We start from the raw sequence: 57,671 nt of genomic DNA, 5'->3' as shown, positions 1-57,671 counted from the left end.
CCTCAGGATCGTACGCCCTCAGATAGCCAACGAGCACGCCATCGGGCGAATCCACGACCACTGTGCGCGCAGACAGAGACAGATCCTCAGGCGCTTCATCGATGTTCATCACATCGATGGTGATTTCCTCCGGTTCTCCAGTCTGCACACCATGCTCGTCGACCGCGACGATCTTCAGTCTGAAGATGTGAGAGATGAGTGTGTCGTAGTCGAGCTTGCCTGTGGCGCGGATCTCAAACTTGCCGCCGTTATTGAAGACGGTGAACAAACCATCCGGATCGCCTGCCACGATGACATAATTGGAGATTGCATGTCCTTCCGGATCGGTGGCGCTCAGAACACCAATGACCTCAGAATTCTCGAAGACTTCAACTCCCTTGGCTTCGTTGAGTTTGATGCCGATTGGGCCTTCATTGACGTCCTGGATGTCCAGCGTCAAATCCTTCGAGGTTTCGTGCCCCTTAGAATCCCGAACCGTGATCTTGAGAATCCGAGAGCCCGGGCTCTCGAAGTCAAGAAGCGCCTTGCCGGAAGCCGACACGCGAATTTCATAGCGCGTGGGGCTGATCTGGACGAGGATGAACGCGCCAGCCCAGGGGCCTTCAATGACAGGATCGCCGACGATGTCGCCATCGACATCGGAAACGTCGATATAGCCGACGAGAGTTCCCTCACCCGAATTCTCGTCGAATGCGACCGTCGCCACATCGACGACAGGATCATCGCCATCCCTGACTTCGATAGCAGGAGTGATCGAAGTCGTGTGCCCATGACCGTCATCGACAGTGATCAGAAGATTAGCCGTCGTCGCGGTATCAAGGTTGATGAGCTCGGGGTTCAGAACCCGCAACACATACTTGTCGCCTTCTTTGACGATATGGAAGGCCTTCTTGTCGGCGGTATCGAAATTGCTCGTGACAGAGAAGGTCAGCTCATCGCCGTCGATATCGGTGACATTGACCGTAGCGACATACGCACCCGATGCCTCACCTTCTCTAGGGTTGATGACATCCGTCAGTGCTAGCCCCGTCGGGGCATCGTTCAGGATGTTAAGCGTCAAGTCATGGGTCGACGTATTGTCATGATCGTCGGTGACGGAGAGAGTGATAGCGACCTGATGACCCTCGGCCGAATTGTAATCAATCAAAGCCGGATCATTGACGATGACCTCATAGAGCTTTGTGTCATGATTATACTCGACTCTGAAGGCCTTTATGCCATCACGGTCGAGGCTGCTTGTGACACCCGCCGTCACCGGGTCCTTGTTCGGGTCCTGCGCGGCAAAGGTTGCGGCAACGATCCTTGATCCATCCTTGCCAGCATGGTCGCGGATATCTGCGCCGGTCACCGACGAAATCTCGGGAGGATTATTGGTGATGGTGATGGTGTAATTCCGCGAAACCGACACACCCTTATGATCGGTCGCAGTGATAACAAGGTGCGCAAGATGCGTCTCGATTGCGTCATAGTCGATGAGAGCGCCCTTGGCGACCTTCAGCACATACTTGTCGCCTTCCTTGACAATCTTGAAAGCCCTCGTTCCATCAAAGCCGTCGAGGCTGCTGGAGACGACAACATTTAGGGTAGCGTCGGCATAGTCCTCGTCCGATAGGTCCACGTAAGCGACAAAACTATCATCGTCGGGACTTCCGCCCAGCTCGTATCCGGACAACCCAGCAAGAACAGGCGCTTCGTTGACGTCATTGATGGTGAGATCAAATCTATAACTTCTGAGTGAGTTCGTATTCCCCGTCTGGTCGGTGATATAGACTTCGATATACTTCTGATCTTCGGGAATCTCGTAATTGATCTTGCTACCGTCTTTGACGCGCAAGGCGAACCCGCCTGCCTCCCACTTGATCTCGAACGCGTCACCCATGGGACCGCCGACCCAAGCGTGAATGCTGTTCCCATCCTGATCGGTAATGTTGAGCATACCCAGTAGGTCGCCCGTGCCCGCTCCCTCGGTCACGACAGTCGAGGACAATCCCCCGCTGAGAACCGGCGCATCATTCAGGTTGGTCACATCCAGAGTGAGCGTCTCAATTGTCGAAGTCCCCGGACGATGAGGATCCGAGGCTCTAATCGTAACCTTGACTTTATGATTGATAAGCGCCGGGTCTTCATAGTCCAGCGCTGCGCCAGCTTTAAGCTGAAGTCCCCAACGGCCATCCTGGTAGATCACCTCAAACGGGCTATCAGGATCAAAGTCGCCTGTTACGAAGTCGACCACCTCGTAGACGAGGTTCGGCATATCCGCGAAATCGTCTTGAGCGCTTAGCCATCCTACGAAGTGCGCCTCTGCATCTCCTCCGATGGCACGCTCGGAGACGCTATATGAAGTCAGCGCAATATCGTGCGGAGACTCCTGCATATCCGTGATGTTAAAGGATATGGTATAGGCACTATTCCAATTCTGCGCGCCGATTATAGAGTGATCTAAAGAAAAAATCTGAAGATTGTAGACGCCGCCAGGCGCGGATTCATAATCGAATACAGCACCCGCTTTAGTATAGATGCTATATAACGTCGAGCTTTCTCTTACGATATAAAATCGTTCCGAATCTTTCGCCCGACTAAAATACAATACCAGCTGGCTCCCTCCCAGATCGTCATCTGACAGAGTGACCGTCGCGACTTTACGGTCTACGGTATTGAATTCCTTAAGATCTGTCTTGTCCGTTATCGTCGCCGTCGTGGGTTCAGGAACGTTGGTTAGAGTGATTGTAAAGGCGTTACCGCCACCAGCACCGTATTCGTCCTTCGCGGTAAACCAGAGATCGATCTTGCCGCCATTGCTGGAATATAACTCATAATTGAGCTTCCTTTCATCAGCAACGACAAGAACCCATGTGCCACTCCGGTTCTCAACCCTGAAAGGGGTTCCTGTCGTAGTCAAAGCATAGCTGGCAATCGCATGGTCTTCGGCATCGTATGCGTAGAAAGTGCCGACAACATCCCCGTTCCTAAGGGAATTTTCTGCCAGCGTCGTCCTGCTGATACCGATCAAGTAAGGACCAGTATTGTCAGGAATTCCTCCCCCGCCACCAGTTGGTCCAGCCAGCGACACCATCGGAGCCGACCAAGGATCGATGATGGTTATCTCTGGGTCCTGTACTGTACTTTCCAGAACCCATGACTCAGCAATATCGAAAGCTGCTCTCTGCTCTGCAGATTCTGCAGACAGCGCCTCATCCTCGATCCATGTCAGGCGTGAGTCATATATTGCCTCGGAGATCACATCAGAGTTCGGCGTCTTGTACGTGAGCGCAAAGCCGCCGCCCTTGGTCTCCTTGACGGAGAGGACTTCGCGATCTGCATCAAAGGACGTCAATGCATGAGCAACCGCGCCGGAAGCACGGCCGTCCGCTTTCAGAACACGCATGTTGAACACGCTCAGATCGCCCTGCGACCCTGTTGAGGCCCACAGCGCGACCGGCCGTCCATTTTCCAACTGGAAGAACTTGGTGGAACCGGGCTCTACCCGATCGCCAATCGTGAACGACGGCCCTTTAGCTTTTCCTGCCGAATTGAAGACTTGGCCTGCAAGACGCCCCTCGCCTTCCGACGTGCGGTCCATCCATGTAGCCAGGACGGATCCGTTCTTGAGCACTATCAGGTCATCGGCCTCAATCTGGTCCTTGATGAGAGCGGAGAGCTGGTTGTTCAGAGAAAACGAAGACGCCATAGCCATGAACCCCTTATTCAGCCCATAGACTATATGTGACAATATCACGTTGCGGCAAGACCAAATCCTTGCATGTCTGCAAAGATACCTGACCTAGGAATCCTTATTCTGCAAGAACCCTCCATCTTACTCCATCGCAGCCAGGTTACGCCTCTGTAAGATGAGGACTTTTCGCACGCTAAAAGCTCAGATTCTGTCAAAAACCCAGCGTCAGAACGGCCTCAACACTTTGCGATATTCTCAACCGATAAGGCTTGGCTCGGCTTTTCAACGATGCCTCAGATGCGCTGAACCGTCCCCGGCCGGCTTAAGCTCACAAGTTACCAAGGGACGGGGTAGCCAAAGACATCGTGCCACCGACGATTGGCAGGAGAAATCCGAGAAGGTTGGGTCCTGTCTTGTTCAATGACAATGAGGACCAACGTGAACAGGCCCATAGGCTTCCATCTATTCCAGAGCGGATCAGAGCCAACTTAAGAGCTCTGACAGCGTCTCCGTTGGCAATCCAACGTGATCGATAGGCCGCGGGATTCCTCACCCATCTCCTTAGGACAACCGGCACAAAAAAGCCCCGGCAGCCTTGCTGCCGGGGCTCATGCTTAGAACTACACCGTTCGATTAGATGACCGAGAAATCGTCTGCAGTCATCTTCAGGTTCTTGCCGATCTTGGCGATTTCCACCGCCTTGCCTTTGCCCGAACCGTCGGCATCGTAATAGAGGATGCCCTTTTTCTTGTCGTAGATGATGTAGTCGTTTCTGTCCTTGGCCTTATCGCCAATCCGGAAGAAGTCCTTGTTCAGGGCCGCCGGCGCAGCCGCCGAACCAGCCTTGCCGAGCTTCTTGAAGATGGCGTTGTCGAGCCAGATCGTGTCGTCGACGACCTTGAAGTCGGCAATCGTGTCGAGGTTGGTCTTCGCGTTCAGCTTCTTGTTGAACACGAAGATGTCCTTGCCCGCTCCACCATACAGCTTGTCGTTGCCTTCCTCGCCGTAGAGGATGTCGTTACCGCCATCGCCCTTCAGGGTGTCATCGTTCTTGCCACCATAGAGAGTGTCATGACCGTTGCCACCGTAGATGGTGTCGTTACCGCCCTCGCCGTACAGCTTGTCGTCACCGTTAAGGCCCTTGATCTGGTCCTTGCCGTTGCCGGAGCCGCCCTTGAGGATGTCGTCGAGCCCGGTGCCGTTGAGCTTGTCGTTCTTGCTCGAGCCACGCTTGTTCAGCGTAACCTGATCGCCGACATTGATGGTGAAGACCTGCTCGAACGCTTCCTTGCCGTCGCTGACACGGACCTTGATCTGATGAGACTTGGCCTCTTCATAGTTCACAGGTCCAGCCAGCATGAGCTTGCCGTCCACGATTGAGAACCGGCCACCAGCGCTGTCGACGATCGTATAGCTGATCGCATCACCCTCGGCATCGAAGCCAGAGAATGCGCCGACCTGCACGCCGGGAGCAGTATACTCGTCGACTTTGCCGCCGTTGACGTTGAGGACCACATCCTTCGGAGCCGTGTTCGGAACAACCATAGCATCGTCGTTGGTGATGATGCCCTTGGCCGTCGCCGTGCCACCCACCGTCACGTTCGTGCCGGCGGTCAGCGTGACCGTGAACTCCTCGGTCGGCTCGACATCACCATCGCCTCTCACGTTGACCGTGATCGTCGCGGTGCTCTGGCCGTCGGCGAAGGTCACCGTGCCGCTCGGGCGGGCACCGCCAGCGAAGTCGCCGTCGGATGCCGCGTTGGCGCCTGAACCGGTCACATTCCACACCACAGTCGACTCGCCCGAGGTACCGGTGCGGGTGACCACGTAGGTGTAGGCCGTGGTGCCTGCGTTGCCCTCGGCCTTCGTCACCGTCGTCGTGCCTGTGAAGCCGACCGACGGAGTGCCAGCCGGAGGCGCGTCGTCGTTGGTGATCACGCCCGTGGCCGTGCCGGAGCCGCCCACCGTGCCGCCCGTGCCGTTCGACAGGGTAACCGTGAACTCCTCGGTCGGCTCGTTCGTGTCGTCGCCGTTCACCATGACCGTGATCGTCGCGCTGTCCTGACCTTCACTGAAGGTGACCGTACCGCTCGGATAGGCACTGCCGGCGAAGTCGCTGCCGGACGCCGAGTTGGTGCCCGAGCCACCCACTGTCCACACCACCGTCGAAGTGCCCGAAGTGGTGTCACGGGTGATCACGTAGGTGTAGGCGGTAGTGGTGCCGCCCGCGCCTTCGTCGTGCGTCACCGACGCCGTGCCGAAGTTGATCGACGGGGTCGGCGGCGTAGCCGAGTCATCATTGGTGATGATGCCCTTGGCCGTCGTCGTGCCGCCGACCGTACCGTTCGTGCCGTTCGACAGGGTAACCGTGAACTCTTCGGTCGGCTCGTCCGTAGCGTCGCCGGTCACGTTGACCGTGATCGTCGCGCTGCTCTGGCCGTCCGCGAAGGTGACCGTGCCGCTCGGATACGTGCCGCCGAAATCGTCGGCCGTGGCCGAGCTGGTGCCCGAGCCGCCCACTGTCCACACCACCGTCGAGTCGCCCGCAGTGGTGTTGCGGGTGATGACGTAGGTGTAGGCCGTGGTGCCCGCATTGCCTTCAGTCTTCGTCACCGTCGTGGTGCCGGAGAAGCCGATCGTCGCGGTATCATCGTTGGTGATGACGCCCGTGGCCGTCGTCGTGCCGCCGACCGTACCGTTCGTGCCGTTCGACAGGGTAACCGTGAATTCCTCGTCGTGTTCGGGTGTAGTATCGCCGCTCACGTTGACCGTGATCGTCGCAGCCGTCTGGCCAGCCGCGAAGGTGACCGTGCCGCTCGGATAGGACGAACCGCCGAAGTCGCCGGCCGCTGCCGAGTTGGTGCCGGAACCGCTCACCGTCCACACCACCGTCGAAGTGCCCGACGAGGTGTCGCGGGTAACGACATAGGTGTAGGCCGTGGTGCCCGCGTTGCCTTCGGCCTTCGTCACCGCCGTGGTGCCGGAGAAACCGATCGTCGCGGCATCGTCGTTGGTGATGACGCCCTTGTTCGTCGTCGTGCCGCCGACCGTGCCGTTCGTGCCGTTCGACAGGGTGACCGTGAACTCTTCGTCATGCTCGGTCGCAGTGTCGCCGCTCACGTTGACCGTGATCGTCGCAGCCGTCTGGCCGGCCGCGAAGGTGACCGTGCCACTCGGATAGGACGAACCGCCGAAGTCGCCGGCCGCTGCCGAGTTGGTGCCCGAACCGCTCACCGTCCACACCACCGTCGAAGTGCCCGACGAAGTGTCGCGGGTGACGACATAGGTATAGGCCGTGGTGCCCGCGTTGCCTTCGGCATGCGAGACCGTCGCGGTGCCGGCAAAGCCGATGGTCGGCGCATCGTCATTGGTGATGACGCCCTTGTTCGTCGTGGTGCCGCTCACCGTGCCGTTCGTGCCGTTCGACAGGGTGACCGTGAACTCCTCGTCGTGCTCGGTGGTGGCGTCGCCGCTCACGTTGACCGTGATCGTCGCAGCGCTCTGGCCATCCGCGAAGGTGACCGTGCCGCTCGGATACGACGTGCCACCGAAGTCGCTGGCCACGGCCGAGTTGGTGCCCGAGCCGCTTACCGTCCACACCACCGTCGAGGTGCCCGACGAGGTGTCGCGGGTGACGACATAGGTGTAGGCCGTCGTGCCCGAGTTGCCTTCGGCCTTCGTCACTACCGCGGTGCTGGCGAAGCCGATCGACGGGACCTCATCGTTGGTGATGATGCCCTTGGCCGTCGTCGTGCCACCGACCGTGCCGTTCGTGCCGTTCGACAGCGTGACCGTGAACTCTTCATTGTTCTCGGGAGTCGTGTCGCCGCTCACGTTGACCGTGATCGTCTTGGCCGTCTCGCCGGCCGCGAAGGTGACCGTGCCGCTCGGATAGGACGAGCCGCCGAAGTCGTCGGCCGTGGCCGAGTTGGTGCCCGAGCCGCTCACCGTCCACACCACCGTCGAGGAACCCGACGAGGTGTCGCGGGTGACGACATAGGTGTAGGCCGTCGTGCCCGAGTTGCCCTCAGCGTGGCTCACCGTCGTCGTGCCGGAGAAGCCGATGGTCGGCGCATCGTCATTGGTGATGACGCCCTTGTTCGTCGTGGTGCCGCTCACCGTGCCGTTCGTGCCGTTCGACAGGGTGACCGTGAACTCCTCGTCGTGCTCGGTGGTGGCGTCGCCGCTCACGTTGACCGTGATCGTCGCAGCGCTCTGGCCATCCGCGAAGGTGACCGTGCCGCTCGGATACGACGTGCCACCGAAGTCGCTGGCCACGGCCGAGTTGGTGCCCGAGCCGCTTACCGTCCACACCACCGTCGAGGTGCCCGACGAGGTGTCGCGGGTGACGACATAGGTGTAGGCCGTCGTGCCCGAGTTGCCTTCGGCCTTCGTCACTACCGCGGTGCTGGCGAAGCCGATCGACGGGACCTCATCGTTGGTGATGATGCCCTTGGCCGTCGTCGTGCCACCGACCGTGCCGTTCGTGCCGTTCGACAGCGTGACCGTGAACTCTTCATTGTTCTCGGGAGTCGTGTCGCCGCTCACGTTGACCGTGATCGTCTTGGCCGTCTCGCCGGCCGCGAAGGTGACCGTGCCGCTCGGATAGGACGAGCCGCCGAAGTCGTCGGCCGTGGCCGAGTTGGTGCCCGAGCCGCTCACCGTCCACACCACCGTCGAGGAACCCGACGAGGTGTCGCGGGTGATCACGTAGGTGTAGGCCGTCGTGCCCGAGTTGCCTTCGTTGTGCGAGACCGTCGTGGTGCCGGAGAAGCCGATGGTCGGCGCATCGTCATTGGTGATGATGCCCTTGGCCGTCGTCGTGCCGCTCACCGTGCCGCCCGTGCCGTTCGACAGGGTGACCGTGAACTCCTCGTCATGCTCGGTGGCGGTGTCGCCGCTCACGTTGACCGTGATCGTCGCGCTGCTCTGGCCGTCCGCGAAGGTCACCGTGCCGCTCGGATACGAGGTGCCGCCGAAGTCGCCGGCCGCCGCCTGGTTGGTGCCCGAGCCGCTCACCGTCCACACCACCGTCGAGGGACCCGTGGTGATGTCGCGGGTGACCACGTAGGTATAGGCCGTCGTGCCCGAGTTGCCTTCGGCCTTCGTCACCGTGGTGGTGCCGGAGAAGCCGATGGCCGGGGTCGCCACATCGTCGTTGCGAATCGTGCCGGTGGCGCTGCCCTTGGTCGTGGAGACCGTAGCGTTGTCATCGACACCAGCCGTCAGGGTGACCGTGAAGCCTTCGTCGCCCTCCGGTGTCGTATCGCCATTGACGTTGACCGTGATCGTCCGAGACATTTCACCTGCGGTGAAGGTGACCGCGCCGCTAGGATACACGCCGCCAGCGAAATCGCTGGCATCAGCACCTGTTACAGTCCAGTGGACGATAGTTTCGTTCGCGAAAGCTCCATCGTCAAAGTCACGCGTGATGACAAAGGTATAGGCTGTCGTGCCGGAATTACCCTCGTCCTTGTCTGCCGAAACCGGATCGATCGAAACGGTCGGGGAGATGTCGTTCAGGTAAGCGAAGAACGTGACGTCGTCGTCAACCGTCAATCGAGCCGGATCGTACCACTGGAGAGCGATAGAGGTATGGACGTTGCGGGTCTCAAAATCCCATGCGGTAGGACCGACGGTGAGATACCATTTTCCACCCTCCTGCTCGATCCCATAACGGCCGCCCGCATTGGCAGGCGAACCGGCAACGGTAGCGAAGCGCAGATAAGCGGTCGCACCCGACAGCGTCTTGTCTATGCCGACGATTTCGCCAAGCCTGGTGCCAACGGGAATAAATTCATTTTCATACCATGCGGTCGGAGTAGCACCCCCGTCCTCTGAAACGATTCCCCATGGGTTGGAAGGATCAATAGAAAGATAAATTGCGCCAGCCATTACAGCCCCCTTTATTCAGATGATATAACCTTACAGTACGTCAGGGCGGCTGTGAAGGGGCCGCCCTGCCAGTTTCTTACGTTCCGGAATAAATCCAGAAATTCGCCGCGGTCAGATCCGCCCGCGAGCCCATGTAGTTCTCGATCGTCGCAAACCACACCTTCTCGCGCGAGCCCGTGCCGTCCTGGTCGTAGTACAGACGCCCGTTCGACTTGTCGTACAGGATCTGCGCCCGCGCCTCCGTCGCCACCGTGCCCAGCACAAACGCCGCAGCGTCCAGAACCTTGTTGTTCTCCGTCGTCTTGAAGCCGCTGAACCCGAACTGGCGGTTCAGCCAGATCATGTCGTTCTCGCCCCCCGTCGTGCTCGCCCGGAAGTCCTTGATGCTGTCCCGGTTGGTCGTCGCATCCGGCGCATACTGGAACTGGAAGACGTCGTTGTCTTCCCCGCCCCACAGGTTGTCGTTGCCTTCACCGCCGCGCAGGGTGTCGTCGCCCTTGCCGCCATTCAGGTTGTCGTTGAAGCCGCCACCATAGATCTTGTCCGAGGTGTCGGCCTCTTCCACGAACTCGATGGAGAGGTCGCGTGCGTTGATGCGCAGCGTCGTGATCGCCGAGGCCTCGCCGTCCGCCTTGTCCTCGAAGGCCTGCACCTGGATGGTGTAGTACTTCGCCGAGCTGCTCAGCTGCTCGTAGTCGATGGCGATGCTGTTGGCGACCTTGATCACCCAGCGGCCATCTTCCTGCACCAGCTTGAACCGGCCGCCGGCATTGTCCTTCAGCTCGAAGCGCAGCGGATCGCCGTCCAGGTCGGTGGCGGTCAGCGCGGCCACGACGATGTCGTTGCTCGTGCCCTCGCGAACCGAAGCAGTGCCCGAAACCCACCGAACATCCGTCGGAGCACGGTTGGGGATATCGATATCGTCCACCCGGATCGTCACGTCTCGCGTGGTGTACTGGTGTCCATCGAAGACACGCACTTCGAGCTTGTAGTCGAAGGCACCGGCCTTGAGCTTACTGACGTCGATGATCCGGATCGTGCCGAACTCGTCGATAGCGAAGATATCCTTATATTCTTCGCCCAGCGAGTAGGTGAGCGTATCGCCCACGTCGTCATCAGAAGCGACGACCTGTGCCACCACACCATGAGCAACATCCCTGTCCACCAGGATCTTGCCGAAATGCTCCGACGCGGCGTCAACGACCAGGTGTCCGTCCTCGGCGCCGTCGATCTTTTCGATCTCCGCCGCCGTGTTGCCGGCAGGCACATCGGCCTTGGCGATACGCACTGTTACCTTCTGGGTCGTGTACTGATGGCCGTCGTGAACACGCACCTCCAGCTCGTAGTTCGTGCTGTCGGCCGGCAGCTTGCTCACATCCTTGACGATGATCGTGCCATCGCTGGTGATATCGAACAGGCCATTGAAATAGTCGCCGAGCGTGTACGTGAGCGGATCGTTCTCCTTGTCGTCAGCGATGACCTTGGCGATCACGCCTTTTGCGAGTTCCATCCGGACCACGATCTTGCCGACTTCGTCCGGCGTGCCTTCGCCGTTGAGCTTGCCGTCGCCGGCTTCGGTGATCCCACGGATCACCGCGGCCTCGTTGCCCCCAGCCACGTCCACCTTGGAGATCCGGATCCTGACCGTCTCGGTGGTGTAGTGGCGACCGTCGAAGACGCGCACCTCCAGCTCGTAATCCGTGCTGTCGGCCGGCAGCTTGCTCATATCCTTGACGATGATCGTGCCATCGGCGGTGATATCGAACAGGCCTCCGTAGTAGTTGCCCAGCGTGTAGGTAAGCGGATCACCCTCATTGTCATCCGCCGTAACCTTGGCGACCGCGCCTTCCGCGAGATCCATGCGGACCACGATCTTGCCGACTTCTTCGGGAGCGCCGGTGCCGTCGAGTTTGCCGTCACCTGCCTCGGCGATCCCCCTGATGACCGGCGGTGTATTGGCCGGATCCGAAGCGATCGCAGTCACGCGGATCGTGACTTCCTGCGTGGTGAACTCAAAGCCATCCCAGACCTTCACGAGCAGGACGTAGTCCTTCGTCGCGGGATCCAGCTTGCTGACGTCGACGATCCGGATCAGGCCCGTCTCAGGGTCGATGTGGAACAGATCGTCCAGGTCGTCAGCCAGCTCGTAGCGGATCTTCGTACCACCAGGCAGATCGACGTCGGTTGCAGTGACTACGGCGACAACACCGGCAGCCAGGTCCCTGCGAACCACGATCTTGCCGACTTCGTCCGGCGCGCCTTCGCCGTTGAGTTTGCCGTCGCCAGCCTCCCCGACCGTGATCACCGACGGCGTATTGGTCGTCGGCACGTCGTCGATCGTGATCGTGAAGACGAGATCGTCGGTCAGGTGGCCGGCAGGATTGCCGTTCTTGTCCTTGACGATCAGCTTCAGCGTGAAGGTGCGGCCCGCGGCTCCAACCGCCAGCTTGGTGTAATCCTTCACGATGATCTGCTTGGTGCGGGGATCGACCGCGAAGGCACCGATCAGATCTGCAGGCAGATCATCCGGATGCTCCGAGATCTCATAGACGAACTCTTCGTCCTCATCGATATCGAAGACATCGAAGCTCGCCACCACGTCATCGTTTCTCACCGACTCGAGGATCGTCACGGAAGTTGCTCTGGAGCTCAGCTCAGGCGCTTCGTTCACATCCGTAACGTAAACCTTCACGTCGATCGTCTTCGACGGATTGTTCGCCGCGTCGAGCGCGACAACCTTCACGATATAGAACTTGCCGTCCAGGTCCTCACCGAGGCCTGCAGCTTCGAAGTTCAACGTGCGGCCAGCCGCCAGCCTGATCTCGCCGAGATCATTGATCTCGAACAAGCCAGTCAGATTGCCGTCAGGCGCGAAGGCATAGCGGACGCCCAAGCCTTCCGGATCGTCCGCCCCTTCCATGCGGACCAGGACTCTGTCGTGCCAGGTATTCTCCGCAGCGCTCTCGACCTGAACGTAGGTCGGATCGGTCGGAGCTTCGTCCACGGGATTGACATTGATCGTGATCGTTTCAGGCACGCCGGTGGTCGCACCGAGCGAGTCGATTGCAACGATCTTCAGGACATAAGCCTTGGTGCCGGCAATCGCCTCGTAATCGAGCTCCCTGTCTTCCTTGACACGGATCTCGAAACGACCGCCGCCTGCGTCGAACACCTCGAAGATATCGGCGTCGGTACCATCGACAATGCGATAGCCCGCGATGCTGTTGCCCTGATCGTCTTTCGCGCTCAGAACACCGATCGTTGTCGTGTTCTCGTCAACCGAGACCTCGGTCGCCTTGTTGAGCTCGATCGAATGCGGAGCCGTGTTGCCGACAGTCTCGTCATTGATCTTCACATTGAAGATCAACTCGGCACTCAGAGAGCCTTCGCCGCCGTTCTTGTCCCTCACGATCAGTTTCAAGGTGAAGTTGCGGCCGGCAAGGCCCACCGCCAGCTTCTCGTAATCCTTCACGATGATCTGCTTGGTACCGGCCCGGACTTCGAATGCTCCTCTCAGGTCCTCGGGCAAATCCGAAAGCAGTTCCGAGATCTCGTAGACGAAGCCTGCGCCCGGATCCACGTCATCGACGTCGAAGGTGGCTACGACGTCGCCGTTCCTGAAGGTCTCGCTGATGGTGACCGAAGTCGCGGCAGAGCGAAGCACGGGAGCATCGTTCTTATCCGTGACATAGATCTTCACCTCCTTGGCGACAGAGGTATTACCGGCCGGATCAAAAGCGATGACTTTAACGATGTAGAACCGGTTGCCTTCCTTGTCGGTGTTGAGGCCAGGGGTCTCATAGTCGAGGGTCTTGCCGGGTGCGAGCGTGATCTGGCCTGCATGGTTGATCGCAAACAACCCGGTCGGGTTTCCGCCGTCGGCCCAGCTGAACTGGACGAAGGGTGAACCCTCCGGATCGAAGGCATTGAGCTGTACCAGCACATCGTTGGTGATGGTGTTCTCTTCCACGACCGGCGCGTCGGCATATACCGGAGCGCTCGGGGCTTCATCGACCGGATCGACATTGATCGTGATCGTCTGCCCTGTCTCGCTCGTCGCACCCAGCGAATCCGTCGCCTTGATCGTCAGGACATAAGCCTTCCGATCAGCGGGAAGCGCCTCGTAATCGAGTTCCTTTCCTGTTTTGACGCGGATCTCGAACTGGCCGGTCCCCTTATTCTCGAAGACCTCGAAGATGCCGTCCTCATTGCCCGCAGTGATGGTGTAGCCGCCGATACGGTTACCCTCATCGTCTCTCGCCGTCAGGACACCGATCACCGTTGTATTCTCGGGGATGTGGACCTCAGTTGCGCCGTTCAACCGGATCATATGCGGAGCCGTGTTGCCAACTGTCTCGTCATTGATGGTGATGACGAAGTCCAGAGACTTGCTGATGGAACCAGCGTCCGCACGGCCACCCTTGTCCTTGACCGTCAGGGTGAGGGTGAAGGTGCGGCCCGCGAGATCCACGGCAAGCTTGCTCGGATCCTTCACGATGATCTGGCCTGTCGAAGCCTTGACCTCGAAGGCGCCCACGAGATCAGCCGGCAGGCCGGAAATCTCGTAGACGAAATCCTCGCCCACATCGACATCGCGCACACCGAAGCTTGCCACAACGTCGCCGGCCTTAGCCCGCTCATTGATAGTCAGAACGAGCGGATCGGCCGAGAGGACCGGCGCATCGTTCGCATCGGTCACAGTGATGGTGATCGTCTCTTCCGGCGACAGAACGCCGCCGGCAGTCGCCTGTATCTTCAGAGAGATCGTCTTGCTGGCGAGCTTCTCATAATCGAGACCCGTAGCGTGGATCTCGAAGACACCGCCGCCCACGTCGACGATTGAGAAGATGCCGTCAACATTTCCGCCGGTGATGGTGTAGCCGGAGATCGCAGCGCCTTCCTTATCGGATGCGCTCAACACACCGACGACAATCGTGCCTCCAGTCGTGTCTTCAGCGACCGTAACTGCCTTCTTGTCGTTCAGCTTGATGTCGTGCGGCGAGCCTTCCAGGTTGTTGATGAAGACGCGAACCAGCGTCGACTCGGACATCGAGCCGCCGGCCTTTCTCTCCTGAGCGAAGACAGTCAGCTCGAATGCCTTGCCAAGGAAGTTGCCGTCGTCGTCAAAGACATCAACCAGATCCGGGTCGTCTTCGTAGTTGATCGGCCCGATGAGCGTGATCTCGCCGTCGCTATTGATCGCGAACTTGCCGCCATAATTGTACGCCAGGAGGTACCTGAAGGCGTCTCCCTCGTCGTCATAGGACTTCACCTTGGCGACGACTCTCGAACCGGCGGTGTTTTCGTCCACTGCCAGCACAGCCCCTTCGAGATAGGGCTTCACGGGAGCGCCCTTCACGTCCTTGATGTAGACCTTGACGGTCTGCTCGCCGGATGTGTGGCCCTTGTTGTCGCGGGCAGCGACGCGGAGCTGGAAGTACTTGACCTCCTTGCCAGCCTCGTCCCTGCCCGTCGTCAGGCCAATGGTCGTGGACTCGTAGTCGACCGGGCCGTTGATCGTGATCTCGCCGGTCGCCGGGTCGATCGTGAACAGACCGCTGCCTGCACCGAAGTTGTTCAGGAGAACGTAATCGAACGCGTCTCCTTCCGGATCGATGGAGCCGCCGACCCTGCCGACCACATGGCTGCCTTCGGCATTTTCGAAGACAGCGCCCTCGAGAATGACGTCAGGCGCGTCCGGAGCCTCGTTCACGTCGTTGATGAAGATCCTGATCGGATCAGCAGACGTCGTCGTGAACTCGCCGTCGGAGACGGTCACAAAGACCTCGAAGTACTTCCTGCCGCTGCCATCTTCATGCAGCGTGAGGTCGCCGTCCTTCTCGAAATCAATGGGGCCGTTGACGTAGATCTTGCCTGTCTTCGGATCGATGGAAAGCTTGCCGTCAAAAGTCTTCGACAGGCCGAAGGTGAGTTCGTTCCTCTCCGGATCGAGGGCAGCCGCCTGGCCGACCTCGATCAGGCCACTCTTGTTTTCATCAACAGTGAGAGCGCCGCTCACGGTCGGAGCCGCAGGAGCTTCGTTCAAATCGTTGACGAAGATCTTGATCGGCGCGGCGGACGTCACCGTATGCCTGCCGTCGGTGACGGTCACGGAGACCTCGAAGTACTTCTTCCCGCTGCCATCGGTAGCCAGGATGAGATCCGTGTCTCCCTCGAAGTTGATGGGACCGTTGACGTAGATCTTGCCAGTCTTCGGATCGATGGAAAGCTTGCCGCTGAAGGTCTGCGACAGGGTATAGGTGAGTTCCTTCTCCTCCGGATCGAGGGCAAGCGCCTGGCCGACCTCGATGAGGCCTTCGCTGTTCTCGTCGACACTGAGCGTACCGCTCACGGTCGGTGCAGTCGGAGCCTCATCCACGTCGTTGATGTAGACCTTCACCTCGGCAGCGGCCGACGTATGGGTGCCGTCCGTGGCCTTAACCTTGACGATGATATATTTCTTCCAGGTGCCGTCCGGCTGCTCCTCTTTGACGAGGTTCGGATCGTTTTCGTAGTCGATGCCCGAAATGACGTCGATCCTGCCCGACGTCGCATTGATACGGAAATGCCCACCAGGATTGGTATCCAGCTCATACCTGATCGACGAGACGCTTTCGTCGTCATACGAGAAGACGGTGGTGATACCGTCCTTCGTTGCGTTCTCATCCACAGTCTGCGGAATGGTCCTCACCAGCGGAGCGGTCGGCGCATCCTTCACGTCATTGATGTAGACGCGCACGACGCCCGCAGGCGATTTCTTCTTGCCGTCGCTCGCATAGACCATCAGCTCGTAGAAGCGCTTCACGACGCCATCTTCGAGCTGTTCAACCCAGCCGGAGGCCGTGTTCTCATAATCGGCGGCAGCACTCATCGTGATCACGCCGGTGTTGCTATCGATTACAAATCTGCCGTAGCCGTTCCCAAGTTCATAGAGGACCGTATCGCCATCAGCGTCACCGGAATAGACCTGAGCCACAGGCATAAATTTGGGAAGTAGAATACCTTCATCGATCGAAGCAATAACGCTGACGACGCGCGGAGCGTCCGGCGGCGTGTTGAAGTACTCATCGTCGATGATGATTTCTTCAACGTTCTGCAGATGCTCTGCGATCCATGCGTCTCGCGCATCCGCATCGCCATCGAAGGTCTCGGTGAAGACGTAGGCCTTGTCTCTCGTAGAAGTAGTGTCGTCTTTCGCCTCCACGACACGATCATGGATGCTGCGAATGACGTAGACGTCATTGCCTTTGCCGCCGATGAGGGTGTGGCCGACGGAATCGTGCCCCTTACCGCTATCGAGCGTATCGGCATAATTGCCGCCTTCCAGCGTACCGGCCAGGTTGTTGCCGATCATCCAGCTGCCGTCATCCTCACCATCGTAGTTCGCATCTGGATTCTTGCCGTCACTCCCGGGATAGTCCTTAGCCTTCAAGTGCTCGATACCAACATCGTCGGCAAGGCGATAGAAAGCGCCATAGACTTCAGCAATATCGTGATCGCCATCGGTAGCCATCGTGCCTTCGACGATCACGTCGGACGACGAGCGGATCCGATAGAGATCGTTGCCCGTGCCGCCCTTGAGAATGTCGGCCGCACCCGTGCTGCCGCCGCCGTCGAGGGTATCGTTGCCGGCGCCGCCATCCAGGATGTTTGCGCGGTTGTTGCCGGTGATCTTGTTGGCGACATCGTTGCCGGTGAGGTTGATGGAACCCGTTCCGGCGCCTGCCTCAAGATCCTCGAAGTTATCAAGAAGCTTGTAGCTCCTCAGACTCGCATCCTGAATACGGACCGTGTCGCGACCGCTATCTTCGAACTCGCGCATGGTCGTCGTGGCGGCATTGCGCACGATAAAGAGATCGTCGCCCTTATCGCCGATCAGGGTATCCGTGCCCCCATCGCCACCGTCAAGGGTGTCATTGCCGATGCCGCCGGCGATGCTGTTGTCGCCACGGTTTCCGGTCAGCTTGAAATCGGTCGTTCCGCCTTCAACAACCTCAGCCCGCAGCAGCTCGATGTCGGAATCGGCCGCCTGCGTGCCTAGATCATAATGGTCCCGAGCGTGAACCCAGTTCCTGCCGGTAAGATCTTCGATCTGCGTATTGGAATTGTAGACTCTATAGGTATCTCTACCCAGGCCGCCCTTGAGTAGGTCCGCCGCCGAGCCCGCGCCATCCTCCAGCGTATCGTCGAAGGAGCTGCCACTGATCGTCTGGGCCGCGATGTTGCCGATGATGTGGTAGCTGTGCTTGTCGCCAGCGCCGTCGACCAGAATATTTTCAATTTCGACAGTCGACCCGTCGGGATTGATGTCGGCGAGCCTGTACTTGAAGACAGTTGTCGGATCAGTCGAAGTCGACTGAAGGTAGACGATATCCAGGTCGCCTGCGGAGTCCCTGACGATATCCTCCCGGTTATTCACAAAGTAGACGTCGCTGCCGCCACCACCATCGAGAGTGTCGCCAACGAGTCTCAAGTCGAAGTTGTTCGTGCCGCTCCAGAACACGTCCGCGCCGCCGGTGCCGACGAATTCAGCCGCAAGATCGTTGCCCTTAATGACAACGCTTGTCGCGCTGCTATCGGCATGCAGCTTCTCGACCGAGACGCCGCCTTCCAGCGTGAAAGCATTCTTCACATAGGCAATGTCGATCGTGCTGTCGGTGACTGACTCACCCTCGATATGATCGTCGGCATCGACATAATAGGTGTCGGCGCCCCTGCCGCCATGGAACGTATCCGAGCCGCTGGAGCCGCCCTTGAAGACGTTGGCCGAGGCGTTGCCGACGATCCGGTTGCTGAGGTCGTTACCGGTCAGATCGATGGCGCCTGTGGTCTTGCTCGCATCGAGCCTATCGATACCGAAAGCCATTGTATGGCTCTTGATGGACGAGCCGAAGGCCGAGCCCATCAGGAAGACGGTATCCACACCATCGCCGTTCGCCGAAGCGCTTTCATCAACCTGAATATTGTTATCGTAGATGTAGTACGTATCGTCACCGCGCCCGCCGCGGAGCGTATCGAGACCACCGCCGCCGTCGAGGGTATTGGCGTTGCCGTTACCGGTGATGATGTTGGCGCCGCTGTTGCCGACCAGATGCACATTGCCAGTGCCGACGCCTGCAGTGAGGTTTTCGACGTTCGCTGCACCCAGATCATCCATGCGGAATGTGGTCTGGGAGGAGTTGACGATCTCGATGGTGTCGCTGCCGCCACCGGTGTCCTCTTTGATGCTGACCTTCGTCGCATCGCTGATGACGTAGGTGTCGTTACCAGCACCGCCGATCAAGGAATCGATGCCGGATGCGGATGGCGAACCGGCTTCGAGGGTATCGTCACCGGCAGCGCCATAGATCGTGTTGGCGAGGTTGTTGCCCTTGATGTGGGCGCCAACACCGGCATCGGCATAATTGCTGGTGCTGGCAACACGAATGACTTCCAGTCCCTGGTTGTCGCCCAGGGTGAAAGCAGCGCTGTAGACAAAGGCTTCGTCGGCGCCACCACTGGTGTCGGCGGCCTCTTGGACGATGTCCCTGCTGCTGCGAATGTGATAGGTGTCGTTACCGGATCCGCCCTGCAGCGTATCGATTACGCTCGGATCGTCGACGCCGCCGCCATCGATCGTATCGTTGCCGCCGCCGGCGTCGATGATGTTGGCATGGACGTTGCCGACCAGCATTTGACTAAAGCTGTTACCGGTGAGGTTGCGCCGTCCCGCGCTCTCATCGAGGATGAAGACTTCGAGATCGTTTCGGCCTGTCGCAAGCACATAGCCGCCGGTCCCTTCGGCGCCCCAGCCCGTCCCCATGATATAGACGGTGTCCTTGCCGGAGGTTTCGTTGATGGCGTCAGCGGTGCTGTCGATGTAGTAAGTGTCGTCGCCGGCGCCACCGATCAGCGTATCGTTGCCCGCACCGCCATTGAGCGTGTTGGCATTGCCGTCGCCGCCGATCTCGTCGTCGCCGCTCGTTCCGATGATGTGTTCGATGCCGATCAGAACGTCGCCGGCGGCACCGCCGCTATTCGACTGCGCACCCGTCGGCGCCATGTAAACCTTGATGGCCGCGCTGCCGGTATAATCGACAACGTCGATGCCGCCGTCACTGCCGCCCTCGAAGGTGTCGGCACCGGCTCCGCCGATCATGGTGTCGCTGCCGGCCTCACCGATGAGGTGGTCAGAAGCTCCGAAGCTGACGATGTAGTCGTTGCCCGATCCGCCGTTGAGGGTGGAGCTGGGGGCACCTGCAGCCGAGGCCCCATAGATCGTATCACGGCCCGCGCCGGCAAAAATCGAGTCGAAGTAATAGCCCCAGCTTCTCGTATCCTGATTGTAAATCAGGTCGTCGTAGTCCGTTGCCACAAGGATTTCGACGTTCTCGTAGGAGTCGCCGGTAGCATGGCCGGTGCTGTTAAACCCGTCGCGGCTCCGATTGTCGATCCTGAGGCCCTCGGTCCCCGACGACGGCCTGTAATCCTCGTAGGATACGGTGTCCCTGCCGGCACCGCCAACATGCGTGTCGTAGCCAGCACCACCGATCATGAGGTTTTTGTTGGTGGAGAGGTCGTCCTTGCCCGCGTAAAGAATGTCGTGGCCTTCGCCACCCTTAAGGGTGTCGTTGCCCTTGCCGCCATAGATGGTGTCGTCTGCATCACCACCATCGATGCTGTCGTTATTTACCGACCCCACATGCTGGGCATACTGATGGTAAGGATTTGAGGTCGCGGGTATATCGACGCCCGTGACGTTGGAATCGTAGATCTGGACGGCGATGTAACCGCCGCTGCCACCGCCGCTGGTCACATAACGGCCTCCCCCGAGCGAGGAGAAAAGCAAGTCGAAAGTTGTGGCAGTCCCCTCCGCCATAATTTCGCCGGTGGCACTGAACGTAACCATCTTGCCGCCGCCGGAGGAATTGTCGAACCATTTCAGGATGAACTGGCCGCTGGCGCCTTCGATCACCTCCAGGACGGAACCCATGCTGCCCGGCGTTGCAAGCGTCATCTGCCCGCCAATGGCGGTTCCATTGAAATCGTAACGCTGCGCGACGATCTGGCCGGTTTTATTGTACCAGGTCACGAGCAATTGCCCGTTGGACAGCATCGTCGCCGAATGCAGGCCGGAACTGGCGATGTCGGTGATGATGATGGCGGTGTCGGAAACGCCGGCCGCCTTGCCTTCTTTCGTCCGGTAGACGAGTCGAAGTTGCGGGGCTCCATTGGTGATTGCCGTTTCGTGAAGAACGGTGACGTATCTATCCGTACCAATCCCAAAAACGGCGGCATCTTTCACGCCAAAGCCGGAACGGGTTACCGCAGTCGCGGTCACGTACGTCAGCCCATGCGCATCATAAATGTATTGAACACCGGCAGAATAGAAGACGAGACTGCCATCCGCGAGCATCGTGACATCGCCGCCGTTGAGGGACGAATAGCCGGCACCCGAGCTGCCGGGAGTATCGTGAACCGCGTAGATGTCCCATTGGTAGCTGCCCGTGGAGGAAAACTTCCTTGCCAGCTTGTTAATACCGGCATTGCCCAGGAGCACAAAGCCGCCATCCTTTGTGGTCGCGATCTCAAGATCACCGCCTGTACCCATGTTGATGGTCGTGCCCAGGGTGAAAGCCGATGTCGACCGAGGCGAACCATCGGCGTTGAGGATCATTCCCATCAGCGTAGTGGTACCGTCTGCCCACCATACCGCCAGAATGGTGCCGTTGGTCAGCGTCACCATCTTGTACAGGCTATTGCCTCGGGTCTGTGCTCCCCCGGTAAGAAAATCGAATTTCGGGGTCCAGATGGAAGGCGCGACCATGAGACTGCTCCGCAGAAAAAATTATACCTATGTAACTCTATTATCCGTAACGTTACATTGTAATGCAAGCACCAAAAACGAGTCCGCTAAGCTCGGCAGGTTAAAGTTTGCAAGGATTGAGAGCGGATTTTTCCGAATCCCGCCGTATCGTTAGGGAATCGCGGCCAAAGGACGGATGTTTGCGCAAGCTCACGCTGCATTGTTGCAAATGGGCAATGCCAAGCATTGTTGCCATAGGTTGCATCAGTCATGTTATTTGCAATTTATGATTTTAAACCATCGGATTTGTTTTCGGTAAAAATCCTAGAATTTCGGGCGCGGCATGAGCCTGATGGGGCGGTCAGCTTTCCTTGTGCCTAGGCCTTTTCCAAGAATATGATCCCACCCAGCAAGAAGGTGGGCATCTTTGCGCGCAAGTCGTCGCCCCCTCCCTTCAGACCCGTCAATCGGTCACAAAATAAGCTGAGAACGGAGACTGCTCTTTCCTCACCGCAACTTGTCTCATGTCGAAGAGGCGTTAAACAAACCCAGCCCATCGGTCCCTGCCTCGGGTTGGGCAGCAATGGCGAAGTTTTGGAACCCGCATCGTAAGGAACCGCCGATGACGATTACGCTGTCCAACTCCCACCTCAAGGCCCAGATCTCCACTCAGGGAGCGGAGCTGACGGCCTTATGCGACGAGGCAGGAAGGGAGCTTCTCTGGAACGGCGATCCGGCGTTCTGGACGGGACGTTCCCCCCTGCTCTTTCCCGTGGTCGGGCGCCTGCGCGACGACAGGACGCTCATCGATGGCCGGTCCCATTCCATGAAGCAGCATGGGTTTGCGCGCGCCTCGCTGTTCGAGATCGTCGATGCCGGCGCCGAGGCCTGCCGCCTGCGCCTCGGCTCGAGCGATGCCACCCAGGAGCAATATCCCTTCGATTTCAGGCTGGACGTGACCTACCATCTCAATGGCGCCCGGCTGGTCTTCACGGCATCGGTCTTCAATCTGGGGGATCGTGCCATGCCTGTCTCCTTCGGCTTCCACCCGGCCCTGCGCTGGCCCCTGCCCTATGGCGGCGAGCGGGACGCTCACGAAATCCGTTTCGAGAAGGCGGAGGCGGCATCCCTGCACGCATTATCGGATGGGCTGATCGGCGAGGCCTCCCGCCAGACGCCCGTGCAAGGCAATCGCCTGCCCCTCCATGACGATCTGTTTCAGGACGGGGCGCTGGTGTGGAGCAAACTCGATAGCCGCATGGTGCGCTACGGCGTTCCGGGCCGTCGCTCCGTCACGGTGTCGTTCCCCGACATGCCGCATCTCGGCATCTGGACGAAGCCAGGAGCGGGCTATGTCTGCATCGAGCCCTGGCAGGGCTATGCCGATCCGGTCGGGTTCGAGGGCGAGTTCAAGGACAAGCCGGGCATCGTGACGATCCAGCCGGGAGAGAGCCGCGACTTCGCCATGGAGATTGCCGTCGATCCGCCGGCCAATTCCTGAAATTCACGACGCTCAAAGAAAAAGCTCCGGCCTGGTCGGGCCGGAGCTTTCTCGTATACCTGGAACGATGGGCCTCAGCGGCCGTAGATGTCCTCGACGCGGATGATGTCGTCCTCGCCGGTGTAGCTGCCCACCTGAACCTCGATCACTTCGAGCGGGATGCGGCCCGGATTGACGAGGCGGTGCATCGACCCGATCGGGATGTAGATCGACTCGTTCTCGTGAATGAGGCTCACGTTCTCGTTCACGGTCACCTCGGCGGTGCCCTTCACCACCACCCAATGCTCGGCGCGGTGATGATGCTTCTGCAGCGAGAGGCGTCCGCCCGGCTTCACCATGATGCGCTTCACCTGGAAGCGGGTGCCGTGGTCGATGCGCTGATACCAGCCCCAGGGGCGGTACATGCGGTGATGCTCGCTGGCCTCGGGACGCTGCTTGGCACGCATGGCGACCACGAGGTCCTTCACCAGCTCGGAACGGCTGCGCGAGGTCACGAGCACCGCATCGGGCTTGGCCACCACGACGATATCGTCGAGCCCGACTACCGTGGTCAGGATCTCGTCGCTGTGGATGAGGCTGTTGCGGGCTTCCACCACTTCCACGTTGCCGCGAAGCGAATTGCCGTCCTCATCGCGCGGCGAGGCATCCCACAGGGCGCCCCAGGAGCCGATATCGGACCAATGGAACGACACGGGCAGCACGCCCGTGCGCTCGGTGCGCTCCATGACGGCATAGTCGATGGAAATCTTCGGAGCCTTCTTGAAGGATTCCTCGTCGAGGCGGATGAAGTCGAGATCGATGGCTGCGTTCTCGAGAGCGTCCCGTGCGGCGGCCAGGATCTCGGGCTGGAAGCGCTCCAGCTCCTCGATCATCACGTCGGCGCGGAACAGGAAGTTGCCGCTGTTCCAGAGAAAGCCCTGATCGATATAGCTCTGTGCCGTTTCCGCATTCGGCTTCTCGACGAAACGGTCGACGCGGAACGCATCGGTGTTCTTGATCGCCTTGCCGGTCTGAATGTAGCCGTAGCTGGTCGCCGGGTATTGCGGCACCACGCCCAGGGTCATGATGTGCCCCTGACGAGCAGGCTCGATGGCATCCTCGCACGACGCGACGAAAGCCGCCGGGTCGTCGATCACGTGATCGGCGGCGATGACGAGCACGATCGTCTCGGGGTCGTGACGGGCGGCATGGCAGGCCGCGACGGCAATCGCAGCAGCGGAATCGCGCTGGATCGGCTCGAGGATGATGTCGGCCTCGGCTCCGATCTGCGCCAGCTGCTCGGCCACAATGAAGCGGACGTCGTTGCTGGAAACGATGGTCGGGCGCTGGAAGACATGCGGCGCGGTCACGCGCTGAACCGCGGTCTGGAAGGTAGAATGGTCACCGAGCAGGTCGATGAACTGCTTCGGCATGCTGTCGCGAGATGCCGGCCAAAGGCGGGTGCCGGAGCCGCCGCACATGACGACAGGTAGGATTTTGGTGCTGCCCTCGCTCATATTCTGCCCTTCTCTTTCCTTCTGGCGCGTCGTAAACACCAGCCCTCTCTACGTCAACTCGGACTGCAGGGTTATTGCAAGTATCTATCATGGTTAGCCTGCTCCCCACATTGCACCGCATCTGGCGCCTTTTCCCGGCGCAGGCACGCAGGCGTTTCTATGAAAAGGCCACGAATGCGGTGAGTCCCAAGGCTGCCTGGACCGGAAAAACCCCTCGGGAGCCGGCGGAGCCGTTTATTGTCGCAGGGGCCTTGAGCGCCCCGACCGGCCTCGGCGAGGCCGCGCGGCAGATCCTGTTCGGCCTCATTGCCGGGGGGTACCGTGTAAGCGCCATCGACCTCTCGAAGGATCTTGCTCAAAAGAGCATGATCCCCCTTCCCGAACTGCCGCCGCCCCCGACGGGCCCCGGCACCCTGCTTCTGGCGGTGCAGCCCCCCAATGTGGCGCACGCGCTCACCCTGATCGGCCGCTCGATGCTGGCCGACAAGCTCAGGATCGGCTGCTGGGTGTGGGACCTGGAGGTTCTGCCCGAGAGCTGGATCGAACAATCCCGTCTCGTGCACGCCCTCGCGGGCCCGAGCCGTTTCTGCACCGAGACCTTCGAGCGGCGCATGGACCTTCCCGTCCGGCTGATCCGCTATCCCATCGGCATCGTGCAGGCTCCCCAGGCCCTGAGAGGCAAGAGCGGCACGCTCCGCTTCGGCGCCGCGATGGACCTCGGCTCCACCTCGGCCCGCAAGAACCCGCTGGCGGTGCTGCAGGCCTTCCGCCGGGCTTTCGGACCTGGCGATGCCGTCAGTCTCTCCATCAAGCTCAGGGATGTCGGCGCCGATCCCGCCATGTTTGCCGAGCTTCAGTCCCTGGCCGCCACGGATGGCCCGCCGGTCGAGATCCTGAACGGGGACTTTCCCCTTAAGCGCATGGAGGAATGGTGGCGCGGCCTCGACGTCTTCGTGTCGCTCCATCGCTCCGAAGGCTTCGGGCTTCTGCCTGCGGAAGCCATGTTGCGCGGCATTCCCGTGATTTCGACCGACTGGTCGGCCACGGCGGAGTTCATCTCGCCCGAAACCGGCTGGCCCGTTCCGGCCACCCTGGTCCCGGTGATCGATTCCACGGGCCGCTACGAGCTCGAAGGAGCTCAGTGGGCTGAGCCCGACATGACGGCCGCCGTTGATGCGATGAAGGACGCGGCCCGGAACCACGAGGAGGTTTCTCGCCGCGGCGCAGCCTCCGTCGAAGCCGCCAGGCGTATCTTCTCGCTCGAACAATTGCAGGCGGGCCTCGGCCTTCCCACCGGTATCAGGCAACATGCAGAATAACGGCGTCACCGGCTCCGCATCCGTCCGCCCCCGGGTCGTGCTCCATTACTGGGGGCGACGCGGCGGCGGCTCGCTCGCAACCCTGCTTCTGGCTCAACATCTGAGCACCGGCGAGCAGCCTTGCGACGTGGTTTTCTCGTTGTTTCGCGGCAATCACGACCTGGAAGCCTTCAAGGCGACAGGCCTGCCGATCGTGTTCATCGACCGCCCTCACCTGTCCGACCTTGTCCAGAAAGCCTGGTCATTGCCCCGGATGCTGCGGGAGCACGCGGACCGCCTGGCCGCGCTGAAGCCCAAGGCGGTCATCATGACGATGAACTCGCCCTTCGCCTGGCCTTTCATGGGCATGCTGCAAAGGCGTGGCCTGAAGGTGGCTTACACGGCTCACGATGCCGCGCCCCACCCTGGAGATTACGCGGCCACCTGGCAGCGCATCACCCAGGATCTGCTCATCAAGGGAGCAGATAGGGTCGTTGCTCTCTCCAGAAGCGTCGCCAAGCGCGTGGCTGAGCGCATCCCTTCCGCCGCCGGAAAGATCTCGGTTGTGCCTTTGGAGGTGATCTATCCGACCAAGCGCATGAGCCTGCCGGATCGCAACGCCGATGAGCCGATCAAGCTGCTCTTTTTCGGCCGCCTGATTTTTTACAAGGGCCTGGACCGCCTCGCGGAGGTTCTGACACCCCTGAAGACACGGCCCGACTGGCGCCTGACCATTGCGGGCGCGGGCCCTCTCGAAGGGAAGGTCAGGGAGCTGTTCGCGGGCTGGCCGCAGGTGAATCTGGAATTCGGCTGGATCAGCGATCAGCGATCGGACGAACTCTATGCGGAGCATGACCTTCTGCTGTGCCCCTACACGGAAGCCAGCCAGTCGGGCGTGATCTCCGAGGCCCTTTCCTGGGCCCTGCCCAGCATCGTCATGCCGATGGGAGCCCTGCCCGAGCAGATCGGCTTCGGAACCGCCGGGCTCGTCGCAGAGGACGCAAGCGCCGATGCTTTTCGCCGCAGCCTCGAGCTGGTGCTGGATCAGCCGGATCGTTTAAAGGATATGTCCCGTCGAACGGCGGAGCTCCTGCTCGAACGACAAAGGGAGCGCGGCTGGTTCGAACTGGCGAGCGGCCCCGCCTTTTCCACCTCACGCCTCCCCTAGTTTCACGGGACAACCGCTCCCAGGGCAATCGCTTCAATCATTCCAAGGTTGTCCCTCAGCGGCAAATCTCCTATAGCCCTCGGACAATTAGGGCCTCAAGGCCGAAAGACATGCCCGCCAATATTACCATGGACGCTTCAAAACCTGACGGTTTCCCCGACCTTCTGAAAGATGCCCTCGAGGACATCTGGGATGGCGCGCGCCGGTATCATTTGTGGCTGGCTTTCGCGACGGAAGATATTCTGGACGCCTATCGCCATACGAGCATCGGCATTCTTTGGAATGCCTTCTCATTCCTGCTTTTCGCTCTCGCCATCATCCTGGTTTTCGGGCTCGATGGGCAAGGACCGACCGATGGTTACGTCGTTCATCTGGTCACGGGCTTGCTGATCTGGAACTTCATCAACCTGATCATCAATCAGGCCCCGACCGTCTTTGGGCAGAACGAGCGCTTCATCAAAGGCAGCAAGCTGCCCTTGTCGATCTTCTGTTTCCAGGTGACGGCCCGGGCACTCATCCTCTCTGCGTTTTCAGCGCTTGCCGCCCTCTTCGTGCTCGTGTGGTACGGATACCCTCATAGCTGGGCTGCGCTTGGCGCGATCCCCGCAATCATCTGGTTCATCATCACGGCCGTTCCCGTCCAACTGCTCCTGGGGTCTCTGGGCGCCTTCACCCGAGACGTGCAGCAGATCATCGAGAACGTGATGCGGGCCGTGTTCTTCCTGACGCCGGTCATGTGGGTCGCCGTACCGGAGTCTCACCGCTATGCCGTCGCGAAGCTCAATCCCTTCACCTACTACATCGAGATTTTCCGCATTCCCATTGTCGACGGTTTCATTCCTTGGAATGCATGGTTGGCTTGCATTCTCATGACCGGCGTCTTCTGGGCTGCAGCCCTCGTGGTGTTCACCTACACGCGCCGGAAGATCGTTTTCTGGATCTGATATGACAGCGATGCAGCCCACGGTATCCGTTAAAAATCTGACGCTTGAGTACCGCGCAACCGCGAAGCGCCGCCTCATTCCGGGCTTCCGCCGGAAGGGCGCGCTCAAGCCGCTGGAGAGCAAGGTCGGCGGCGATTTCATCCTCAGTCGTAACGACCAGGTCGTCCGCTCGCTCGACAACGTGAGCTTCTCCCTTGAAAAGGGCGACCGCCTAGGATTGATCGGCACCAACGGCGCCGGCAAGTCAACTCTCCTCATGGTCCTCGCGGGGATCTATCCGCCGACGAGCGGCTGCGTCGAGGTCAATGGACGCATCGATGCTCTTTTCAACATTTCGCTTGGATTCCGTCCGGAAGCGACAGGCCGCAGAAACATCATTCTTCGCGGCCTCATCAACGGATGGAGCCCCGATCTGATCGAGGAGAAGATGGACTCCATCATCGAGTTCAGCGAACTCGGTCAGTTCATCGACATGCCATTCAAAAGCTATTCTCAAGGCATGGCGGCCCGTTTGGCCTTCTCCATCGCGACGGCGGTCTCACCCGACATTCTTCTACTGGACGAATGGATTGGTGCAGGCGACGTCGACTTCCAGCACAAGGCTCAGGCGCGCATGACGTCGCTGGTGAACAGCGCCAGCACAATGGTGATCGCGTCCCACAATTATGCGCTGCTCAAATCGGTCTGCACGAAAGTGCTTCACCTGGAGCACGGGCGCATCGCGGCCTTCGGCGCCCCTGACGAACTTCTCACGGAAGCATAACGAGGCTGTCGCCGCCTTAAGTATCCGGTGACAGTAGGATTGTCGCCGCATCATCCCAATTCGGCGGAGCATAGGCGCGAGCCTGCTGGTAGAGCGCGTCGCGCATTCCCTCGCTCGAAAGCAGAGATTTCATGGCCTCGAGCCAACCGAAATAATCGTCGGGTTCAACCCTGAGGAGCGCTGGGGAGAGAGTCTCGACGGCACTCGGGAGAGTGCTTGAGACGATGCAGGGCTTGCCGAAGAAAAGGCTCTCGATCGGAGGCAGGCCCCAGCCCTCATTCGTGGCTGGGTAAATCGTAAAGAGGCAGTTCCCGTAAAGCCAAGCCAACTCAGCAGCCGAAGCTTTGTCGTAAACAAAAACATTGTCTTGCGCTGCGTCCGGCCGGAAAGCTGAAACCTGAGAGGACCCGGCATCGGATCGCTCGCCATCGACGAGGATCAAGCCGACATCGGCAAACCCGCTCGACCTGTCCCCGCGCAGCTCCTTCCAGACGTTACGGATGAAATCCTGACGCTTCCTGTTGCTGGCTGCTGAAACGTAGATGACGAACCGCTCAGGAAGGGCATACTTCGGACGCCTCGGCTCAACTGTCCGCATCTCGTCGCTGACGCCGAGAGTGATGCGTTTCGTTCGCGCCTGCAGTCCGTTGAGCGCGATGAACTGTCTGATCTCCGCCTCGACTTGGCTAGAAGTCACGACGGCGGTATCCGTTACGGATAGAAGCTTGATCAGCCTCTTTCGAAAGGCCTTCTGCGTGTCCTGATCGAAGGCCTCGGGATCCGTCACGTATGCGATGTCCGGAATATGCGCCCACAATCTCAGGTGAGCGGAACGAACCAGATCGCAGAGATTGTTCAGCATCTTGTCATTCGTCAGCCAGGGCTGTCCGAGCATGAGAATACGCTGACCATAGGTGGGCCCCTCATCGCCAAAGGCATAGACCGTATCGAAGACCGGCGACACGTAGACTTGAGGCTTCACGGCAGCCTTAGCGAGCGCCCCCACCCGATACATGGGAGGCAGGTGCAGGTCGAAGGTCGGACGGACCTTCCTGAGCAGGGTCTTTGCATGCACATTCACCCGACGCGGAAGAGCGGCGAGCGTCTGCTTGAATGCGGAAACGAGAAAGCGTTTGAGGGTGATCTCACCGGGTTTCGGAGGAATCATCACCTGCACTTTCGAGAGGCGATGAATTTCCTTGCCGCCCTGGACACTTCCATAGCCTGTCACGTGATGTGCTTCCGTGAGATCGGTAGCTTCTTTGATTGTTGCCGAGACGAACCTGCGATGAGCATCACTCCAGATAAACGATCGCATATCGGGAGCCATTTTCGCGATTGCGGTAATGAGGCTCCGTTCCATGCCGGCCTTGCCGATGAAACTGCGGCCCTGCGTAACCTGCTGCGCAGTGTCGAGCACGACGAAGTTGCACGCCTTCGACTTGGCTTTGGACCTCCTATCCTCGATGTTTCCGCTTGTCAGCTGCTTGTAGAGCGCAAGTGTTTCCTGCGTGTGACGCGAGATGTCGTAATTTTCCAGCGCCATTTGCGAACGCTTGCGCCGCAGGTCCCCGCTCTCCGGATTCTCGATCAGGTCGCGCACCGCCTTGCGGAGGCCGTCGAGATCACAAGGATGAACATAGCGCGCGAAGGATCCGAAATATTCCTCCTCGGATGCCATGTTGGAGAGAATGAGCGGTGTTCCTGCGGCTGCCGCTTCGAGTGCCGCGAGAGGCGCGCCTTCGGACCAGCTGTTCAGAACAAAGCAAGACGCCGCCTTGAACGCGCTGGCCAGCATTTGCCGGTTCTCGATCCGGTCGATGTGGATGAAATTAGGGCCGGCCCATTTTTTCAGAAGCTCGAGGTATCCCTCGTCTCCCACATGGCCGATGCAGACGAGCGGAACCTGAAGATCTTTCAGAGCATATGCAGCCAGTGCTTGATTTTTACGGGTCTCGATCCGCCCGACCATCAGAACGAAGTCCGACAGACCATATTGCCTCTTGAACATCTCTGCATCGCCGGCGGCCATGGCCTGCGCATCGACGCCATTACGGATGACGGAGGACGAGGCTGGTACGGCACCGATGGAATGCAGGAATCCGCGTTCGTAGTCACTCAAATAGACGACGTGATCTGCCAACCCTACGCTCTGGCGCAATGCCAGGAAATGCCCGGCGACTCCTTCAGGAGGCGGGCTCCCTGCCTCTGGATTGAAAACCGGGGTGAGGTTCCGAATGGCATTTATGCCGGCTTCAAGATGCTCGGGGTCGCTCACACCGTGCATGATCTCGCCGAGTGCGCTCGCCCAATAAGGCTGGTAGCTGAGATTGAGGGCGATCGGCGAATAGACGATCTTTGCGCTACTTCTCGATGCCTTGTCCAACTCCTCGATGGCCGATGAGAGCGGCCAGGAATTGAAGACATGGATCAATGAGTCCGACTGAATGGAACCGATTTCCAGCGACGGCACGACATCTATATCGACGCCAACATCGGCAGCAGATTGCACGATGTTAGCGATGCGGGAAGTAGGCCCGCCACGCAATTGCCTCTCGTTTCCGTGCGAGACAATGGTAAAGTGTTCCCTCTCGGTGCTTTTCGCCCGCCATTTTCCGGCAGCGGGGACTGTGCTGAGATCGTACTTACCCGCGAGCTCCTCAAATAGCTCGAGATGCTTCAACGCCCAATTGTCCCAAGTCGTTTGAAGTACGCTTTCGCGCAGCTGCTGGCGCTGCGCGACAAGGCCTTCGAGCACCTGCCGGAGCGATTGAGCATTGCCGTTTTCAAAGGGTATATGCGGAAACTCGCTTACCCATCCGACATCCGACGCGATGATCGGCACCCCACACGCCAAGCCCTCGAGAACGCTCATGGGACCGCCTTCGTAGAGTGACGGCACAAGAACGTAATCCAGGTCGTTGTAGAATTCCGGCAAGGCTTCGTCGGCGACATGCATTGGGCGACCGGGCCATCCCGATCCCGTGAACCGCCATTCGATCCCAGGAACATTCATGACCTGAGCAACGAGAGCTTCGCCCTTACGCCCCGTATGATAGGTGCGGCCGATCACACCGATGCGCACCTTCGGCTTGAAAACATCCAGATCGACGCCAGGCCTGATCATGGAAACGGACTGAAGGCCCGCCTCCTTCAACTCCTGCACATAGCGCTCGGCCATACAGACGCAGTGCTCGACCTTGCCTGCCGTCGAAAAGTAGCTATCGCGCGCACTTTGATCCCATTCTGAGTGGGTAAAGAATGCCACCTCGACAGGGCTGACACGGGCACGGTAGGACGAGTAATTGATGTAGTACTGAATGTCGGCAGTGGGGTCTGCATTCGTGCCGTAAGTAACGCTCTTCGATCTTTTGGCGATCTCGCTTGCGCACTTTTCAAGGATCCATCCACGATCCGCAATCTTGATGTGAACCCGATTTCCCATCGAACCGACGACCTTGGAACTTCCTGCAGCACGCGAAGTGAGTAGCCAGAGACTGCTTACGGCAAACCGATTGTGCCTCTATCTTAGGGGCAGAAGCTGCCTCCTTAATAGAGGAGATAGCCTGATGCAACTTGTTACAATTCTTAGGTTACAGCCGCCTTACCACCGAGGAAGCCTCCTCAGAGGTTCTGAGAGCGCCCCTTTGCTTGGAACTGCATGTCTCCGGGCTATGAAAGCAGGATGCTCTTGAGCTTCTTGCCATTCTCGGCCCAGGTCATCCATGGCATATTCTGAGACTTCGGGGCACGCCCCTCTTTGAACAGCTTCTGCCAATCCGTGAGAGCCTGCGCGAGATCCTTGGCGGTGCTGGCCGTGAAATAGCTGGCATGTTCGCCCGCAACCTCACGGAACACGGGAATGTCGCGTGCCAGGATCGGAATGCCATGACGGGCAGCCTCGATCAGAGGCAAGCCGAACCCTTCTCCTTCCGACGATGCGATCAGGCACGAGCAGGCTGCGTAAACCTTCTCCAGATACTCATCGCTGATGCCTTCGAGCCAGAACAGGCGCTTGCCTGCTTCGGGATGCCGGCGCAGCCGCTTGACGATCTGCGGAATGGTGCGGCGCATCTCAGGCTTGATGTTCTTCCAGCCTTCGGCGCCGACAATCACGAGATTGATATCGATCCCCCGGCTCCACAGAAGCTCGAAAGCATCCAGCACCTGCATGTGACCCTTGCGGGGCTCGATGGTACCTACCATCAGAAAGCTGGGACGGGAGTTGAGCACCTGCAGGACAGCGTTCGCGTCATCCGGAAGTCCCTTCGAGGGCGCCGAGGCTTCGATGTCCGCACCATGGTGTAGAATGGCAAACTCAAGATGCCGCAGGGCCTTCGGCTTGTACTTCTCGATCCAATTGCGTGTCGAATCCGCGACATCCTGGGAGATGCAGATCAGCCGGTCGGCGCTGTCGGCAAGACTGCCAAGCCAAAGAGAATGCTCGTCCGATCCCCAATCGGGAAAATGCTCAGGCATCGTAAGCGGCAGGATGTCGTGGATCAGGAAGCTGGTCTCAATGCCACGAGCGCGCCAATCGGCATAGACACCGGCTTGAGTGGCCTTGGTCACTCCCTCGGTCCAATAATCCGGCATGTAGAAAATGTCGCCCTCGGCGGCTTCGACCGGCTCATCCTCCAGGATGCTGCCGGGAAGGTCCAGCATGGATGCGGTGAACTCCCTGGCATAGCGGTAATGCCAGCGATCATGCGCAAAGTTGAGCCGCACCGGCTCGACCCGGAAGCCTGCGGGAGGATTGTTCAGAAGCTCCATCGCTTGCGCGCGGACGACACGCTGGATGCCTGTGCGATAATCGTCCTGCGCCAGGACGGAAACATCGACCAGGAGCTGACGTTCGCCGGGCCTGACGGGGTTGTCCCGCGCAAGATCATGGGCAGCGTTCAGCCACACAGGATCATCCGTCTCGGCCGGCATCAGCGATGCGGCCCGCTCCGCCAGGGCGCGCACGTCATGTGAGGCAGGCGCCGATTGAGCAAATCCCTCGATCGCCTTGGTGTACTGGCTGGCGATGTGATCCGGAGCATAATCGCGCTTGATGGCCTCGCGCGCCTTCTCTCCAAGCTCCTGCCGTCGGGCGCGGCTTTCGTGCAGCGTGATGATGGCGTTGGACAGATCGCTTATCGCGAACTCATCCGGCAGCATCACGACCGCATCCCGAGGCAGCTCCGCCATGGAGCCGTTGGCGTTGACGACCGTAGGCACTCCGTGAGCCATGCAATCGAGAACGGTACCGGATGTCTCGCCGCGGGAGAGCGAGCGCAACTGCACCGCCATATCCGCCGCCTGCAGATACTGCTTATAGAGCTCAGCCGGCGCAAAGCCCGTGATGCGAATGCGCTTTCGTGCTTTCGATTCCTGGATGGCCTTGCGCAGCCGGACGCAGGACTCGTCCTGGCATTCCTGTCCGACAAAAACGAGATAGCAATTCTCGTCGTCTGCCAGTGGGCTGTTCAACCATGCCTGCAACAGATGCTCGTTGAGCTTTGCTTCTCCCAGCACGCCGAATGAGCAGATCAGGAAGTCGCCCTCCTTGAATCCGAGGGCATCCCGCATCGCCTTACGGTTCAGTTCCTGAGGGAGATGCCGCAAATGGGGAATGACGATCCACTCATCAGCGAAGCCCTTTGCGTAACGGCTTTCCGCCAGTTTCTTCGAGTAGCTGCTGTGAACGATAATTCCCTGGGCGTTCTGCAGAACGGACAGATTGACGGGGTATTCGTGGACCGTCGCGAGTTCCGTCTTGCGGCCGAACCTATCCAGCAGAGCCGCGAAGCCATGGGAGTGATAGAGCTCGCGTGACCAAGCGCCATTCAGAATGTTCTGTACTTCGAGATGGGCGAGCAATCCGCTCTGATAGAAATCGTGCAGCACCACGACTCCCGGGAATCTCTCCAGAAGACGCAGCATGTGAAAATGAAAGATCGAGTTGCCGATGTGATAAACGATGCGATCATAGGCATGCGCGTGCCGCTCGAACCAATCCTGATCGCGCACGTTGCAATGCTCGTTGATCCAGGGATCGGAGACCTTATCCTGAACGACGATGACATCAATGTCGTAGTGCTTGGCAAGCTCCGGCAATAACTCTGCGCTGTAATCCGCGATCCCGCTCTGCTCCGGCGGCATCGGCGAGATGTAGGCGAGGCGTGGCAGAGCGCCCCTTCCCGCATCCGGTAGAGAGCCGCTTTCGAGATTGTTGCGGGCCCGCATCAAGCGCCGGTAGTAAAGGCGCGTCGAGTGGGAAGCCATTGACAGGTCGGCAGGCCCGTCCTCCGAGAAGGTTGGAGGCGGAAGAAAACGAAGCGCGCGCTGATGCATCATCGCGGCCCGCAACTTCGATCCGACCACCGGCACGCGCAGGACCAGCCGCTTCACGAGAGAGGCAAAGGCAGGGTATTCCTCGATCCGGTATACGATCGTGGCGAGTGTCGTCCTAATCACGCGGCGCAATTTTGAGCCGGGTCTGAATAACATACGAAACTCCTGTGCCTTACCCGCTGGCCACGTAGATGCTCAGCCCGCGAGAAAAGCCTGGAATGAGGCTCAACCGCCTACAATCTATCAATTCGGCAACCGGGTGGGAAACCCTTCGCCTGCGTTGTTGAAAAAAGCCACCCGGTCATTTCTCTTACCATCAATGATGCGCCAGGCGCGCCCGATGATCATCTAGGATGGCGGCAAGCGTCTGCTCGATGGAATAGCGCGGAGCCCAGCCGAGAATTTGACGCGCACGATCCGCATTGCCGACAACGCGAGGCAGATCGCTGGGACGATACCGTGCGGGATCCACCTCCGCCGTGATCTTGACGCGGCTCAGAGACAACAATTGCTGCAGCAAATCGCCGACCCTTCTGGAGGTCCCGGATGCGATATTGATGATGCATCCCGGCTCCAGAACATCGCTCTTCTTCACGGCTAAAGCATAGGCATCGGCGACGTCCCGGACATCGAGGAAATCCCGTTCCGCATCGAGATTGCCGACCATCATCACAGGCTCGGCGAGACCTTGCTCGATCCGTGCGATCTGCTGCGCGAAGGCCGAAAGGACGTAAGCGTCGGTCTGGCCTGCGCCGGAATGGTTGAAGGGGCGGAAACGCACGCATTTAAGGCCGCGCCGCGCCATCGCGCCCAATGCAAGATCTGCGGCAGACTTCGTCACGGAGTAATCATCGAGGGGCGCGACCAATGAATGCTCATCGAGAGGCTGCCCGGCCTTGGCGCTGTCGCCATAGATCAGGCCCGATCCCACATTGAGCAGGCAGCAGCGAGGCGCCTTTTCGAGAATCGCGCGGGCCAGATTGAGCGTGCCATGCACGTTCACATGCCACGCGGCATCGGGATCGGCGCTCGCGGCAGCGGGCGCCGCGATACCGGCCAGATGGATCACGTGCGTCGGATCGCAGCGAAAAAGGGCATCCTCGATGGATGCCCGATCGGTGATGTCCAGCGCCAGGACGGGTCCGAGCGCCGGATCGTTCACCGCGTCTTTGGCAGTCGGGAAGAGAGCGACGTCAGTTCCGCAGATGCGGCGAAGGGCATCCATCACGTAGGGGCCGACAAACCCCCGCGCGCCGGTAATCAGAACCCGTGTCCCCTCTCCCCGTGAGTGCATCAGAGATGCTCTTGGCGCTTCAGGCGAACGAGATCCGCCTCCACCATTTCCGCAACCAGCTGCTCCAGGGATGTCTCAGCCACCCAGCCCAGCTTCTGCTTGGCCTTGGCCGGATTGCCGTGCAGTACATCGACTTCGGCAGGGCGGAGATAACGCTCGTCCACGACCACGTGGTTCTCCATCTTGAGACCCACGTGCGCAAAGGCTAGCTCACAGAACTCACGCACGGGAGTGGTACGGCCGGTGGCGACGACGTAATCGTCCGGCGTGTCCTGCTGGAGCATCAGCCACATCGCTTTCACGTAGTCGCGGGCATGGCCCCAATCGCGCGTAGCGTCCAGGTTGCCGAGAGCGAGCTTGTCCTGCATGCCGAGCTTGATGCGCGCCACGCCGTCCGTGATCTTGCGGGTCACGAACTCGATGCCGCGCAGAGGCGACTCGTGATTGAAGAGAATGCCGCTCGAGGCGTGGAAGCCGAAGCTCTCGCGATAGTTCACCGTCATCCAGTGTGCATAGAGCTTGGCGGCGGCGTAAGGCGAACGCGGGTAGAACGGCGTCGTCTCAGACTGGATCGGCTCCTGGATCAGGCCATACATCTCGGACGACGAAGCCTGGTAGAACCGCGACTCCGGGGCAGCGATGCGCACGGCTTCCAGCATATTGGCAGCGCCCATGCCCGTGACGTTGCCGGTCAGGAGCGGCTGCTGCCAAGAGGACTTCACGAAGGACTGCGCGGCGAGGTTGTAGACCTCGTGCGGACGAACTTCCTGAATGACGCGGATCAGGCCCGAAAGGTCGGTCAGGTTGCCGTCGTGGAGGGTGATCTTGCCGGCCACGCCGATCCACTTCAGGCGGGCATCGATCACGTCCGCCGAGGCGCTGCGGCGCAGAAGGCCATGGACCTCATAACCCTGATCGAGGAGCAGCTTCGAGAGATAAGCCCCGTCCTGTCCCGTCACGCCGGTGATCAGCGCTCTTTTCGTACCCATCGTTCAATTTCCTGTTTCAAGCATCAAGAGCACACCGCAAGCACGGAGCTCAGAGGTCGGGATAAATCGCCAGCCATCCTTGGCAGTTGTTCGCGGCAGTTCTTGGCCTGGGAAGCAAAATGCTCCGTTTGACAAGGCATGAAAACCGCCTGAATTTGGGGGATGCAGATACAATGCAGCTGACCTGCGCGTCAACATCATTAAGCCATTGTTACATTTCTCCCCTACCCTCTGAAAGAAGGGCGGGACATGGAAAAAATATTTTATATCAAAGTCTTACCCGAACAACACGAAAGCATCACGCCTCTTCCTGCCCGAGCGCCTTCTCCAGGAGACCTGCGGCCTTCAGCCCGATCATCAGCAATCCCACATGCTGGGCTTGGACCATTTCTCCTGCGAGCGCCGAACGGACCGCTTCCTTGACCGGCACGCGCAGGACCGTAATGTCCTCGTCCGCCTCGGGGGCCGGAGGCTGGGTAAGGGCCGCCCCCTCCGCCAGAATGACATGCACCCGATTGTTATGCGTCGCCGGATTGGGCGAAAGGCTGGCGACGAGCCTGCAGGAGGCGGCCGTATATCCGGTCTCCTCGGCCAACTCGCGGATGGCGGCAGCGACAGGCCCTTCATCGCGAGCATCCATGCCGCCGCCCGGGAGCTCCAGGCTGGACACTCCCAAACCGTGCCTGTACTGCCGGATCAGGACGATATGCTCATCGGCATCGATGGCGACCACATGCACCCAGTCCGAATATTCCAGCACATAAAAGGGGGAGACATCGACACCCTTCGGCGTCGTACAATCATCCGCCCTCAAGGACACCCATCGGTCACGGAAGACGATAAGGGACCGCTCCACTTTCCAGGTCATGGCCGTCTTTCCTGCTGAACCGGGCTCAAGCCACCTGCCGCCCTGCAAGGTCGAGCCCCCAGGCGAGCAGGGTCTCTGCGCGCTCCGGCGTTCCCGCTTCCACATAGACGCGCAGCTCCGGCGCGTTGCCGGATGCACGGAAGTGAACGACCTCGCCGTTCTTCGCGGTGATGCGCAGACCGTCGCGCCCGTCGAAGCCCGCAGCACCGCCCAGATCGCTGAAGAGGCCATCGAGATAGGCCTTGTCATCCTGCAGCTTCCGCATGAAGGCGCCGCTTTTCTCACCCGGGATGTTCTGGAGACGGTTGCTCGCCGCGGCCTTGAAGGCGAAGTCCGCACCGACTTCCGACAGCGGCTTCTTCCGGTCGATGATTGATGCAAGCGCGCAGAGGATCGGCAGCATGGCGTCGCGCGTCGGAAGAGCCGCGAGCTTGCGCCCGTTGCGCTCGATCTCGGAGCCGAGCAGAACGCCCCCGTTCGCCTCGAAGCCCACGATGGCACGGGCGCCGGAGCGCGCGGCCTCGCCCATGCCCTCGATCACGTAAGGCGAGCCGACCTTGGTGCGGACAACGCTCTTGAACGCGCCCGAGGCTTCCAGGGCTGAGTTCGACGTGACGGGCGTCACGATAGCATCCGCACCGAGATATTTGGCCGTGACCGCGCCCACGAGATCGCCACGCAGGAAATCGCCCGCACCGTCGGAGATCAGCGGACGATCAGCATCGCCGTCCGTGGAGACGATCGCATCGAGCTTCTGCTCGCCGGCCCATTGCTTGGCGAGAATTTCGTCTTCCTTGCGCAGGGCTTCCGTATCCACCGGGATGAAACTCGTCGCGCGTCCGAGCGGAACAGCACGCGCGCCGAGCATTTCGAGCATCTGCACGATCACGTCGCGCGCGACGGAGGAGTGCTGATAGACGCCGACGGTCAGGCCGGACAGGCTGCCGGCGCCATAGAAATCCAGATAGCGCTGATGATAGGCCGCAATGAGATCGATCTCGGGCTTTGCCGCCTGAAGGTCGCGCGCGCTCGCGGGCACGGTGGTGATGTTGAGCTTTGCGTGCCACGCGAGAATGGCAGCCTCGTCCTTCTTGTCGATCTCGCCTTGTGCTCGATAGAACTTCAGGCCGTTGCGGTCCTCCGGGATGTGGCTTCCGGTGACCATGATTGCCGGCAGGCCGAAGCGCATGCCGTGATAGGCGAGCGCCGGCGTCGGAAGCGCACCGCAATCGAGGGGAATGAGGCCCGATTCCTTCAAAGCCGCGCAGCAGAGCTGCGCGATGCTCGGGCTACTCTCGCGCAGATCGCGACCGACCAGGACGATATTCTTGGACGCAGCGGCGGAACCGTCTTCCTTGAGCATCTCGGCGAAAGCGCGTGTATAGGCAAAGGCCGGGACGCCATTCAGCTCCACAACAAGGCCTCGCAATCCGCTGGTGCCGAACTTCAGAGAGGATGGGGCCGTTCCGGGAACCGTATTCATTTATCGTTTGCCTGTTTTTCGTGTCTTCGGGCGTTCGGACGCCCCTGTCGGATGGGGCGGGATAGTCGGGAGATGGGTGAGCCAAGTCAATACACCGTCAGGACGCCTTTGCTTCCTCCCTGTGAGGAAGAGGTATCCTGGCAGCGCCTTAGTGCTGCCCCTCGGCAATGGACAGGAGATATTGCCCGTAGCTGCTCTTCTCGAGGCTTTTCCCCAACCCCATGAGATGCTCGCGGCTGATCCAGCCGAGGTTGAAGGCGATTTCCTCTGGGCATGCGATGCGAAAGCCCTGGCGCTGCTCCAGCGCACGCACGAAGCCGGCAGCTTCGATCAGAGCATCCGGCGTACCGGTATCGAGCCACGCAAAGCCACGGCCCATCTTTTCCACGTGAAGGCAGCCCATATCGAGATAGGCGCGGTTCACGTCGGTGATCTCCAGCTCCCCCCTCGCCGAGGGCTTGAGGCGGGATGCGATCTCCACCACCTGCGCATCGTAGAAGTAAAGACCGGTGACCGCCCAGCTCGATTTGGGCTTTGCGGGCTTCTCCTCGATGGAAACCGCCCTTCCCTCGCCGTTGAAATCCACCACGCCGTAACGTTCGGGATCGCTGACGTGATAAGCGAAGATCGTCGCCCCTCCCGGACGGCTGGCGGCGGAGCGCATCATCTCCGGCAGGCCGTGGCCGTAGAAAACGTTGTCGCCCAGGATCAGGCATGAGGCATCGCCGTTCACGAACTCGGCGCCGATCACATAGGCCTGTGCCAACCCTTCCGGCTTCGGCTGTTCCGCGTAAGACAGGCTGATGCCCCATTGCTCACCCGTGCCCAGAAGCTGCCGGAACCGCGGCAGATCGTCGGGCGTCGAGATGATGAGAATCTCCTTCACGCCCGCCAGCATCAGCGTGGTGAGCGGGTAATAGATCATCGGCTTGTCGTAGATCGGCAGAAGCTGCTTCGAGGTCACGAAGGTCATCGGATGCAGCCGCGTTCCGCTTCCACCTGCCAGAATGATGCCTTTCAACGCGAATTCCTTTCACATCACCTAAGAGCAGCGTCCGCGCTCAATCGAAAACCGAAGGCAGCTCCGAGAGCCGCGGCTGCTTGCGATCCTTGTCCGACAGAATCGCATCCTTCACGGGGATGGGCCATTGGATGCCGAGCGCCGGATCGTCGAAGGCAAGCCCGCGATCGTGTTCGGCCGAATAATAGGCCGTCACCTTGTAGAGAACCTCCGTGTCGGGCTCCAGCGTGCAGAAGCCGTGCGCGAAACCAACCGGCACCAGAAGCTGACGCCAGTTCTCGGCCGACAGCTCCACGGCGACATGCTGGCCGTAGGTGGGCGAGGAGCGGCGCAGATCCACGGCAACATCAAGAATGCGTCCCCGCACCACGCGAACGAGCTTGTCCTGGGCAAACGGCGCAAGCTGGAAATGCAGCCCCCGGATGGTGCCCACATTCTTCGACACCGAATGATTGTCCTGCACGAAATCGAGGTTCAGTCCGCCCTCTTCGAGCCGCCTGCGGCTGTAGACCTCGGAGAAGAATCCGCGCCCATCGTCGAAACGCTTCGGCGTCAGGATCTTCACATCCGGAATGGCTGTCGGCTCGATCTCCAGCATAGCTCCCTCCATCGGCTCAGGCGATGACGCCAAGCCGCTCGCCCCTATACACGCCGGAGCGCACGCGCTCCCACCATGCACGGTTTTCGAGATACCACGCCACCGTCTTGCGCAGGCCGCTCTCGAACGTTTCCGCCGGGCTCCAGCCGAGATCGCGCTTGATCTTCGAGGCATCGATGGCATAGCGCCAATCATGGCCCGGGCGGTCGGCGACATAGGTAATCAGGCGTTCGCGCGGCCCGATGACGGCATCGGGCGCAAGCTCGTCGACCAGAGCGCAGATGGCTTTCACCACGTCGATGTTCCGGCGTTCGTTCCAGCCGCCGATATTATAGCTCTCGCCGACCTTGCCTCTCTCGGCAGCCAGGATCAGCGCCTCCGCGTGATCATCGACATAGAGCCAATCGCGTACGTTTTCCCCCTTGCCGTAGACCGGAAGCGGCTTGCCTTCCAGCGCATTGAGGATCGTCAGCGGAATCAGCTTCTCGGGGAAGTGATAAGGCCCGTAATTGTTGGAGCAGTTCGTCACGATGACAGGCAGGCCATACGTATGATGCCAGGCCCGGACGAAATGGTCAGACGCCGCCTTGGAGGCGGAATAGGGCGAGGTCGGCTGGTACGAGGTGCTCTCATGGAAGAAGCCCTCCCCCCCCAGTGCCCCGAACACCTCGTCAGTAGAGATGTGGTGGAATCGGAAGCTCTCGCGCCGCTCTCCGCTCAACTCCCGCCAGTAACGCAGACTCTCCTGCAGCAGGACGAAGGTGCCGACCACGTTGGTCTGCACGAACTCGCCTGGCCCGTCGATGGAGCGGTCCACATGACTCTCGGCGGCGAGATGCATGACCACATCCGGCGCGAAACGCGCGATGATCTCCCGCATCCGATCCGCATCCGCGATATCCGCCTGCTCGAACGCATAGCGGGAATCGCCAGCAACCGGAGCCAGGGAATCGAGATTGCCCGCATAGGTCAGCTTGTCCACCACCAGAGCCTGATGAGGTGTCCTGCCGATGAGACGGCGCACGACCGCCGAGCCGATGAAACCGGCCCCTCCAGTGACAAGGAAGCGCTTGGCAGAGGAAGGCTTGGCAGAAGAAGAATGGGATTGCAGCAATCCGGACATGAGCAATTCAGGCAATCTGGGCAGGTACTTGCCGACGATGGGTTCAATGGCGAGCAGGAGCCCTGCCCTTTTCTCAGCTATAATGTATCCCGGCGAAGATTACACCATTCCTTTATTCCCCAAAGGAATGGCCAGCGATTCAAGAAGCGTGCACAGGGCTGCCTCAGCGGCGACCAGCTTAGCCGTTCGATCAACGATTTGAAGGAAATGATGGCTGGGGCGCCAGGATTCGAACCTGGGAATGGCGGTACCAAAAACCGCTGCCTTACCACTTGGCGACGCCCCAATGATGGGCGTGTACATAATCGGCTGAGCCGTCCCTGGCAACCGGTTTTACCGGCCGACCCCTCTGGAAAAGATATCTGCCAAGAGCTGCAAATCTCCCCTTGCGGCCCAGGCAAGCCGCCGCTATAAGACCGGCCTTCCCGATGAAAAATCGGTGTCGGAGTGTAGCGCAGTCTGGTAGCGCACCTCGTTCGGGACGAGGGGGTCGTAGGTTCGAATCCTATCACTCCGACCATTTCTTAGTTGATCATCAAGGCCCCTCCCCAAGAGATCCGCGGTGGATTCCGCTCATCCCCGCCCCTTTTCTCTCGAAGAAAGTTGTTCCTGCTTACTGAGGCGCTGGTATTTCGCCGCAAACTCATGAGTGGAACCGCCCGGCCATTCTGAAACAAAAAAGCTGTAGTCGATAAGCAAAACAGCGCAGCCGTTTCTGGCTCTGAAGTCAACTTGACATTGATAGCCCCCTTTGTTGTTACTTCGCCCCAGATTGAGGCCGGAAGCTTATGCTGACAGCCACATCATTCAGCGAACACTCGAGTGCGGGCATGACTGGCAGCCAAACGACCTTTATCGATGAGATCCAAGGACGATATGGTGAAACCTTTGGCGAGGAATTACAGACCCTCGCGCGAAGTGTTGCCAAGCCTGGAATTTCAATGCTGGGGTTTGGAGCTGGTGAGAGCACCCGGCTGCTTGCTGAGATTGCTGACGAATATGAAGGCAGCTTAATTTCGCTCGACAATCACAAAGAACATCTGATCTCAGTCGCGCAGTCCGTTCAGTCGCATCGTGTTGCGTTTCGATGGTTCGATCTTGAAGGGCCTAGCGAGAGTCAAGCCGATCCAGAATATGCGTATGGGAGCTACCCGCTCGGCCTGGCACGTAAGTTCGATTTTATCTTTGTAGATGGCCGGCGGCGCGTTGAATGCGCTTTGACAGCTGCACTCGTAGCCGCCCCTGGAGCGATCGTCGTGGTTAACGACCACGCGCGGGCCAGATATACAGCGATGCAGAACCTCTTTGAGACCCAGGAGGTTGTCGGTCAGTTTCGTGTTTTCCGGAAGCCGTTAGTGACGAAGCCGCTACCGGATCGGCGCGGAGAACGGCGAGCCATCATCCAAGTTGTAAGTGGCAGCGTCGGCAATTGGGAATTCGAGATCACAGGCGAAAGTGTTGCCGCCTACGCTCGCCAAATCGGCGCCAAGCATATCGTTCGTCATTTCAGCGACGACACTCCCCCGGCCGCCCTAAAATATCTCGTCCGTCCTGAGTTTGATGCCTTTGACCGTGTATGTCTGTTAGATACGGATATCGTTATCAGGCCCGGCTCACCGGATATTTTTGATGTTGTCCCGAGCGATCACATAGGAGCATGGAGGCAAGACCGCACCTTTGTGGAGATGAGCAATGGGCTGAACGCCGAGTATCGCGCTCATCACGGCATCAAATCGCCTCCGCCCCATCAGTATATCAACTCTGGCGTATTGGTTCTGCCTCGAGCGCACTACAATATTCTAGAAAAGGGCAAAGCTCGCTACCACCTCGGACTGCCGAGGCACGAGAATTCTGCCGTGAATGCCGCAATTTTTGACGAAGGGCGCCCTTTCTTCAATTTGCCGTACGACTTCAATTTTATCCCTGATCCGGCGACTTTCTTGGACGATCGCTTCGGGTGGTTCATTCATCTCGCTGGCGCGGGTAAGGCAAAAAAAGGTTGGCAATTGGCTTGGCGCAGCACAGGAAACGCGCTTGGAATTGACTGGCTTGAACGCGCTAATCTTGCGGGGCGGAATACTCGCCTTCCGCGGCTAAGGGCTTTAGTGTCATCCACTGCGGGTTCGCGAACTACAGCATTTGACCCAGACGACTTTACCTATGTCGCTCCTTCGCGGATCATGTTGATCAATGGCGCTGCGCATATTTGCGTTGAAGACAAGCAGAATGTGGATGGTATCGCGGTCTACGGACCATACCATTCTTTTAAACGCGGCACATACAACCTCAGCTTCGACTTCGACCCTGATCTCGTTGATCCTAAGCGCAAGATTACTTTCGACATCGGGTCCACACATTCACAATCTCTTAGCTTCGAGAAGCATGAATGCATCGCGGCTGGCTCTATCGAATTCACCCTCCCTCATGATGTTGATGGTCTCGAAATTCGCTTCTATTCTGATGAAGAGCCTCTACTGATACGTGGCGTCCTCATTTCGGAAACAACTTAAACACCGACAACTGACAGGACGGCGCCTCACGACCGTTAATCGCACGCAAGTCATATCGAGTTGTTTCGCGGAGAAGTCTGATGGGGGCTCGGTCGGCAGATACAGAGTCGAGCAAACCTACCGGTTGCCCGTGCCGACGAGGAGTTCTCGCACCTTATCGACATGAGCCGCATAGACACGGCTCTTCGTAAAGGCCGTCACATAGTCTTTCGTGGCCCGGTCGAACTCGGAAGCACTCATCGTCCCTCGATCCAATTTCAGGGACGGCTGCGAGTGATCCTGATGAGCGGCCTTCAAGCCTTCCTGGACATCAAGGATGGCTGCTCCCAGCCCTGCAGAATCACCAGGAGTGACTAAGCGCCCAAAGCCGTGGGTGATATAGGGAAGATTGCCGGCGGCATAGCCAACCGGAACACATCCCGCGCGCAGCGCTTCGACCACGGGAACGCAAAAACCCTCGTGATATGAGGGAATGACAAAGATGTCGGCCTTCCTGAATGCCTCTGCGAGGGCATCGTCATCCAAAGTGCCCAGGAACTGCACGGAATCTTCAAGTGACAGTTCGGCGACGCGGGCCTTGCATCGCGCAATGTATTGCGGATCGGCGAATGTCAGGCTTCCTGCAATCGACAGATTAAAGGCAACGCCGGAATTTCGCAGAGCCGAAAGAGCCTCGATACAATCGAGCACACCCTTCGATTCAACCACCCGCCCGACGAACAGAAGCTCCAGCTCCTTGTTGTGCTTGTCCCGCATCTGCAGCAGCGCAGGCGTCTCTACGGTCAGAGGAAGCACTTCGATCAAACCGGGATTAATGCCCCGTTCCATCAAGACATTGGCGTTAAGCTGACTGTCAGCCCAAATATGATCGGCATGTTGAAGATTATGGACTTGCCGAAAAGCTTTATGAATGAGGGGACGGGACTGCGGCGGCACGAATTCAGACGGAGTAATATTATGAAAGCGAACGATCTTCTTCGCTTTTCCGTTGCCGGTTGAGATGGTGTCGAAGAAGGGATGATATGTCCCGAAGTGATAGATCAGAAGATCTGCATCCCGAAACGCAGGTTCAATCAGCAGACCGCCGGCACCGCGTACAATCCGCACAGGCAGATCGCAGAAGGTGTTGGATCCTGCAATGATAGCGACATCCCAGGCATCCTGGTCAGCAAGCGCCTTATAGGTATTCCAGGCAGCTGTTGAGATGGCATCATACCTCTCGGCAATCGATGCGACGATCGTCACGAGAGGCTTCATGAGCGCATAGCCCTCGCCGCTTGTCTCTTGTGGGCCACCAAAAGCTCTGCTGTATCCTTAACCATACGCTCGACCGTGAAGCTCTGCTCATAACGGCGGCGTCCGTCATGTCCCATCTTGCTACGCAATGATGGATCATTGAGGAGCTTTTTCAAGGCCTCCCGCAGTGATTGCGCGTCGCCAGGCTCAGCCAGCAGGCCGGTTTCTCCATCAAGAATGACCTCGGGCATTCCTCCTGCACGGCAACCGACGACAGGCTTGGCGAAGGTCATTGCCTCGACAAAGATCAGGCCGAACGATTCAAACCGCGAAGGGGCGACAAAGATGTCGCAGGCGTCATAGAAGCCGCGCAATTCCTCTTCGGAAACAGCGCCGTGGAAGACGATCCGGCGCTTGATGCTCTCGGCAAGATCGCGCTCTTCGAAAAGCTCACGATAGGTCTTGCCGGCATGGGCCTGGATCTTGTCGTTCCCGACGATATCGAACTGTACGTCCGGATACTCTGTCAGCACTTCTACGGCCGCGTCGAGAAGGACATCGATTCCTTTTCGCGCTTCGAGGCGCCCGACGAAGAGCACCCTTCGGCTCACGCCATCGACAAGCGCAGGAGCAGGCTGCTTCGGAAGAGCGGCATAATCTTCGGCACCGAGTTGCACAACGGCCGCACGTTGGCTCAGATCCACATCGTAGGCGGCTTCGATCTCCTTTACGATCGAGGCACTGATGCCATGGATCGCATGTGAGTCGAGCAGCATCTCTTTTTCGAGCGCGAGCATCGGACGCCCGAAAGTTGTCATGAAGCTCTCGCTCTCACGCTGCTCAGGATGACTGTCGAGCCAGAACTGCAGAGTCGTTTGCAGTCCAAGGACAACCGGAAAACGCCCATCACGGAGAATGGCGGCTCCCTCACAATCCCAGATCGGAGAATAGACGCAATCCACGTGGCGGCGAGCCGCGATCCTCTCCAGCCACGCCAGCCGCGATGCGGCATAAGACCAGATGTGTTCCGGCACAGGACCTGCGGCGGTCGCGGCCTGTTCCTTTACCTTGGGCAGTGAGGCGATCCGGTAGACCCATACACCTTCCTCCCAGTCGACCCGGTCATGCCCCTCACCCGCCGTGATGACATGAACATGATGGCCCAAATCTGCGAGGCCCTTCGCGAGTTGATGAACATAGCGGCCGACACCACCCACTTTGGTGGGCGGATACTCGCGCGTCAGAAGGCAGAAGGTCTTGGCGTTCTGCGTCGGAGCGCCCTTCAGATAGGGCTTGAAAGAAGATGGGACAGCATCGCACCGGGAAGCCGTGAGCAGACGGCGCTGCATGGAAAGCCCGCGCCGCAAGCCGTCGTTCCAAGCGCGCTCGACTTCATTGTTAAAGCGAGCGAGATCTTCGGAAGGCAAAAGCTTCTCGGATATGGCCCATTCGAGATCCCGGCGCAGCCCATCGATGAAGCTCGTCGCTTCCTGGATGATATCCTTGGTGCCGTGATGCCCTTTGTTGTTCACGAAGCCATAATAGATCTTGTTCTTGATGATCGAATACCAAGAACTGAGCACACGCTTTTCAGTCCTGATCGCGCTCGGCATGTACTTGTGGTGCACGACTGCGCCATCGAGTTGTGCGATGTGCCAACCCTCGTCGATCAGCCGGCAAGCCAGATCGGTCTCGTCAAGGAAATAGTCGTACTCCTCGTCGAAGCCTCCGATGGAGATCAGAGCTTTTCGGCGAAAGGTGCTGTTGGCGCCCAGCAGATGAGGAAAGTTCGTCGAGAGCGGAAAATTGTACTCCGGCGTAGCACGGTCTAGCTTTCGATCAGCACGGCCGAGGCGATCGGTCGTGCCGTAGCGCCACTGGTAAAGCACCCCATCGTGATGGTGGACGAAGCCGCCGACGCCACCGACCTTGTCATCGGCATAAGCGTCGACGATCTGTCCCAGCCATTCAGGCTCCGGAATGGCATCGTCATCCAGGAAGGCTACGATATCGCCAGCCGACAGTTCGATAGCGATGTTGCGCGACATCGAGAGATTGCGCAGCGGACAAGCGGCGACCTTCAGCGGATCGGGCCAGCTCTCCAGCATTTCGCGCGTGCCGTCAGGCGTAGGGCCATAGACGACGCATACCTCGAAGTTTCGGTAATCAAGCTGCCGCAAGCTCGCCAGCGTGGTGCGCAGGCTTTCGACACGGCCATCCGTGCAGATAGCGATGGATACTTTCTTCGACATCGGACTGTCCCCGCGGCTTACGGCCTGACAGCCCTGATCTCAAACTCGTAGCACTTGCCGTTCCGACGCCCTTGCACGGGGACTTCAATATTCTTGAAGCCAGCCTCTTCCAAGAGAATGCGCAAGCTCGCAGGCGTGAACATGTTGAAGTGGAAGTCGCCTTCATATTCCTGAAGGCCGAAGAACACCTCACGGAATTCTTCGAAAGAATATTCTCCGGATGCCATCTTCGCGATCATGGCCTCTGCATCGGGCACGATGGCCCGGAAGGTGCCGCCGGAAGCAAGGAGGTCTCGCCAGTAAGGCAGGAGCTTGCGGCGCATTTCCTCCTGCGGGAAGTGCTCGAGGACATGCGCCGAAAAGACCTCCTGGGCCAATCCCTTCTGCAGAGGAAGATCGCCAACCTCGGCAACAATGTCGACATTCGGCAGCGCGCGCATATCGACATTGATATAACCGTTCAGCGGGACATGGCCGCAACCGAGGTTGATCCGCAACCCCTCCTTGAGAGCGTCCTGCAGCTTCGTCTCGTTCACGACGCGCGGCTCGACCGCCTCCTTGTGACCAGTCCCGGGAGCGCCCGCATCAGCGGCGTACTTCATCTCGAACATGATCTCGCTGCGGATGAACTCCTGGCGGTCGCGCTGCCGGGCCAGCTCGCGCTCAACTTCCTGGCGCTCCTGGGCCGATTGATCACGTTGGCGATCCATGTGCTCGTAAATCCGTGCCAGCTGATCGCGCTGTTGGCCGAGTTCATGGCCAAAGGCGCCAACCGATGTCACGGAGTTCAGGAAGGCAGGCAGCTGCTGATTCCACGCCTGCTCGAAATTCTTGAGGCGCTCTTCGAGTTGCTTCGTACGGTTCTCGAGCTTTCGCGTCCGTTCCGAGACCGGCCCTTTTAGATCGTCGGACAGAGCATTGATGCGCGCGTCGATTGCAGCCATGGCATCGCCCTGGCGACGAAGGTGAAAAACGAGCCTGGGCAACTTGACCAGAGCCACTGCCCAGCGAGCCGCATATCCCAGCAGTGGGATTCGGAAAATTTTTGCAGCAACCGATTTAAGAGGCCCCGACATAGTATTTCTCTATTTTATCTCGTTTCGCGAATACCTCGCGTTCGCTACATTCCTTCCCATATGCTGTCAACAAGACGACACGCCCGCCGGACGGCAGGCTATAACGATTAAATCCCTAGCTTTGTTGATAAAAAAGGACGAGCGCTCTTGCCGGGCGCTCGCCATATCTTGAATTACCGCTCCTCAATGCGTCGAGAAGCGTCCGTTCTCGTCGTAAGTCTCGTAATGGAGCGTCTGAGCGGGGACGGCGTCAAGCTGCCGCTGGGCCTTCTGCCCGTCTTGGGCAGGCTCCTGACCTTGAGGCATGTAACGGGGGCGGAAGCGCAGGTCGACCAGGGAGCGCAGCTCGGGGGCGGCAAGATCGAGCACATTGGCATCCCGCCAGCGGCGGTGCAGCCTGGGGCGGCCTGTCATGCGACCCCAGAAGCCCTGCACCTCCTCCTCCACCTGCAAAACAATACGTCCCGTGAAGGTCTTACGAAGGTTAAAGCGGCCCGTCAGCGCCATTTCACTCTCCCAAATTGATCGTGCTCTGCAAAATTACGTTTCTACGCTGCGATGTCCGGAGCGCGGCCAATAAAAGAACTCGGCCACGAAGCTGACCGGATCTTGCCGTTGCAAGGCCAATGCAGGCGCAGCTCTTGGGTTCCGGTCCGCTTCCCGGAACCCTGCGTCACGATGATGAGAGGTGATGTTTCGCACATGCTTTCAGGCTTTTAAGCAATGCGATGAGCGACGAGCAGAGAAAAGAACAATTGAAATTGAAGGGATACGCAGTGAGTGGCTGAAGACCATGCACTCCGTCTCAGGGACGAGGACGCGGCTTGAGGTCGATCGTGACGAGCTGGCCGGTTCGGGGATCGAGGATGGTCATGGCAGCCTCCATGTTGTTGACGTAAGGAGAACGCCTGATGAGCGAGAACGATCAACGCGGCCTTCGGACATGGTAAGCAATTCGTTACTGAAGCGTGCGCATTCGCACCTAGTCATCACGAAGCGCGGCCTTTAAGCCGGGCCCCGCAACAGGCGCTTCCATCCCTCGGCGCCATGACCTCATTCACTGGAGATCGATTACATGAATACCCACTCGCTCGAGTCCGCATGGACGCCGCGCCTCCTCAGCATCCTTCGCATCGTCTCGGCGCTGATCTTCATGGCTCACGGCACTCAGAAGATCCTCGGCTTTCCGGCTGGCTTTTCGCCGGAAATGTTCTCTCTGCCCTGGATTGCAGGCATGCTCGAGCTCTTCGGCGGCGCTCTGCTCCTGCTCGGTCTTTTCGTCCGCCCCGTGGCTTTCGTTCTCTCGGGCCTGATGGCAGCCGCCTATTGGATGGCCCATGCTCCCAAGAGCGTCTTCCCCGTGCTGAACGGCGGCGACGCGGCTATTCTCTACTGCTTCGTGTTTCTCTACTTCGTGGCAGCCGGCGGCGGTGTCTGGAGCCTGGACAGCGCCATGCGCAACAGCCGCTGAAACATCGCATCGTCTTGAAAGAAAAGAGAGGCCGGAATGGCCTCTCTTTTTTGTTTAGGTCTCGTCTTTCCCTGAACCCGTCATGCGCCGCACGCGCTCGTCCTCGAGCTCCACATGCAGCGTGTGGTCATCCTCCTCGTCGAGAGGATTGGGCATGAGGTCCGTGATCAGGCCCGTGGTGGTGGAGGCCGCAGCACCGATGGGCGGAGCGGCCCCTTCCGAACGCCAATCCCTTTCCGGCCTGCCAGGCTCGATGCGCCCCTCGTCGTCCAGAATATCCACCACGCGGTTCATATCGCTCTCGTCCAGGCGCACTGTCACGAGGGTTCCGCCCTGGCGGACGCCATCCACATAGGCCTTGGCCTCGTCCTCGCTGAGCCCGGTATCAGCCAGCGCGCCCATGAGTCCGCCGAGGGCCGCCCCCGCCCCTGCTCCGACCAGCGTCGACACGAGCCATCCTGCCGCAATCACCGGCCCGAGCCCAGGAACCGCCACTGTGCCGAGCCCAGCCAAAAGCCCGGCCCCTCCTCCTGCAATCGTACCTGCCGCAGCACCTGCCCCGGCAAATTCATGCGACGCGCCCTCCTCGTCGAAGGAACGCTTGGCGTGATGCGAGGAGACGTCATCGGCGTTGTTCGAGATCAGGCTGATCTCCACATGGGAAATGTGGGCCGCCTCCAGCCGCTGCACGGCCTTGGCCGCTTCATCGTAGGTGTTGAAAAAGGCCGTCACTTTGCGTTCGGTCATGGGGTCGCCTCCGGGATTTCTCTCTAGGATTTCTTGGAAGGCTAATGAGCGGTTCTGAGGAGGGTTCCGGCTCTTCTTGCACCACGGCCAAGTTTTGTTGCGTTGCTGCGCGTCCATGCCGCCTTCCTGTCCGGCGGGAATGTTGCTACACTTCAACAAAAGAATGCCGCACACGGCGATTTGGGGGCTCCCACCATGCGACATATTCATCTCGATGAGGGTTTGAGATTGCGTTTTCCCGGCCGCAGCGAAGATTTCGATCAGGGTGTCGAGATCGGCATGATCGCCGTTCTCATGGACCAGGAGAACCTTGAGTTCTCGCGCTGGATCTCGCGCGCCAATCTCGGACAGGTCGAGGCCATCGCCAAACAGATGGGCTACCGGATCATCGAGGATGGCGGCGACGAGGAATGGGCGGATGTCACCTTCCGCCACAACAGCATCAAGTCGAAGCCCAATCTCCGGCTCGTGCATTCGGCGGGCTAAAAACCGCCAGCCAATTCCAAAACGAAAGAAGCCGCCCGAAGGCGGCTTCTTTTTTGTCTTTATGCGCTGAAAACTCAGCCGCGGCGGGTCACCGACCAGGCGGCCTGCATCAGGGCGACGGCGAGAGCTGTCTTCACCACGGTCGCGGCGATGAACGGGGCAGCGCCCACGGTCCAGGCCTGGGAGAAGGGCATCACCAGCGAGAGCTGGGTCAGGCCGCAAGCGAAGATCACCGCATGGCCGATGGTCATCATCACGATGACGCGCGGGAGCGAACGGTCCCAGCCACGCTCAGCCATGAAGCCCATGACGACGGCGGCGGCCAGGAAGCCGAAGAGGAAGCCGCCTGTGGGGCCCATGAGATAGGCCGGTCCGGCGACGGGACCTGCGAAGACGGGCATGCCCATCGCGCCCTGCAGGAGATAGAGACCGACGGTCGCGCCGCCGAGACGCCAGCCATAGGATGCGCCGATGATCAGCACGACCAGGGTCTGCAGCGTCATGGGAACGTAAGGCAGCGGCACCTGGACCTTGGCGGAAAGGGTGAGAAGCGCCGTACCCACAGCCATCAGGACGATGGCGCGCAGGGCGGTGAAACGGGCATCGTCCTTGGACGGCCAGAGGAGGCCGACGAGGGTCGAGGGAGAAGACAGCGAAGAAGCGCCAGTCGTCATGAAATGAACTCCAGATGTTCCGCCTTTCGCGGGCGGCTTGGTAAGCCTTATAGGTGGGTCTGGCCGGTGTCTCAAGCAGTCGAACGGCTAAGATGTCCGTAACCGGCACAGATTTCCAAGGATCCCTGATGGCAGACGACCTCACTTTCGATGTTCGGCCACCGGCCCGATCGGGCGAATGCCTCCAGGTGAGCCCCCTCGTCCGCCGAATCGTCGCCGACAATGCCGGCCCGATCACCTTCACCGGCACCTGCAGCTACATCGTGGGTTCGGGCCGGGTCGCCATCATCGATCCGGGGCCGGACAGCCCGGCGCATATCGAGGCCCTGCTCCACGCAGTCCGAGGCGAGACGGTGAGCCATATCCTCGTCACCCACACCCATCGGGACCACTCCCCCGCCGCCCGGGCGATTCAGGCCGCGACGGGCGCGCTCCTCGTCGGCTGCAGCCCGCACCGCAGCGCCCGGCCCCTGTTCAGCGGTGAGGTGAACTCCCTGGAGGCAAGCTCCGACAAGGATTATGCCCCCGACCGGGAACTTGCCGAGGGCGAGGCGGTGCAAGGCCCCGGCTGGACCCTGGAAGCCTTGGCCACCCCCGGCCACATGGCCAATCACCTCGCTTTCGCCCTACCCGAGGAGAAGGCGCTGTTCTCCGGCGATCATGTGATGGCCTGGGCGACAACCGTCGTGGCGCCGCCGGACGGCTCCATGAGCGAGTTCATGGCTTCCCTCGACAAGCTGAAGGGCCGGGAGGAAACGGTCTATTGGCCCGGCCACGGCGGCCCGGTGCAGGAGCCCCAGCGCTTCGTGCGCGCGCTCGCTCATCACCGCCGCCTGCGCGAGGCCTCGATTCTCAACAGGCTGAATGCAGGCGACCGCACGATCCCCGAGATCGTCGCCGCGATCTATCAGGGCCTGAACCCCGCTCTCGTGAATGCCGCGGGCCTCTCCGTCTTTGCTCATCTGGAAGATCTGGTCGCCAAGGAACTCGCCGTCACGGACGGCATGCCGAGCCTGAGCGGGGTATACCGCCCGGCCTGATGCGGGCTACTTTACCGCCAATGCGAGATTGGAGGCCTCTTCGAGGAATTTGCGGATCCGAGCGGCATTCGTGCCGAGATCATGATGGCCAATGCGGGAGGCGGAGCGGATGTCGATACGGGTGCCGTCGACGCGGGGACGAATGCGCACGGTGATGTCCTCAGGGAGCTTGAGGAGCATGCTGCGGTCCACGGCCTCCAGCCGCCCTATTCCCGTCCGCCCACCAGGCGGCACGGCCTCGATGATCTGCCAGCCGAGATCCTCGGCAGCCTTGCGCATCAGGGGAAAGGCATCTTCCGGCGGAATGTCGAGGGTCAGCGGCGCGATCTGCACATAGGCTTCGCGCTGCAGTTCGCGGTCCCCGGGCCCGACCTCGGGCGGAACGCGGCCTTGCCGGGCATCGAGCGCGGAGCGCGAACGCGAGAAAGCGGGCGGGTCCTCGGTATCGGTGGAGACATCGTTGATGGCCGGCAACGTCACGGCTTTAAGGCCCAGAAACGCCGGATAGCCGAGAACGAGGGCCGCCAAGATCATCCCCTTGATCGCGCTCCCCAAGCCCCGGCGGCCTTCCTGCCAGATGCGGATGAAGGCGACGAGAGAGAGCGCTACCGCGATGAGCGCGATGACCAGTCCAAGCCCCAGCGCCACGAAGCCGGATTGATAATCGATGCGGTTGAAGCGGATCAGCAGCGCCGACAGAACCGTCACGACAAGCGCGAACCAAGCCAGCATGGGAGACCATCGGGCGGGCCGGGAATAGGGTTCTTCGATAATGAGACGACGCATCAGGAGGTCTTACAAATCTCTTTGAGCGCGCGCCACTGCCCTTGCGTCAGGAGAGGCTCGCCGGACTGGGAGGGGACCTGTTTTTCCAAAGCTTTCAGGCGTTGATCGGTGATCGGGTGGGTCGACAGAAAAGCGGGAATGCGTTTTTCGTTCCCCTTCTCGGCTTCCTTCTCGTCATCTTCGCGCCGTTCGATGCGTTTGAGCAACAGCGCCATGGGATGAGCGGGCCTCCCCAAAGTGACCATGGTCTTGCCCGCGAAATCGTCCGCCGCCGTTTCCGCGTCGCGGGAATAGGCGCTGTCGACGAGATAGCGGCTGGCCAGCACGATAGCGCCGCCGCCCGTCACATCGCCGAAGAGCAAGCCGAAGAGATAGGAGGTGCCGCTGGACTGAATGAGCTTGCGAAGCCCGTCGCGATTGACCACGTGCCCGATCTCGTGGGCCAGCACGCCAGCGAGCTCATCGGGGGAATCGGCTTTGTCCAGGAGGGCCTGGAAGATGTAGATCCGCCCTCCGGGAAGGGCGATGGCATTCGGCACCTTGGATTCCAGCACCGCCACATCGAGGGGAATCTCGACGCCCCTCGCCTTGCTCAGGCGCTCGGTCAGAATGCGAAGAGCGGCCGTGCCTTCCGGCGCATCGCAGATCTTGCCCTTGAAGATGACGCGGACCTGATTGTCCACGGCCTTGCCGATGCGCCGCTCGTATTCGACGGGAATGACGGGCGTGAGCGTCTCCGCGAGAAGCGGGATGAGAAACAGCACGCACAGGATGATCGAGATGGCCGTCGCGGCGGACCAGAACACGATGCGCCCCGTGCGCTCCTTGTGTTCGGGCAGATTGAGGCGATGGCAATGGAGCCGGATGGCCGCCTGATCGGCGGGGTTCGCCACGTCGAGACGTGCCAGTTCCGGTCCGCCTTCGCGCGTGATGCGCAACACGCCCTCAGGCGCATCCTTCTGCCGGACATCTCCGGCAGGCCAGGAGGCGATCCACTCGCCTCCCTCATGAATGTCGAGACTGGATGCGGTGACTTTGAGAGTGACGTCCCGTCGCCGGGCGCTCACTCCGTCATAGAACACCGCATCCATCATGGTTCACCTTAAATGCCGACGTTGAAGTCGAGCGCGTCGGCAAGGCCCTCGCCCACGGTACCGGAAGGCCGGCCCGCGGCGACGGCTGCATTGAGCGAAGGCAGGTTCGACACAGCTGTCGTCGTGACGATGGCTGCCCACAAACCGCGACCGTAGAAGTAGCGCTGAATGACGCCGAAGCCGAGGAGGAAGACGAGATAGGCGATCGCGCCAATAAGGCTGATCACGATGGCTCCCGCTGTCCACTCACCGGCCTGAATGTCATTCATGGCATCCTGGAAAGCGAGGCTCAGGACAAAAGCGCCAAGGGCGAAGACAGCGATGAAAGCGATCATGAAGCCGATAGACGAGAACAGCGTCTTGAAGAAGAGGCCGTAGAACGTGCCGATCCGCAGCTTGCTCGACACGGCAGCCTCGCCGAAGCGCACGCCATCCAGATGCCAACGGGTGAAGATCGCCATCACGAGAGGCGCGAGAGCGATGTAGATCAGGAGCAAACCGCCGACTGCGATCTGAGTCGCCAAATAGGCTGCGCCCATTGCTCCGTCCATCTCTTCTCCGAGATCGAGATCCATTTCGGCAAGGGAGCTGTACATGTCCGTGCTGCCGAAGGCCAAGCCGGCGATCAGGATGATGCCGAGCGCCCAAACCCACCAACCGCGCTTGAACAGCGACCAGCCCGTACCGGAGAAATCGCCCTGAACGGTGCCGAAATAAGTGTGACGCATGCGGTAGCGCTCGAGGCTCGCCATGGCCCACGGCAGCGCGAGGCCGACCGTGACGATCGTGGCGATGTCCCACAGGACGGCGCGGAAGGCATAAGCCCAGCCGCTACCCTTCATCCAGAAGCGCACGCCGCGGAAGACGGTGCGCGTCGCGCGGTAGCGGCGCGCGCGATAGCTACCAAAATGCGCAAGCACATAGAGGATCAGAATCAGCGGAACGCTCGCGAAGGCCGCAATCTCCTCGAACGCCAGGGACACCACGAAGAGCGCGATGTAGAGCGGCGCGAGAACAGCAAGCGCGATCAGGAAGCCGACCAGCAATTCCTTCGCCGTGCCGGTGTACTCGAAGGATTCACCCTCGACCTGCGTATTGGCCCAGAGGTGGCGGCGCAGCTTCGTGGTGAGCCAGAAGCGGTAAAAGCCGAATGTAGGGATCTGATAGAGGCTGCCGGCCACCAGCATCTTGAGGAACTCGCCCCGGCGTCCGGAGAAGGACATGGGGGAAGCCTGGGGCTGGGTCAGTGGAACGTTGGAAGAAATCGAGGCTGTCATGGTCCTAACCTTCAAGGAAGATAGGCACGCCTTAGCATAATATTGATATTACAGAACGTTACGCGCGGCCTGATACCCTTATTATTCACGGATATTGCGACGGCAGCCGCCTTATCGGCGCTGGATGGGGCTTTCTGTGGGGATGACGGAACAGATCGTTTCACTATAAACTATCTCTCCTTATCAGGAGCCTCGCCTTGACGTCCCCATCTCCCGCCCCCGCGGATCTTGGAGCAGACCCGCTTCGCATCTGGTTTCGCGTCATTCGCCTGCATCGCCGCGCGCTCAACACCGTGGCCGGCGAGCTCAAGGCCATCGGCCTGTCTATTCCGCAATTCGATCTTCTCTCCACGCTGACCGAGCGTGAGGGGCTAAGCCAGCAGGAGCTGGCGGAGCGGCTCTATGTGACCAAGGGAAATGTCTCCGGCCTTCTCGACCGGATGGTGGAGGCGGACCTCGTGGAGCGCCGCTCCATTCCCGGCGACCGGCGCTCGAATGCGCTTTACCTCACGAAGAGGGGGCGCGACCTCGCGGAGAAGGGCCTTGCCGCACAGCGCGCCTATGTGCAGCGCACTTTGGGCTCCCTGCCCGAGAAGGACCTGGCCGATCTCGAGCGCATCGTGCTCGCTTGGCGTGAACTCGCCCGCACCGAGGAGGATGCGAGCCTCGCGAAACTTCAGCGGTAGGCATTCATGTTCGATGCGGTGGCATTCGCAGGAGGCGGCAACCGCTGCTACTGGCAGGGCGGCTTCTGGGAGGCTGCCTCACCGCTTCTGAACCTCAA

At 59.8% G+C, this 57,671-nt stretch carries 33 protein-coding genes and 2 tRNA genes (2 of these 35 running past the window's edge); 12 read left to right on the top strand and 23 right to left on the bottom strand.

All coding sequences use genetic code 11. The features are described 5' to 3' along the window. From MHY87_RS06055 to MHY87_RS18845, 3 genes are all read right to left on the bottom strand, one after another. Nucleotides 1-3,688: the start of a hypothetical protein gene (locus MHY87_RS06055; protein WP_239350377.1), read on the bottom strand. Its footprint begins 4,616 nt before the window's first position; only the first 3,688 of its 8,304 coding nucleotides appear in the window; its start codon is at nucleotides 3,686-3,688; its stop codon lies off the left edge, out of view. Between the two features lie 618 nt (nucleotides 3,689-4,306). Beyond that, a complete protein-coding gene (locus MHY87_RS06050) occupies nucleotides 4,307-9,568 on the bottom strand; it encodes a Calx-beta domain-containing protein (protein ID WP_239350375.1) in 5,262 nt (1,753 codons plus the stop codon). A 76-nt stretch (nucleotides 9,569-9,644) separates the two neighbouring features. Beyond that, complete coding sequence (locus MHY87_RS18845) at nucleotides 9,645-21,374, bottom strand: cadherin domain-containing protein (RefSeq protein ID WP_304611113.1); 11,730 nt, start codon at nucleotides 21,372-21,374, stop codon at nucleotides 9,645-9,647. Nucleotides 21,375-21,975: 601 nt separating this feature from the next. Here MHY87_RS18845 and MHY87_RS06035 point away from each other — a divergent pair. Continuing rightward, nucleotides 21,976-22,854, top strand: coding sequence for an aldose 1-epimerase family protein (locus tag MHY87_RS06035; protein WP_239350374.1), 879 nt, complete (start codon nucleotides 21,976-21,978; stop codon nucleotides 22,852-22,854). Nucleotides 22,855-22,928: 74 nt separating this feature from the next. Here the strand turns inward: MHY87_RS06035 and MHY87_RS06030 are convergent, their stop codons facing one another. Beyond that, nucleotides 22,929-24,350 (bottom strand): mannose-1-phosphate guanylyltransferase/mannose-6-phosphate isomerase, encoded by a 1,422-nt coding sequence (locus MHY87_RS06030; protein WP_239350373.1) that lies wholly within the window; start codon nucleotides 24,348-24,350, stop codon nucleotides 22,929-22,931. Between the two features lie 89 nt (nucleotides 24,351-24,439). Between MHY87_RS06030 and MHY87_RS06025 the strand changes: the two genes are divergently transcribed. From MHY87_RS06025 to MHY87_RS06010, 4 genes are all read left to right on the top strand, one after another. Then, on the top strand, nucleotides 24,440-25,669 hold the full coding sequence (locus MHY87_RS06025; protein WP_239350372.1) for a glycosyltransferase family 4 protein: 1,230 nt from the start codon (nucleotides 24,440-24,442) through the stop codon (nucleotides 25,667-25,669). Next, nucleotides 25,659-26,816: a glycosyltransferase family 4 protein gene (locus tag MHY87_RS06020; RefSeq protein ID WP_239350371.1), complete on the top strand. Its 1,158-nt coding sequence runs from the start codon at nucleotides 25,659-25,661 to the stop codon at nucleotides 26,814-26,816. Before MHY87_RS06025 ends, MHY87_RS06020 begins: the two co-directional genes overlap by 11 nt. A gap of 110 nt (nucleotides 26,817-26,926) precedes the next feature. Continuing rightward, entirely contained in the window at nucleotides 26,927-27,760 is an 834-nt protein-coding gene (locus tag MHY87_RS06015; RefSeq protein WP_239350370.1) for an ABC transporter permease, read from the top strand. A gap of 1 nt (nucleotide 27,761) precedes the next feature. Beyond that, nucleotides 27,762-28,523 (top strand): ABC transporter ATP-binding protein, encoded by a 762-nt coding sequence (locus MHY87_RS06010; protein ID WP_239350369.1) that lies wholly within the window; start codon nucleotides 27,762-27,764, stop codon nucleotides 28,521-28,523. Between the two features lie 16 nt (nucleotides 28,524-28,539). Here the strand turns inward: MHY87_RS06010 and MHY87_RS06005 are convergent, their stop codons facing one another. From MHY87_RS06005 to MHY87_RS05960, 10 genes are all read right to left on the bottom strand, one after another. Next, entirely contained in the window at nucleotides 28,540-31,968 is a 3,429-nt protein-coding gene (locus MHY87_RS06005; protein WP_239350368.1) for a glycosyltransferase, read from the bottom strand. Nucleotides 31,969-32,195: 227 nt separating this feature from the next. Next, complete coding sequence (locus tag MHY87_RS06000) at nucleotides 32,196-35,018, bottom strand: glycosyltransferase (protein ID WP_239350367.1); 2,823 nt, start codon at nucleotides 35,016-35,018, stop codon at nucleotides 32,196-32,198. 160 nt (nucleotides 35,019-35,178) lie between these two features. Continuing rightward, entirely contained in the window at nucleotides 35,179-36,156 is a 978-nt protein-coding gene (locus tag MHY87_RS05995; protein ID WP_239350366.1) for an NAD(P)-dependent oxidoreductase, read from the bottom strand. After that, nucleotides 36,156-37,145, bottom strand: a complete 990-nt coding sequence (gmd, locus tag MHY87_RS05990) for a GDP-mannose 4,6-dehydratase (RefSeq protein WP_239350364.1) — start codon at nucleotides 37,143-37,145, stop codon at nucleotides 36,156-36,158. The genes MHY87_RS05995 and gmd overlap by 1 nt, the downstream gene beginning before the upstream one ends. A 298-nt stretch (nucleotides 37,146-37,443) precedes the next feature. Further along, a complete protein-coding gene (locus tag MHY87_RS05985; RefSeq protein ID WP_239350362.1) occupies nucleotides 37,444-38,013 on the bottom strand; it encodes an NUDIX hydrolase in 570 nt (189 codons plus the stop codon). Nucleotides 38,014-38,038: 25 nt separating this feature from the next. Then, on the bottom strand, nucleotides 38,039-39,496 hold the full coding sequence (locus MHY87_RS05980; protein ID WP_239350360.1) for a phosphomannomutase: 1,458 nt from the start codon (nucleotides 39,494-39,496) through the stop codon (nucleotides 38,039-38,041). Between the two features lie 148 nt (nucleotides 39,497-39,644). Beyond that, the gene (gene rfbA, locus MHY87_RS05975) at nucleotides 39,645-40,517 is read right to left on the bottom strand and encodes a glucose-1-phosphate thymidylyltransferase RfbA (RefSeq protein WP_239350358.1); all 873 of its coding nucleotides are present in this window, start codon (nucleotides 40,515-40,517) and stop codon (nucleotides 39,645-39,647) included. A 40-nt stretch (nucleotides 40,518-40,557) separates the two neighbouring features. After that, nucleotides 40,558-41,115 carry a dTDP-4-dehydrorhamnose 3,5-epimerase gene (gene rfbC / locus MHY87_RS05970; protein ID WP_239350357.1) on the bottom strand — a complete coding sequence of 186 codons (558 nt, stop codon included), beginning with the start codon at nucleotides 41,113-41,115 and terminating at the stop codon, nucleotides 40,558-40,560. Nucleotides 41,116-41,131: 16 nt separating this feature from the next. After that, nucleotides 41,132-42,238 (bottom strand): dTDP-glucose 4,6-dehydratase, encoded by a 1,107-nt coding sequence (rfbB, locus tag MHY87_RS05965; protein WP_239350356.1) that lies wholly within the window; start codon nucleotides 42,236-42,238, stop codon nucleotides 41,132-41,134. A 211-nt stretch (nucleotides 42,239-42,449) separates the two neighbouring features. Beyond that, nucleotides 42,450-42,524: transfer RNA gene (locus MHY87_RS05960), tRNA-Gln, on the bottom strand. 157 nt (nucleotides 42,525-42,681) lie between these two features. On the opposite strand from MHY87_RS05960, the gene MHY87_RS05955 reads away from it, so the two are divergent. Together MHY87_RS05955 and MHY87_RS05950 are read left to right on the top strand one after the other, a co-directional pair. Next, nucleotides 42,682-42,758 (top strand) — tRNA-Pro (locus tag MHY87_RS05955). A 310-nt stretch (nucleotides 42,759-43,068) separates the two neighbouring features. Then, entirely contained in the window at nucleotides 43,069-44,748 is a 1,680-nt protein-coding gene (locus MHY87_RS05950) for a class I SAM-dependent methyltransferase (protein ID WP_239350355.1), read from the top strand. A 117-nt stretch (nucleotides 44,749-44,865) separates the two neighbouring features. Here the strand turns inward: MHY87_RS05950 and MHY87_RS18940 are convergent, their stop codons facing one another. From MHY87_RS18940 to MHY87_RS05930, 4 genes are all read right to left on the bottom strand, one after another. Further along, nucleotides 44,866-45,993: a glycosyltransferase family 4 protein gene (locus tag MHY87_RS18940; RefSeq protein WP_239350354.1), complete on the bottom strand. Its 1,128-nt coding sequence runs from the start codon at nucleotides 45,991-45,993 to the stop codon at nucleotides 44,866-44,868. An 8-nt stretch (nucleotides 45,994-46,001) separates the two neighbouring features. Further along, nucleotides 46,002-48,236: a glycosyltransferase gene (locus tag MHY87_RS05940; RefSeq protein ID WP_239350353.1), complete on the bottom strand. Its 2,235-nt coding sequence runs from the start codon at nucleotides 48,234-48,236 to the stop codon at nucleotides 46,002-46,004. A gap of 17 nt (nucleotides 48,237-48,253) precedes the next feature. Beyond that, nucleotides 48,254-49,180 carry a hypothetical protein gene (locus MHY87_RS05935; protein ID WP_239350352.1) on the bottom strand — a complete coding sequence of 309 codons (927 nt, stop codon included), beginning with the start codon at nucleotides 49,178-49,180 and terminating at the stop codon, nucleotides 48,254-48,256. 315 nt (nucleotides 49,181-49,495) lie between these two features. Continuing rightward, complete coding sequence (locus tag MHY87_RS05930; RefSeq protein ID WP_239350351.1) at nucleotides 49,496-49,819, bottom strand: hypothetical protein; 324 nt, start codon at nucleotides 49,817-49,819, stop codon at nucleotides 49,496-49,498. 568 nt (nucleotides 49,820-50,387) lie between these two features. Here MHY87_RS05930 and MHY87_RS05925 point away from each other — a divergent pair. Beyond that, nucleotides 50,388-50,783 carry a DoxX family protein gene (locus MHY87_RS05925; RefSeq protein ID WP_239350350.1) on the top strand — a complete coding sequence of 132 codons (396 nt, stop codon included), beginning with the start codon at nucleotides 50,388-50,390 and terminating at the stop codon, nucleotides 50,781-50,783. A gap of 54 nt (nucleotides 50,784-50,837) precedes the next feature. Here the strand turns inward: MHY87_RS05925 and MHY87_RS05920 are convergent, their stop codons facing one another. Further along, nucleotides 50,838-51,530, bottom strand: coding sequence for a hypothetical protein (locus MHY87_RS05920; protein WP_239350349.1), 693 nt, complete (start codon nucleotides 51,528-51,530; stop codon nucleotides 50,838-50,840). Nucleotides 51,531-51,725: 195 nt separating this feature from the next. Here MHY87_RS05920 and MHY87_RS05915 point away from each other — a divergent pair, with 195 nt between their 5' ends. Further along, nucleotides 51,726-52,016, top strand: a complete 291-nt coding sequence (locus MHY87_RS05915; protein ID WP_239350348.1) for a hypothetical protein — start codon at nucleotides 51,726-51,728, stop codon at nucleotides 52,014-52,016. Nucleotides 52,017-52,090: 74 nt separating this feature from the next. Here MHY87_RS05915 and MHY87_RS05910 read toward each other — a convergent pair whose 3' ends face one another. Next, nucleotides 52,091-52,690 (bottom strand): biotin transporter BioY, encoded by a 600-nt coding sequence (locus tag MHY87_RS05910; protein ID WP_239350347.1) that lies wholly within the window; start codon nucleotides 52,688-52,690, stop codon nucleotides 52,091-52,093. 92 nt (nucleotides 52,691-52,782) lie between these two features. On the opposite strand from MHY87_RS05910, the gene MHY87_RS05905 reads away from it, so the two are divergent. Beyond that, a complete protein-coding gene (locus tag MHY87_RS05905) occupies nucleotides 52,783-53,730 on the top strand; it encodes an MBL fold metallo-hydrolase (RefSeq protein ID WP_370644848.1) in 948 nt (315 codons plus the stop codon). A gap of 6 nt (nucleotides 53,731-53,736) precedes the next feature. Here the strand turns inward: MHY87_RS05905 and MHY87_RS05900 are convergent, their stop codons facing one another. Genes MHY87_RS05900 through MHY87_RS05890 form a run of 3 tightly spaced genes read right to left on the bottom strand, consistent with a single transcriptional unit; the run spans nucleotide 53,737 to nucleotide 56,887 of the window. After that, nucleotides 53,737-54,516, bottom strand: coding sequence for a DUF1499 domain-containing protein (locus MHY87_RS05900; protein ID WP_239350345.1), 780 nt, complete (start codon nucleotides 54,514-54,516; stop codon nucleotides 53,737-53,739). After that, nucleotides 54,516-55,610, bottom strand: a complete 1,095-nt coding sequence (locus MHY87_RS05895) for a M48 family metallopeptidase (RefSeq protein ID WP_239350344.1) — start codon at nucleotides 55,608-55,610, stop codon at nucleotides 54,516-54,518. Before MHY87_RS05895 ends, MHY87_RS05900 begins: the two co-directional genes overlap by 1 nt. 8 nt (nucleotides 55,611-55,618) lie before the next feature. Further along, nucleotides 55,619-56,887, bottom strand: a complete 1,269-nt coding sequence (locus MHY87_RS05890) for a DUF898 domain-containing protein (protein WP_239350343.1) — start codon at nucleotides 56,885-56,887, stop codon at nucleotides 55,619-55,621. A 197-nt stretch (nucleotides 56,888-57,084) separates the two neighbouring features. Between MHY87_RS05890 and MHY87_RS05885 the strand changes: the two genes are divergently transcribed. Both MHY87_RS05885 and MHY87_RS05880 read left to right on the top strand, forming a co-directional pair. Next, complete coding sequence (locus MHY87_RS05885; RefSeq protein ID WP_239350342.1) at nucleotides 57,085-57,573, top strand: MarR family winged helix-turn-helix transcriptional regulator; 489 nt, start codon at nucleotides 57,085-57,087, stop codon at nucleotides 57,571-57,573. 6 nt (nucleotides 57,574-57,579) lie between these two features. Then, nucleotides 57,580-57,671: the beginning of a patatin-like phospholipase family protein gene (locus tag MHY87_RS05880; protein ID WP_239350341.1), read on the top strand. It continues 751 nt past the right edge of the window; 92 of the gene's 843 nt are visible here — the first part of the coding sequence; it begins with the start codon at nucleotides 57,580-57,582; the stop codon falls past the right edge of the window.

The organism is Microvirga sp. ACRRW, assembly GCF_022346925.1.
In the GTDB taxonomy this organism is placed as follows: domain Bacteria; phylum Pseudomonadota; class Alphaproteobacteria; order Rhizobiales; family Beijerinckiaceae; genus Microvirga.
The sequence above is the reverse complement of the archived record's forward strand: the minus strand, read 5'-3'. Positions and strand labels throughout refer to the sequence as shown.

What these genes read in the sequence shown, in the direction of transcription:
- MHY87_RS05900 (WP_239350345.1), bottom strand. Translation starts at nt 54,516, where the DNA reads ATGCGTCGTCTCATTATCGAAGAACCCTATTCCCGGCCCGCCCGATGG.
- MHY87_RS05935 (WP_239350352.1), bottom strand. Translation starts at nt 49,180, where the DNA reads ATGGCTGCAATCGACGCGCGCATCAATGCTCTGTCCGACGATCTAAAA.
- MHY87_RS05950 (WP_239350355.1), top strand. Translation starts at nt 43,069, where the DNA reads ATGACTGGCAGCCAAACGACCTTTATCGATGAGATCCAAGGACGATAT.
- MHY87_RS05920 (WP_239350349.1), bottom strand. Translation starts at nt 51,530, where the DNA reads ATGACCGAACGCAAAGTGACGGCCTTTTTCAACACCTACGATGAAGCG.
- MHY87_RS05915 (WP_239350348.1), top strand. Translation starts at nt 51,726, where the DNA reads ATGCGACATATTCATCTCGATGAGGGTTTGAGATTGCGTTTTCCCGGC.
- MHY87_RS06020 (WP_239350371.1), top strand. Translation starts at nt 25,659, where the DNA reads ATGCAGAATAACGGCGTCACCGGCTCCGCATCCGTCCGCCCCCGGGTC.
- MHY87_RS06025 (WP_239350372.1), top strand. Translation starts at nt 24,440, where the DNA reads ATGGTTAGCCTGCTCCCCACATTGCACCGCATCTGGCGCCTTTTCCCG.
- MHY87_RS05995 (WP_239350366.1), bottom strand. Translation starts at nt 36,156, where the DNA reads ATGCACTCACGGGGAGAGGGGACACGGGTTCTGATTACCGGCGCGCGG.
- MHY87_RS05940 (WP_239350353.1), bottom strand. Translation starts at nt 48,236, where the DNA reads ATGTCGAAGAAAGTATCCATCGCTATCTGCACGGATGGCCGTGTCGAA.
- MHY87_RS05925 (WP_239350350.1), top strand. Translation starts at nt 50,388, where the DNA reads ATGAATACCCACTCGCTCGAGTCCGCATGGACGCCGCGCCTCCTCAGC.
- MHY87_RS18845 (WP_304611113.1), bottom strand. Translation starts at nt 21,374, where the DNA reads ATGGTCGCGCCTTCCATCTGGACCCCGAAATTCGATTTTCTTACCGGG.
- MHY87_RS05985 (WP_239350362.1), bottom strand. Translation starts at nt 38,013, where the DNA reads ATGACCTGGAAAGTGGAGCGGTCCCTTATCGTCTTCCGTGACCGATGG.
- rfbB (WP_239350356.1), bottom strand. Translation starts at nt 42,238, where the DNA reads ATGTCCGGATTGCTGCAATCCCATTCTTCTTCTGCCAAGCCTTCCTCT.
- rfbC (WP_239350357.1), bottom strand. Translation starts at nt 41,115, where the DNA reads ATGCTGGAGATCGAGCCGACAGCCATTCCGGATGTGAAGATCCTGACG.
- MHY87_RS06035 (WP_239350374.1), top strand. Translation starts at nt 21,976, where the DNA reads ATGACGATTACGCTGTCCAACTCCCACCTCAAGGCCCAGATCTCCACT.
- MHY87_RS05930 (WP_239350351.1), bottom strand. Translation starts at nt 49,819, where the DNA reads ATGGCGCTGACGGGCCGCTTTAACCTTCGTAAGACCTTCACGGGACGT.
- MHY87_RS05905 (WP_370644848.1), top strand. Translation starts at nt 52,783, where the DNA reads ATGTCCGTAACCGGCACAGATTTCCAAGGATCCCTGATGGCAGACGAC.
- MHY87_RS06010 (WP_239350369.1), top strand. Translation starts at nt 27,762, where the DNA reads ATGACAGCGATGCAGCCCACGGTATCCGTTAAAAATCTGACGCTTGAG.
- MHY87_RS06030 (WP_239350373.1), bottom strand. Translation starts at nt 24,350, where the DNA reads ATGAGCGAGGGCAGCACCAAAATCCTACCTGTCGTCATGTGCGGCGGC.
- gmd (WP_239350364.1), bottom strand. Translation starts at nt 37,145, where the DNA reads ATGGGTACGAAAAGAGCGCTGATCACCGGCGTGACGGGACAGGACGGG.
- MHY87_RS06005 (WP_239350368.1), bottom strand. Translation starts at nt 31,968, where the DNA reads ATGGGAAATCGGGTTCACATCAAGATTGCGGATCGTGGATGGATCCTT.
- MHY87_RS05895 (WP_239350344.1), bottom strand. Translation starts at nt 55,610, where the DNA reads ATGATGGATGCGGTGTTCTATGACGGAGTGAGCGCCCGGCGACGGGAC.
- MHY87_RS06000 (WP_239350367.1), bottom strand. Translation starts at nt 35,018, where the DNA reads ATGTTATTCAGACCCGGCTCAAAATTGCGCCGCGTGATTAGGACGACA.
- MHY87_RS06015 (WP_239350370.1), top strand. Translation starts at nt 26,927, where the DNA reads ATGCCCGCCAATATTACCATGGACGCTTCAAAACCTGACGGTTTCCCC.
- MHY87_RS06050 (WP_239350375.1), bottom strand. Translation starts at nt 9,568, where the DNA reads ATGGCTGGCGCAATTTATCTTTCTATTGATCCTTCCAACCCATGGGGA.
- MHY87_RS05980 (WP_239350360.1), bottom strand. Translation starts at nt 39,496, where the DNA reads ATGAATACGGTTCCCGGAACGGCCCCATCCTCTCTGAAGTTCGGCACC.
- MHY87_RS05890 (WP_239350343.1), bottom strand. Translation starts at nt 56,887, where the DNA reads ATGACAGCCTCGATTTCTTCCAACGTTCCACTGACCCAGCCCCAGGCT.
- MHY87_RS05910 (WP_239350347.1), bottom strand. Translation starts at nt 52,690, where the DNA reads ATGACGACTGGCGCTTCTTCGCTGTCTTCTCCCTCGACCCTCGTCGGC.